Annotated in this window: 56 protein-coding genes (2 of these 56 running past the window's edge); 43 read left to right on the top strand and 13 right to left on the bottom strand. The window is 67.3% G+C overall.

Features of this window, described 5'->3' with window-relative positions; all coding sequences use genetic code 11:
• The 5 genes from ACN22W_RS24410 to ACN22W_RS24390 form a co-directional block, all read left to right on the top strand.
• Positions 1-72 carry the 3' end of an NAD(P)H-dependent oxidoreductase gene (locus ACN22W_RS24410; RefSeq protein WP_174383918.1) on the top strand. It extends 657 nt beyond the left edge of the window, so only the last 72 of its 729 coding nucleotides appear in the window; the start codon falls outside the window, past its left edge; the stop codon is at positions 70-72.
• Positions 73-101: 29 nt separating this feature from the next.
• Entirely contained in the window at positions 102-851 is a 750-nt protein-coding gene (locus ACN22W_RS24405; protein ID WP_419689823.1) for an electron transfer flavoprotein subunit beta/FixA family protein, read from the top strand.
• A gap of 16 nt (positions 852-867) precedes the next feature.
• Positions 868-1815, top strand: a complete 948-nt coding sequence (locus ACN22W_RS24400; protein ID WP_419689716.1) for an electron transfer flavoprotein subunit alpha/FixB family protein — start codon at positions 868-870, stop codon at positions 1813-1815.
• 62 nt (positions 1816-1877) lie between these two features.
• Positions 1878-2516 (top strand): MarC family protein, encoded by a 639-nt coding sequence (locus ACN22W_RS24395; protein ID WP_419689715.1) that lies wholly within the window; start codon positions 1878-1880, stop codon positions 2514-2516.
• A 52-nt stretch (positions 2517-2568) separates the two neighbouring features.
• Positions 2569-4170 carry a 5-guanidino-2-oxopentanoate decarboxylase gene (locus ACN22W_RS24390; RefSeq protein WP_419689714.1) on the top strand — a complete coding sequence of 534 codons (1602 nt, stop codon included), beginning with the start codon at positions 2569-2571 and terminating at the stop codon, positions 4168-4170.
• A 78-nt stretch (positions 4171-4248) separates the two neighbouring features.
• Here the strand turns inward: ACN22W_RS24390 and ACN22W_RS24385 are convergent, their stop codons facing one another.
• Positions 4249-4905, bottom strand: coding sequence for a TetR family transcriptional regulator C-terminal domain-containing protein (locus ACN22W_RS24385; protein WP_240674511.1), 657 nt, complete (start codon positions 4903-4905; stop codon positions 4249-4251).
• Positions 4906-5143: 238 nt separating this feature from the next.
• Between ACN22W_RS24385 and ACN22W_RS24380 the strand changes: the two genes are divergently transcribed.
• The 11 genes from ACN22W_RS24380 (at position 5144) to ACN22W_RS24330 (ending at position 16116) form a co-directional block, all read left to right on the top strand.
• Entirely contained in the window at positions 5144-5950 is an 807-nt protein-coding gene (locus tag ACN22W_RS24380) for an ABC transporter ATP-binding protein (RefSeq protein ID WP_048246353.1), read from the top strand.
• Positions 5951-6021: 71 nt separating this feature from the next.
• Positions 6022-6819 carry a transporter substrate-binding domain-containing protein gene (locus ACN22W_RS24375; RefSeq protein WP_129517081.1) on the top strand — a complete coding sequence of 266 codons (798 nt, stop codon included), beginning with the start codon at positions 6022-6024 and terminating at the stop codon, positions 6817-6819.
• A gap of 55 nt (positions 6820-6874) precedes the next feature.
• A complete protein-coding gene (locus ACN22W_RS24370; protein WP_048246355.1) occupies positions 6875-7591 on the top strand; it encodes an ABC transporter permease in 717 nt (238 codons plus the stop codon).
• A gap of 49 nt (positions 7592-7640) precedes the next feature.
• Entirely contained in the window at positions 7641-8336 is a 696-nt protein-coding gene (locus ACN22W_RS24365) for an ABC transporter permease (RefSeq protein WP_419689713.1), read from the top strand.
• Between the two features lie 53 nt (positions 8337-8389).
• A complete protein-coding gene (locus tag ACN22W_RS24360) occupies positions 8390-9583 on the top strand; it encodes a pyridoxal phosphate-dependent aminotransferase (protein WP_419689712.1) in 1194 nt (397 codons plus the stop codon).
• Between the two features lie 41 nt (positions 9584-9624).
• Positions 9625-10635: a succinylglutamate desuccinylase gene (locus tag ACN22W_RS24355; protein ID WP_419689711.1), complete on the top strand. Its 1011-nt coding sequence runs from the start codon at positions 9625-9627 to the stop codon at positions 10633-10635.
• 393 nt (positions 10636-11028) lie between these two features.
• Positions 11029-13413 (top strand): MCP four helix bundle domain-containing protein, encoded by a 2385-nt coding sequence (locus ACN22W_RS24350; protein ID WP_419689710.1) that lies wholly within the window; start codon positions 11029-11031, stop codon positions 13411-13413.
• A gap of 10 nt (positions 13414-13423) precedes the next feature.
• Positions 13424-14164 (top strand): methyl-accepting chemotaxis protein, encoded by a 741-nt coding sequence (locus ACN22W_RS24345; protein ID WP_419689822.1) that lies wholly within the window; start codon positions 13424-13426, stop codon positions 14162-14164.
• Positions 14161-14739 carry a hypothetical protein gene (locus ACN22W_RS24340; RefSeq protein ID WP_419689709.1) on the top strand — a complete coding sequence of 193 codons (579 nt, stop codon included), beginning with the start codon at positions 14161-14163 and terminating at the stop codon, positions 14737-14739. Before ACN22W_RS24345 ends, ACN22W_RS24340 begins: the two co-directional genes overlap by 4 nt.
• Before the next feature lie 22 nt (positions 14740-14761).
• Positions 14762-15721 carry a chemotaxis protein CheX gene (locus ACN22W_RS24335; protein WP_419689708.1) on the top strand — a complete coding sequence of 320 codons (960 nt, stop codon included), beginning with the start codon at positions 14762-14764 and terminating at the stop codon, positions 15719-15721.
• Positions 15722-15750: 29 nt separating this feature from the next.
• Positions 15751-16116, top strand: a complete 366-nt coding sequence (locus tag ACN22W_RS24330; protein ID WP_006486240.1) for a response regulator — start codon at positions 15751-15753, stop codon at positions 16114-16116.
• A 40-nt stretch (positions 16117-16156) separates the two neighbouring features.
• Here ACN22W_RS24330 and ACN22W_RS24325 read toward each other — a convergent pair whose 3' ends face one another.
• Positions 16157-16678: a DMT family transporter gene (locus ACN22W_RS24325; protein WP_193100824.1), complete on the bottom strand. Its 522-nt coding sequence runs from the start codon at positions 16676-16678 to the stop codon at positions 16157-16159.
• Positions 16679-16768: 90 nt separating this feature from the next.
• On the opposite strand from ACN22W_RS24325, the gene ACN22W_RS24320 reads away from it, so the two are divergent.
• Together ACN22W_RS24320 and ACN22W_RS24315 are read left to right on the top strand one after the other, a co-directional pair.
• A complete protein-coding gene (locus ACN22W_RS24320; RefSeq protein ID WP_419689707.1) occupies positions 16769-17674 on the top strand; it encodes a LysR family transcriptional regulator in 906 nt (301 codons plus the stop codon).
• Positions 17675-17816: 142 nt separating this feature from the next.
• Positions 17817-18290: a DUF3592 domain-containing protein gene (locus ACN22W_RS24315; RefSeq protein ID WP_419689706.1), complete on the top strand. Its 474-nt coding sequence runs from the start codon at positions 17817-17819 to the stop codon at positions 18288-18290.
• A 16-nt stretch (positions 18291-18306) separates the two neighbouring features.
• Here ACN22W_RS24315 and ACN22W_RS24310 read toward each other — a convergent pair whose 3' ends face one another.
• A complete protein-coding gene (locus tag ACN22W_RS24310) occupies positions 18307-19188 on the bottom strand; it encodes a LysR family transcriptional regulator (RefSeq protein ID WP_419689821.1) in 882 nt (293 codons plus the stop codon).
• A 132-nt stretch (positions 19189-19320) separates the two neighbouring features.
• On the opposite strand from ACN22W_RS24310, the gene ACN22W_RS24305 reads away from it, so the two are divergent.
• Together ACN22W_RS24305 and ACN22W_RS24300 are read left to right on the top strand one after the other, a co-directional pair.
• Positions 19321-20754 (top strand): MFS transporter, encoded by a 1434-nt coding sequence (locus ACN22W_RS24305; protein WP_419689705.1) that lies wholly within the window; start codon positions 19321-19323, stop codon positions 20752-20754.
• A 163-nt stretch (positions 20755-20917) separates the two neighbouring features.
• Positions 20918-21712, top strand: coding sequence for an enoyl-CoA hydratase (locus ACN22W_RS24300; RefSeq protein WP_419689704.1), 795 nt, complete (start codon positions 20918-20920; stop codon positions 21710-21712).
• Between the two features lie 162 nt (positions 21713-21874).
• Here the strand turns inward: ACN22W_RS24300 and alr are convergent, their stop codons facing one another.
• Positions 21875-22996 (bottom strand): alanine racemase, encoded by a 1122-nt coding sequence (gene alr, locus ACN22W_RS24295; RefSeq protein WP_419689703.1) that lies wholly within the window; start codon positions 22994-22996, stop codon positions 21875-21877.
• 301 nt (positions 22997-23297) lie between these two features.
• Here alr and ACN22W_RS24290 point away from each other — a divergent pair, with 301 nt between their 5' ends.
• On the top strand, positions 23298-23669 hold the full coding sequence (locus ACN22W_RS24290) for an MAPEG family protein (protein ID WP_048246366.1): 372 nt from the start codon (positions 23298-23300) through the stop codon (positions 23667-23669).
• Positions 23670-23721: 52 nt separating this feature from the next.
• Here ACN22W_RS24290 and ACN22W_RS24285 read toward each other — a convergent pair whose 3' ends face one another.
• On the bottom strand, positions 23722-24669 hold the full coding sequence (locus ACN22W_RS24285) for a LysR family transcriptional regulator (protein ID WP_193100818.1): 948 nt from the start codon (positions 24667-24669) through the stop codon (positions 23722-23724).
• A gap of 120 nt (positions 24670-24789) precedes the next feature.
• Between ACN22W_RS24285 and ACN22W_RS24280 the strand changes: the two genes are divergently transcribed.
• The 10 genes from ACN22W_RS24280 to ACN22W_RS24235 all read left to right on the top strand — a co-directional run bounded on the left by ACN22W_RS24280 (position 24790) and on the right by ACN22W_RS24235 (position 35764).
• Complete coding sequence (locus ACN22W_RS24280) at positions 24790-28329, top strand: ATP-binding cassette domain-containing protein (RefSeq protein ID WP_419689702.1); 3540 nt, start codon at positions 24790-24792, stop codon at positions 28327-28329.
• A gap of 519 nt (positions 28330-28848) precedes the next feature.
• On the top strand, positions 28849-29601 hold the full coding sequence (gene glnH / locus ACN22W_RS24275) for a glutamine ABC transporter substrate-binding protein GlnH (protein WP_048246369.1): 753 nt from the start codon (positions 28849-28851) through the stop codon (positions 29599-29601).
• Positions 29602-29667: 66 nt separating this feature from the next.
• Positions 29668-30324: a glutamine ABC transporter permease GlnP gene (gene glnP, locus ACN22W_RS24270; RefSeq protein WP_193100816.1), complete on the top strand. Its 657-nt coding sequence runs from the start codon at positions 29668-29670 to the stop codon at positions 30322-30324.
• Positions 30321-31049, top strand: coding sequence for a glutamine ABC transporter ATP-binding protein GlnQ (gene glnQ, locus ACN22W_RS24265; RefSeq protein WP_048246371.1), 729 nt, complete (start codon positions 30321-30323; stop codon positions 31047-31049). Before glnP ends, glnQ begins: the two co-directional genes overlap by 4 nt.
• Positions 31050-31069: 20 nt before the next feature.
• Positions 31070-32119 carry a C45 family autoproteolytic acyltransferase/hydolase gene (locus ACN22W_RS24260; RefSeq protein ID WP_419689701.1) on the top strand — a complete coding sequence of 350 codons (1050 nt, stop codon included), beginning with the start codon at positions 31070-31072 and terminating at the stop codon, positions 32117-32119.
• Positions 32120-32134: 15 nt separating this feature from the next.
• Complete coding sequence (locus ACN22W_RS24255) at positions 32135-33469, top strand: aspartate aminotransferase family protein (protein ID WP_343495428.1); 1335 nt, start codon at positions 32135-32137, stop codon at positions 33467-33469.
• 36 nt (positions 33470-33505) lie between these two features.
• Positions 33506-34060 carry a carboxymuconolactone decarboxylase family protein gene (locus ACN22W_RS24250; protein WP_419689700.1) on the top strand — a complete coding sequence of 185 codons (555 nt, stop codon included), beginning with the start codon at positions 33506-33508 and terminating at the stop codon, positions 34058-34060.
• Between the two features lie 151 nt (positions 34061-34211).
• A complete protein-coding gene (locus tag ACN22W_RS24245) occupies positions 34212-34955 on the top strand; it encodes an extensin (protein WP_419689699.1) in 744 nt (247 codons plus the stop codon).
• 171 nt (positions 34956-35126) lie between these two features.
• The gene (locus tag ACN22W_RS24240; RefSeq protein ID WP_343495423.1) at positions 35127-35372 is read left to right on the top strand and encodes an AbrB/MazE/SpoVT family DNA-binding domain-containing protein; all 246 of its coding nucleotides are present in this window, start codon (positions 35127-35129) and stop codon (positions 35370-35372) included.
• On the top strand, positions 35369-35764 hold the full coding sequence (locus ACN22W_RS24235; protein WP_343495421.1) for a type II toxin-antitoxin system VapC family toxin: 396 nt from the start codon (positions 35369-35371) through the stop codon (positions 35762-35764). Before ACN22W_RS24240 ends, ACN22W_RS24235 begins: the two co-directional genes overlap by 4 nt.
• A gap of 10 nt (positions 35765-35774) precedes the next feature.
• Here the strand turns inward: ACN22W_RS24235 and ACN22W_RS24230 are convergent, their stop codons facing one another.
• On the bottom strand, positions 35775-37037 hold the full coding sequence (locus ACN22W_RS24230) for a lipase family protein (RefSeq protein WP_419689698.1): 1263 nt from the start codon (positions 37035-37037) through the stop codon (positions 35775-35777).
• On the opposite strand from ACN22W_RS24230, the gene ACN22W_RS24225 reads away from it, so the two are divergent.
• On the top strand, positions 37003-37176 hold the full coding sequence (locus ACN22W_RS24225) for a hypothetical protein (RefSeq protein ID WP_419689884.1): 174 nt from the start codon (positions 37003-37005) through the stop codon (positions 37174-37176). The genes ACN22W_RS24230 and ACN22W_RS24225 overlap by 35 nt on opposite strands.
• Here ACN22W_RS24225 and ACN22W_RS24220 read toward each other — a convergent pair.
• Both ACN22W_RS24220 and ACN22W_RS24215 read right to left on the bottom strand, forming a co-directional pair.
• Positions 37158-38348, bottom strand: a complete 1191-nt coding sequence (locus ACN22W_RS24220) for a M20 aminoacylase family protein (protein WP_419689697.1) — start codon at positions 38346-38348, stop codon at positions 37158-37160. The genes ACN22W_RS24225 and ACN22W_RS24220 overlap by 19 nt on opposite strands.
• 26 nt (positions 38349-38374) lie before the next feature.
• On the bottom strand, positions 38375-39958 hold the full coding sequence (locus tag ACN22W_RS24215; RefSeq protein WP_419689696.1) for a YfcC family protein: 1584 nt from the start codon (positions 39956-39958) through the stop codon (positions 38375-38377).
• Between the two features lie 23 nt (positions 39959-39981).
• Here ACN22W_RS24215 and ACN22W_RS24210 point away from each other — a divergent pair, with 23 nt between their 5' ends.
• Entirely contained in the window at positions 39982-40896 is a 915-nt protein-coding gene (locus ACN22W_RS24210; protein WP_419689695.1) for a LysR family transcriptional regulator, read from the top strand.
• A 60-nt stretch (positions 40897-40956) separates the two neighbouring features.
• On the opposite strand, the gene ACN22W_RS24205 is transcribed toward ACN22W_RS24210, so the two are convergent.
• Together ACN22W_RS24205 and ACN22W_RS24200 are read right to left on the bottom strand one after the other, a co-directional pair.
• Positions 40957-42177, bottom strand: a complete 1221-nt coding sequence (locus ACN22W_RS24205) for an ISL3 family transposase (protein ID WP_419684184.1) — start codon at positions 42175-42177, stop codon at positions 40957-40959.
• A gap of 455 nt (positions 42178-42632) precedes the next feature.
• The gene (locus ACN22W_RS24200; protein WP_419689694.1) at positions 42633-43958 is read right to left on the bottom strand and encodes a substrate-binding domain-containing protein; all 1326 of its coding nucleotides are present in this window, start codon (positions 43956-43958) and stop codon (positions 42633-42635) included.
• Between the two features lie 642 nt (positions 43959-44600).
• On the opposite strand from ACN22W_RS24200, the gene gspF reads away from it, so the two are divergent.
• On the top strand, positions 44601-45818 hold the full coding sequence (gspF, locus tag ACN22W_RS24195) for a type II secretion system inner membrane protein GspF (protein WP_419689693.1): 1218 nt from the start codon (positions 44601-44603) through the stop codon (positions 45816-45818).
• Between the two features lie 8 nt (positions 45819-45826).
• Here the strand turns inward: gspF and ACN22W_RS24190 are convergent, their stop codons facing one another.
• Entirely contained in the window at positions 45827-46273 is a 447-nt protein-coding gene (locus ACN22W_RS24190; protein ID WP_419689692.1) for a type II secretion system protein N, read from the bottom strand.
• A 160-nt stretch (positions 46274-46433) separates the two neighbouring features.
• On the opposite strand from ACN22W_RS24190, the gene gspG reads away from it, so the two are divergent.
• The 8 genes from gspG (at position 46434) to ACN22W_RS24150 (ending at position 52167) form a co-directional block, all read left to right on the top strand.
• Positions 46434-46817, top strand: coding sequence for a type II secretion system major pseudopilin GspG (gspG, locus tag ACN22W_RS24185; RefSeq protein ID WP_233633210.1), 384 nt, complete (start codon positions 46434-46436; stop codon positions 46815-46817).
• A 4-nt stretch (positions 46818-46821) separates the two neighbouring features.
• Positions 46822-47325: a GspH/FimT family pseudopilin gene (locus tag ACN22W_RS24180; RefSeq protein ID WP_419689691.1), complete on the top strand. Its 504-nt coding sequence runs from the start codon at positions 46822-46824 to the stop codon at positions 47323-47325.
• A 28-nt stretch (positions 47326-47353) separates the two neighbouring features.
• Positions 47354-48697, top strand: a complete 1344-nt coding sequence (gspL, locus tag ACN22W_RS24175) for a type II secretion system protein GspL (protein ID WP_419689690.1) — start codon at positions 47354-47356, stop codon at positions 48695-48697.
• Positions 48661-49173 (top strand): type II secretion system protein GspM, encoded by a 513-nt coding sequence (gene gspM, locus ACN22W_RS24170; protein WP_419689689.1) that lies wholly within the window; start codon positions 48661-48663, stop codon positions 49171-49173. The genes gspL and gspM overlap by 37 nt, the downstream gene beginning before the upstream one ends.
• A 164-nt stretch (positions 49174-49337) precedes the next feature.
• On the top strand, positions 49338-50084 hold the full coding sequence (locus ACN22W_RS24165; protein ID WP_193100222.1) for a secretin and TonB N-terminal domain-containing protein: 747 nt from the start codon (positions 49338-49340) through the stop codon (positions 50082-50084).
• Between the two features lie 6 nt (positions 50085-50090).
• The gene (locus tag ACN22W_RS24160; RefSeq protein WP_419689688.1) at positions 50091-50642 is read left to right on the top strand and encodes an RNA polymerase sigma factor; all 552 of its coding nucleotides are present in this window, start codon (positions 50091-50093) and stop codon (positions 50640-50642) included.
• An 11-nt stretch (positions 50643-50653) separates the two neighbouring features.
• Complete coding sequence (locus tag ACN22W_RS24155) at positions 50654-51649, top strand: FecR family protein (protein ID WP_419689687.1); 996 nt, start codon at positions 50654-50656, stop codon at positions 51647-51649.
• Positions 51650-51906: 257 nt separating this feature from the next.
• Positions 51907-52167 (top strand): FecR/PupR family sigma factor regulator, encoded by a 261-nt coding sequence (locus ACN22W_RS24150; RefSeq protein ID WP_419689686.1) that lies wholly within the window; start codon positions 51907-51909, stop codon positions 52165-52167.
• Positions 52168-52379: 212 nt separating this feature from the next.
• Here ACN22W_RS24150 and ACN22W_RS24145 read toward each other — a convergent pair whose 3' ends face one another.
• Positions 52380-53204: a hypothetical protein gene (locus tag ACN22W_RS24145; RefSeq protein WP_419689685.1), complete on the bottom strand. Its 825-nt coding sequence runs from the start codon at positions 53202-53204 to the stop codon at positions 52380-52382.
• A gap of 164 nt (positions 53205-53368) precedes the next feature.
• Between ACN22W_RS24145 and ACN22W_RS24140 the strand changes: the two genes are divergently transcribed.
• A complete protein-coding gene (locus tag ACN22W_RS24140) occupies positions 53369-55021 on the top strand; it encodes a type II toxin-antitoxin system Phd/YefM family antitoxin (RefSeq protein WP_419689684.1) in 1653 nt (550 codons plus the stop codon).
• A 311-nt stretch (positions 55022-55332) separates the two neighbouring features.
• On the opposite strand, the gene gspK is transcribed toward ACN22W_RS24140, so the two are convergent.
• On the bottom strand, positions 55333-56042 hold the 3' portion of the coding sequence (gspK, locus tag ACN22W_RS24135) for a type II secretion system minor pseudopilin GspK (protein ID WP_193100226.1). 286 nt of this gene lie beyond the right edge of the window; 710 of the gene's 996 nt are visible here — the last part of the coding sequence; the start codon falls outside the window, past its right edge; its stop codon occupies positions 55333-55335.

Below are 56042 nucleotides of genomic sequence, written 5' to 3'. Positions count from 1 at the left end.
CCGACGCTCGACGATTTCGATGGCGACATGCGGCCGCGCGAACGCGCGCCGCAGGAAGCCGCGCAGGACTGAACGATTCGATTCCGGGGGAATGAATGAGCATCAAGGTACTGGTGGCAGTGAAGCGGGTGGTCGATTACAACGTGAAGGTCCGCGTGAAGTCGGACAACACGGGTGTCGACCTCGCGAACGTGAAGATGTCGATGAACCCGTTCGACGAAATCGCCGTTGAAGAAGCCGTGCGCCTGAAGGAAGCGGGCGTCGCGACCGAAGTGATCGCCGTGTCGGTGGGCGTCACGCAGGCGCAGGAAACGCTGCGCACGGCGCTGGCGATCGGCGCGGATCGCGCGATCCTCGTCGAATCGACCGACAGCGTCGAGCCGCTGGCCGTCGCGAAGATCCTGAAGGCGCTGGTCGACAAGGAACAGCCGCAACTGGTGATCCTCGGCAAGCAGGCGATCGACGACGATTCGAACCAGACGGGCCAGATGCTGGCCGCGCTGGCTGGCCTGCCGCAAGCGACGTTCGCGTCGAAGGTGACGGTCGCCGACGGCAAGGCCACGGTCGCACGCGAAGTCGATGGCGGCGCGGAAACGCTGTCGCTTCAACTGCCGGCCGTGGTGACCACGGACCTGCGTTTGAACGAGCCGCGCTATGTGACGTTGCCGAACATCATGAAGGCGAAGAAGAAGCCGCTGGAAATCGTGAAGCCCGAAGATCTTGGCGTGGACGTCGCGCCGCGTCTGAAGACGCTGAAGGTGGTCGAGCCGCCGAAGCGCGCGGCCGGCGTGAAGGTGCCGGACGTGAAGACGCTGGTCGAGAAGCTGAAGACCGAAGCCAAGGTGCTGTAAGAGGGAGCGCAAGGAAATGACGATTCTGGTGATTGCAGAACACGACAACGCGTCGGTCAAGGCCGCGACGTTGAACACGGTGGCGGCGGCAGCCGAGGTTGGCAAATTCGTCGGCGGCGACATTCACGTGCTGGTCGCGGGCCACAACGCGCAGGCGGCTGCGGACGCTGCGGCGAAGATCGCCGGTGTGTCGAAAGTGCTGCTGGCCGACGCGCCGCAGCTCGAAGCGGGCCTCGCGGAAAATGTCGAAGCGACCGCGCTGAACATCGCGAAGGACTACTCGCACATCCTCGCGCCGGCCACGGCGTACGGCAAGAACATCGCGCCGCGTATTGCCGCGAAGCTGGACGTCGCGCAGATCTCGGACATCACGGCGGTCGATTCGGCCGACACGTTCGAGCGCCCGATCTACGCGGGCAACGCGATCGCGACGGTGCAGTCGAGCGATCCGGTCAAGGTCATCACGGTGCGTGCGACGGGTTTCGATCCGATCGCGGCCGAAGGCGGCAGCGCAGCGGTCGAGAAGATCGCGGCAGCGGCCGACGCCGGCAAGTCGCAGTTCGTGAGCCGTGAAGTGACGAAGCTGGACCGTCCGGAACTCACGAGCGCAAGCATCATCGTGTCGGGCGGCCGCGGTCTGGGCAGCGGCGAGAACTACACGAAGGTGCTGGAGCCGCTGGCCGACAAGCTGTCGGCCGCACTCGGCGCATCGCGCGCCGCAGTCGACGCAGGCTACGTGCCGAACGACTATCAGGTCGGCCAGACCGGCAAGATCGTCGCGCCGCAGCTGTACATCGCGGTCGGCATCTCGGGTGCGATCCAGCACTTGGCCGGCATGAAGGATTCGAAGGTGATCGTCGCGATCAACAAGGATCCGGAAGCGCCGATCTTCAGCGTGGCCGACTACGGCCTCGTCGGCGACCTGTTCTCGACGGTCCCCGAACTCCACGCCGAACTCGGCTGACCCAGCCGCGGCCGCGATGCCCTTGCATTCCTTATCCACCCGACCGCATCCGAGTGCGAACGATGACCCTGACGTCGAGCGACGTGCTGCTGTTCCTGACGGGCCTGCTGACGCTGTTCTGTCCGCCCGTCGCGATCCCGATGTACGCGGCGGTCACCGGGCATTTCCCGGATACGACGCAGCGGCAGATCGCGTTCCGGCTGTTCGCGTGGATCGCGACGCTGATGGTCGGCGCGGTATGGGGCGGGCAGTTCCTGCTGCGCATGCTCGGCCTGACGCTCGGCGCACTGACGCTGACGGGCGGCCTTGTGCTCTGCCTGTGGTCGATCCCGATGATGCGCGGGACCGCGAACGACGAGCGCAGCGGCAGCGACACGCGGCTCGAGTATGCGCAATGGCGCAACTACATCGCGGTGCCGCTGATCTTTCCGCTGTCGATCGGCAGCGCGGTGATGTCGCTCGTGATCACGACCGCGACGCGCTTCCATACGCCCGCCGACCTGCTGGCATTGAGCGCCGCCTGCGTGCTGCATGCGGGCGTGATCGGGCTCACGTATGCGTGCTCGGCGTCGTGGTGCCGCCGGCTCGGCGAGATCGGCAGGACGCTGGTCGAGCGGCTGTCCGGCATCGTGTTGACCGCGATCGCGTTCCAGATGCTCGCGCAGGGCGTGCGCGAACTGCTGCCGGGGCTCGCGCATTGACGGCCGTGGCCGGCGTACGATCTTCAAACCTGTCCTGAACGATGGAAACCTTATGAAAACTGTAGGCATGTACCTCGTCGATCTGCTCGCTGCCTACGGCGTCGACACGGTGTTCGGCATTCCCGGCGTGCATACGATCGAGCTGTATCGCGGCCTGGCCGGCAGCGCGCTGCGTCACGTGAGCGCGCGCCACGAGCAGGGCCTGGGTTTCATGGCGGACGGTTATGCGCGTGCGACCGGCAAGCCCGGCGTGTGTTTCGTGATCACCGGGCCCGGCATGACGAACATCGCGACGTCGATGGCGCAGGCTTATGCGGATTCGATTCCGATGCTGGTGATCTCGAGCGTCAATGCGTCCGGCGACATTGGTTCGGGCAACGGCCATCTGCACGAATTGCCGGACCAGCATGCGTTCGCCGAGAACGTCGCCGCGTTCAGCTACACGGTGCCGCGCGCCGACGCGCTGCCGCAGGCGATCGCGCGCGCATTCGCGGTGTTCTCGGGCGGCCGCCCGCGCCCCGTGCACATCCAGATTCCGCTCGACGTGCTCGCGGCGCCTGCCGATGCATTGCCGCTGGTGCCGGCCGCGCCGCCGCGCATCGCGCCGGGGCCCGCATCGGCCCAGGGCATCGACGCATTCCGTGCGAAGGCGGCCGCCGCGCGCGCGCCGCTGATCCTCGCGGGCGGCGGCGCGCTCGACGCGGCCGACGACGTGCGCTGGCTCGCGGAAACGCTCGACGCACCGGTCGTGATGACGATCAACGGGCGCGGCGTGCTGCCGCCCGCGCATCCGCTCGGCATCGCGTGGTCGGCGTCGAGCGACGCGGTGCGTGCGCTGATGCGCGACAGCGACCTGATCATTGCGCTCGGCACCGAGCTGGGGCCGACCGACTACGATCTGTACGCGACGCGCAGCTTCGCGATACCCGCGCCGCTCGTGCGGATCGACATCGACCCGCAACAGCTGTGCCGCAACGCGGTGCCCGCGTTGCCGCTGCTCGGCGACGTCGGCGAAACTGTGCGCGCACTCCGGCGCAGCTGGCCGGCCGATGCGTCCGCGCGCGCGGACGGCGACGGCATTGAACGCGCGGCGACGTGCCGAGCGGCGGCGCGGCAGGAACTGAACGACGAGATGCGGCGCGACCTCGCGCTGCTCGACAGCGTGCGCGACGCGCTGCCCGATGCGGCGATCGTCGGCGATTCGACGCGCATCGTCTACGCGGGCAACGTCGGGTTCGCGGCGCCGCGCCCGCGCAGCTGGTTCAACGCGTCGGTGGGATTCGGCTCGCTCGGCTACGGGCTGCCGGCCGCCGTGGGGGCGAGCCTCGGCGACGCGTCGCGCCCGGTCGTCTGCGTGGCCGGCGACGGCGGGCTCCAGTACACGCTCGCGGAGCTCGGCACCGCGGTGCAGCACCGCGCTCGCGTGATCGTCGTGCTGCTGAACAACGGCGGGTACGGGGAGATCAAGCGCGCGATGGTCGACGTCGGCGTCGAGCCGGTCGGCGTGGATCTGCACACGCCGGATTTCGTCGCGATCGCGCGTGCGTACGGATGGGGTGCGCAGCGGGTCGAAGAGGGCACCTCGCTGGCCGGCGCGCTGAGCGAAGCGGCCGCCCACGACGCGCCGTACCTGATCGAGATCCGCGCGGCCTGAAAACGCGAACGGCCTCGCACCGTGCGAGGCCGTCGTTGCCGCCGCCGGTTGCCCGGCGGCGGGTGCGCGCGTGATGCGTTACGCCCGCTTGCGGGCCGTCTTCGGCGGCGGGAGGAACGTATCGACGACGCGCAGGCAGCTCGTCAGCGCGTCTTCCGCGGTGAACGACGTCGGGTCGCGCGCCAGCTCCAGCCAGAAGCCGTCGATCACGGCCGTCAGCGTCAGCGCGGCGAGATCGCTGTCGACGGTGCCGCCGCGCACTTCCGCGATCTGGTCGAACAGCTTCTTCAACGCTTGCCGGTAGCCGCTGTACAGCTCCTTGTGCGCCTTGCGGATCACCGGGTCGCTGTGCGCGACGCTCCAGAAGCCGAGCCATACCTTCACGTTCTTCGGCGCGAACACCGGCGTGGCGAAGCAGACCTTGATGATCGCATCGAGCTTTTCCTCGGGGCCCGTCGCGTTCGCGGCCGCCGCGCGCGACACGTCAAGCAGGTCGGTCGCGAGCCGCTTGTAGGTCTGCGCCATCAGTTCGTCTTTCGACTGGAAATGATGATTGATCAGCCCGCGCGAGACCTTCGCTTCCGCGCAGATGCGGTCGATCGTGGTCTCGGAATAGCTGTAGCGCGCGATGCAGCGCATCGTCGCGTCGATGATCGATTGCTGACGCACCGCGGGTGTTTCTCGGATGCCGCGGCTGCGTGCCTGAACCGGTGCCGTGCCAGGAGTCTTTTTCACGTGGTGACCTTACGGAATCGTCATGGCACCGATTATAGGGGAGTGCCGGACGCTTGTTCAATTACGGTGATGAAAGCGTCGCGAAACCCGCGAAAACCCTTGCTCCGGATTATTTTAAAACTGTTGAACCATTGTTCAACAGCACCTATACTCGACTCCGCATGAGGTTGGTCGGCCATTCAACAAGACGCCACGATCCCGCGTGGGACGGGCGTGAGAATTCGACACAGGAGACAGCATGTTGGCGCGGGTGGAGAGCGTGAAAACGGACGTCGAGGAACGCGTGCAGGTGGAAGATCTGCACAAGCGGTTCGGCGACCTGGAAGTGTTGAAGGGCGTGTCGCTGAGCGCGCGCGAAGGCGAGGTGATCTCGCTGATCGGTGCGAGCGGATCGGGCAAGAGCACGCTGCTACGCTGCATCAACCTGCTCGAGACGCCGACCCGGGGGCGCATCGTCGTCGACGGCGAGGAGATCGGGCTGAAAGTCGACCGCAAGGGGCGCACCGTGCCGACCGATGCGCGTCAGGTCGAGCGGGTCCGCACGCGGCTCGGCATGGTGTTCCAGAGCTTCAACCTGTGGGCGCACCGCACGGTGCTCGAGAACGTGATCGAGATGCCCGTGCATGTGCTGCGCGAGCCGCGCGCCGAAGCGATCGCGCGCGCCGAGCAACTGCTCGAACGCGTCGGCCTGGCCGACAAGCGCAACGTCTATCCGGCCTTCTTGTCCGGCGGCCAGCAGCAGCGCGTCGCGATCGCGCGCGCGCTGGCGATGCGGCCGAAAGTCATGCTGTTCGACGAGCCGACCTCCGCGCTCGATCCCGAGCGCGTCGGCGAAGTGCTGAAGGTGATTCGCGATCTCGCGTGCGAAGGCCGCACGATGATACTCGTCACGCACGAGATGGCGTTCGCGCGCGACGTGTCCAGCAAGGTGCTGTTCCTGCACCAGGGGCGCGTCGAGGAGAGCGGCACGCCGTCGGAGATCTTCGATGCGCCGCAGAGCGAACGCTGCCGCCAGTTCGTCAACGCGCACCGCCAGCACCATTGAATCACGGGAGCCGCCCGCGAGCGCGCGGGCCGGCCCGCCCGATCCCTATCTTTCCTGCAAGGAGTCCGACCATGAAACGTGTCGTACGCAGTCTGCTGTGCCTGTTCAGTATCGTCGTCGCGGCGCTCGCGCCGCTCGGTTCCGCACATGCGTCGTCGGGCGTGCTGCGCTTCGGCGTCGCCGCCGAACCGTATCCGCCGTTCCTGATGAAGAGCCCGACCGGGCAGTGGAGCGGCTTCGAGGCCGACCTGATCCGCGCGCTGTGCGACCAGATGAAGGCGAAGTGCGAGATCAAGGAAGTCGCGTGGGACGGCATCATCCCGGCGCTGCTCAGCGACAAGATCGACGTGATCTTCAACTCGATGTCGATCACGCCGGAACGCCAGAAGGTGATCGCGTTCTCGCGGCCGTACTACGAAACGCCGGGCACCTTCGTCGGCGCGAAGAACGCGAAGCTCACGCTGACGCCCGACGGCCTGAAGGGCAAGGTGATCGGCGTGCAGGGCTCCACCGCGAATGCCGAGTTCATCAAGATGGCGTACGGCAAGAGCGCGACGGTGCGCCTGTACAACACGCAGGACGACTGCAACGCGGATCTCGTCGCGGGCCGGATCGACACGATGTATCTCGACCAGCTCGGCATCCTCGATTTCCTGAAGTCGAAGGACGGTTCGACGTTCGAGCTGAAGGGCCCCGGCAGCGTGAAGATGGATCCGGCGATCTTCGGCTACGGCGTCGGCGCGGGGATGCGCAAGGCCGATGCGCCGCTGAAGCAGCAGATGGATCAGGCGCTCGAACAGCTGCATGCATCGGGCAAGTACGCGCAGATCGCGAAGAAGTATTTCCCGATCGACCTCTGGCCGCACTGATCGCGCCGCTACCGGCACACGGATACACCGGCGCACGCACGGACGAGGAGGCGGCATGGACGGTTGGGGATGGGTGAGCTACCTGGGCATGGACCCGGACGGCTGGGGCGTCGCGCTGCTGCAGGGCGCGGGCGTGACGCTCGAGATTTCGCTCGGCGCGTTCGTCGTCGGCATCGTGCTCGGGTTGCTGGGCGCGGCCGCGAAGTTGTCCGGCGTGCGCGCGCTCGAAAGGATCGCGCAGGGCTATACGACGGTGTGCCGCGCGGTGCCCGAACTGCTGCTGATCCTGCTGCTCTACTACGCGGGCACCGACGCGATCAACCTGCTGATGACGGCGATCGGCGTCGGCCCGGTCGCGGTCAACGGGTTCGCGGCGGCGGTGATCGTGCTCGGCATCGTGCAGGGCGCGTACGCGGCGGAGATCATCCGCGGCGCGATCCTCGCGATCCCGTACGGGCAGATCGAGGCCGGCCGCGCGTTCGGCGCGCCGCCGGGGCTCGTGTTCCGGCGCGTGACGCTGCCGGCGATGGCGCCGTACGCGCTGGCGGGCTTCGCGAACCTGTGGCTGATCCTCGTGAAGGACAGCGCGCTGATCAGCGTGGTCGGCTACAGCGAGCTGCTCTACACCGCGAAGCAGGCGGCCGGCTCGACGCGCGAATACATGCATTACTACCTGATGGTGGCCGCCGTGTATTTCGCGATCACGTCGCTGTCGGGTGTGCTGTTCCGCGAAATCGAGCGCCGCTTCGGCCGCTGGATGCCGGCATCGTGAACCGCGCCGCGCTTTCCCGCATGCTTTCCCATCGAACCGGATCAACGTCATGGATCTGAGCGTACTGTCTTCCTACGGATCGTTGCTGCTGCTCGGCGTGCTGACCACCGTCAAGCTGCTCGTCATCTCGGCCGTATTCGGCTTCGGGCTCGCGATCGCCGTCGCGTTCGCGCGGCTGTCGCCGAACCCGATCATCGCGCACGTCAGCAAGGGTTTCACCGAGGTGATACGCGGCACGCCGCTGCTCGTGCAGATCTACCTGATCTACTATGGTGTCGGCTCGTTGTTCGCGGGCTGGCCCGCGCTGCGCGACAGCGTGTTCTGGCCGTTCCTGCGCGACGGTTTCTGGTATGTCGCGTTCGCGCTCGTGATCAGCGTCGGCGCGTATGTCGGCGAGGTGCTGCGTGCCGGCCTGCGCGGCGTGCCGAAGGGCGAGATCGAGGCCGCGCGCGCGATGGGGATGCGCCCGTCGATGATCGCGCGCCGCGTATGGCTGCCGCGCGCGATCCAGATCCTGCTGCCGACGCTGGCCGGCGAGACCGTGATGCTGCTGAAATCGACGGCGCTCGCGTCGACGGTCGCGGTGATGGACGTGCTCGGCGCCGCGAACTACATCCGCGCGCAGACGCTGCGAACCTACGAGCCGCTGCTGGCGATCGCGGTGATCTACGTCGTGCTCGCTTTCGTGATCGAGCGCGCGTTCGGCCGGCTCGAGCGGCGCGTGCCCGTGCGCATGCCGCGCTGAATGAACCCACTGACGGCGCGGCAGCCGGACGGACGCCGCGTGATGGAGGACGCATGAACTATTCGAAGCTGGTCGATCGCCTGCAGGGCAAGCGTACGACCGCATGGGACATTCACTACGCGGCGCAGCAGGCGGTTGCCGCCGGCGAGCCGGCGATCATCCTGAGCGTCGGCGATCCCGATTTCGCGACGCCCGACGTGATCGTCGAGCGCGCGGTCGCCGCGCTGCGCGGCGGTGACACGCACTACAGCGAAGTGCGCGGCCGCGCCGAACTGCGCGCGGCGATCGCACGCGAGCACACGAAGGCGTCGGGGCAGGCGGTCGGCGCCGAGCACGTGATCGTGACGGCCGGCGCGCAGAACGCGCTGTTCGCGATGGCGATGTGCCTGTGCGAGGCGGGCGACGAGGTGATCGTGCCGGAGCCGATGTACCTCACCTACGAGGCGAGCGTACGCGCGTCGGGCGCGACGCTCGTGCCGGTGCCGGTCGATGCATCGCGCGGTTTCCATCTCGACTTCGACGCGCTCGAAGCGGCCGTGACGCCGCGCACGAAAGCGATCTTCTTCGCGACGCCCTGCAATCCGACCGGCGTCGTGATGCCGCGCGCGGACCTCGAACGGATCGCGCGGCTCGCCTGCGAGCGCGATCTGTGGGTTGTGTCCGACGAGGTATATGCGGCGCTGACGTTCGAGCGCGAGATGGTCAGCATCGCGTCGCTGCCGGGGATGGCCGAGCGCACGGTGACGCTCGGCAGCCTGTCGAAATCGCATGCGATGCCGGGCTGGCGGGTCGGCTGGGCGATCGGCCCGACCGAGCTGATCGAGCATGCGGAGCGGCTCGCGCTGTGCATGCTGTACGGGCTGCCGGGCTTCATCCAGCAGGCGGCCGTCACCGCGCTCGACAACCGGGCCGCGATCGTCGCGGACATGCGCGAACTCTACCGGCGCCGCCGCGATCTCGCGTACGCGCGCCTGCGCGACGTGCCGGGGCTGCGCTGCCTGCTGCCGGAAGCGGGGATGTTCATGATGGTCGACGTGCGCGGCACCGGGCTGGATGCGCATGCGTTCACGTGGGGGCTGTTCCGCGCGAAGCAGGTCGCGCTGCTCGACGCGAGCGCGTTCGGCGACACCGCGTCGGGTTTCGTGCGCTTCGGTTTCGTCGTCGACGATGCGCGGCTGACCGATGCGTGCGAGCGCATCGCCGCGTTCGTCGCAAGCCTTGGCGCTGGTTCGCATGCGTCGTCGTGAATCGTCATGCATGATGCATCGGTCCTGAAGGAGAAAAGACGATGATCGAAACGCTGAACTGGCAGGTGCCGGGCGACCACGGGCAGCCGCTCGCGATCCGCGCGTGGCGGCTGTCGGCCGGCGACGGGCCGCGTGTGCACCTGCAGGCGGGCGTGCATGCGGACGAGATCGCGGGCATGCTCGTGCTGCACCGGCTGCTGCCGCAACTGTGCGCGGCGCACGATCGCGGCGTGCTGCGCGGCACGGTGACGGTCGTGCCGCAGGCCAACCCGCTCGGGCTCGCGCAGTTCCGGCAGGGGCGGCTGCTCGGCCGCTTCCACGAAACGACGCATCGCAATTTCAACCGGCATTTCCACGAATCGGCGGCTGCGCGCCGGCCCGCGACGACGTTCGCCGCGTGGCAGCGCACGCTGCTTGCCGCCGCGTGCGACGCCGATATCGTGCTCGACCTCCATACCGATTCCGAGGCGCTGCCGTACGTGTACCTGCATCGTGACCTGTGGCCGGCCGGCCGCGATCTCGCCGCCGCGCTCGGCGCCGATGTCGCGATCCTGTGGGACGAGGACGACGACGGTGCGTTCGAAGGCGCCGTCGTCGCGCACTGGGCGCGCAGCGGTGGTTTAAGCGACCGGCTCGTCGCGACCGTCGAGCTGCGCGGGCAGTCCGACGTGTCGGATGCGCTCGCCGAGCGCGACGCCGACGGCGTGCTCGCGTTCCTGCGCGGTCGCGGCGTGATCGCGGAATCGCCCGGCGCGCCCGACTGGGATGGCGAAGCCGTACCGATCGCACATATGGAGACGCTGATCGCGCCCGTGTCGGGCGTGCTCGTCTACGAACGCGAACTCGGCGCGACGGTCGAGACCGGCGAGCGCGTCGCGCGGATCGTTGCGCATCCGGGCGTGCCCGGCAGCGAGCATGTGCTGGTCGCGCCGCAGGCCGGGCGCATCGTCACGCGCAACCGCGAGCGGCTGGTCGCGCAGGGCGACGTCGCGCTGAAGCTGACGGGGTCGCGGCCTTCGGCCGGCTGGTCGGGCGGCGCGCTCGATCCGTGAACGACGACGCGGGCCGGCGCGGGCCCGCGCACCGCATGCGATATTTTTCGAATCAAGGGACGGAAACGAATCGACTCGCGCGATAATGCGCAAACGTTTTACCGATCATCAATAAAATTGAATCGGCGGAATCCGAATAAAACAATGAATATCCGCTATGCCGCCGATTCGTCACACGCCGCAGCCGTTCTGGCGCGGGTGCCCGGTAGTTAACGGCCGATCCGCGAAAAACTTTAGGGTTTTTCCGTCGCAATTAATCATTTCAATTTTCTCAATGACCGATTGAATTACGGTCATCGGACAGTCATACACCATCCCCGATAATTCGGCGCTCACATTCTTTCAATAGACCAAAGGGCGATCGAAGCCGGATCGCTGCGGGGAGCTGTACTCATGACCATCCGTCATCGCATTACGCTGCTAGTCGTCCTGACCTTCTTCGCGCTGTCCGCGATCGGCATCTATGCCGTGTACCAGACACGCAAGAGCGCGTCCGAGGTGCGTCAGGTCACCCAGGGAATCGTGCCGAGCGCGCTCGCGTCGGCGGATCTCGTCGCCGATGTGAAGAACATCCAGATCGCGACGATGACGCTCGTCTACGCGCCCGACGCGAACACCGCCGCGCAGGCGCGCGACGAGCTGAAGGCAAAGCAGGCCGCGCTGCGCGCCGCGCTCGACGTGCAGGCGAAGTCGGCGGTCGGCCGCGCGCAGGAAGGCCTCGTCACGCAGGCGAAGGACAGCGTCGCGAACTATTTCGCGGCGATCGACGACACCGTGAAGATGAAGACGGACGGCAAGCCCGAAATGGCGCAGGCCTACCTGTTCGCGAACGTCGCGCAGTATCGCGACGAACTCGAAAGCATCGTCGACACGCTGCGCGTCGAGAAGAACCGCCAGAAGGACGACGCGATCAGCGCGCTGAACGGGATGCTCGCGACGACGGCAACCGCGATCGCGGGTGTCGCCGGCACGGTGATCGTGCTGCTGACCGCGCTCGGCTTCGTGCTGTATCGCCAGATCACGCGCCCGCTGATCCGGATGCAGACGATGATGAGCGAGATCGCGACGAGCCAGGATTTCACGCGCCGCGTGCCGGTGGGCCGGATGGACGAAATCGGCCATTCGATCGTCGCGTTCAACGGGATGATCGAGAAGATCCAGGAGAACGCCGCGCAGCTCAAGCAGAAGACGGCCGACATCCAGGCGATGCTGCAGAACATGCAGCAGGGGATCCTGACCGTCGTCGAAGGCGGCGTCGTGCATGCGGAGTATTCCGCGTACCTCGAAACCATCTTCGAGACCAGCGACATCGCCGGCCGCGACCTGATGGCGCTCGTGTTCGACGATTCGGGGATCGGCTCCGACGCGCGTTCGCAGGTCGATGCGGCCGTGCACGCATGCCTGGGCGAAGACAGCATGAACTTCGAGTTCAACGCGCACCTGCTCGTCAACGAAGTCGCGAAGCGGATGCCGGATGGCCGCGAGAAGTGGCTCGACCTGAGCTGGTCGGCGATCACCGACGAGACCGACACGGTCGTGCGCCTGATGCTGTGCGTGCGCGACGTGACGGAGATTCGCGAGCTGACCGCGCAGGCCGGCGAACAGCAGCGCCGCCTCGAGATGATCGGCGAGATTCTGTCGATCAGCCAGGACAAGTTCCACGACTTCGTGCACAGCGCGAAGGGCTTCCTCAGCGAGAACGAGCGGATGATCCGCCAGCACGAGCGCGTCGATCACTCGATCGTCGCGGCGCTGTTCCGCAACATGCACACGATCAAGGGCAACGCGCGCACGTACAGCCTCCAGCACCTGACCAACATCGTTCATGAAGCGGAGCAGGCGTACGAATCGCTGCGCCGCGCGGACGGCGGCCCCGAGTGGAACCGCGACGCGCTGATGGACGACCTGGCCCGCGTGCGCGAGGCGGTCGAACATTACGCGACGATCAACGCGGTCACGCTCGGCCGCAGCGGCGAACCGGCGCAGGGCGGGGCCGATTACCTGATGGTCGAACGCGCGCATATCAGCGAGAGCCTGCGCGTGCTCGACGGCGCCGATCCGGCGAATGCGGCCGACTGGCACGCGGCGCGTGATTCCGTACGCCGCATGCTGAGCCAACTCGGCACGCAGGGCATCGGCGACGCGCTCGGCGGCGTGATCGAGTCGTTGCCGTCGCTCGCGGCCGAACTCGGCAAGCCGGCACCCGTCGTGCATATCGACAGCCACGGCCATCGCGTGCGCAGCGAGATCGGCGCGACGCTCAAGAATGTGTTCATGCACCTGCTGCGCAATTCGATCGATCACGGCATCGAATCGTCCGACGAGCGGCGTGCGGCCGGCAAGGCGGCGTCCGGCACGATCGACATCGCGGTCGGCGTGGGCAGCGACGAGCTGTGGTTCGTGCTCAGCGACGACGGCCGCGGCCTCGCGCTCGACCGGATTCGCGGCATCGCGCGCGAGCGCGGCTGGATCGATGCGGACAACGACGCGGCGCTGTCCGACGAAGATGTGGCCGAGCTGATCTTCCGACCCGGCTTCTCGACCGCGCACGCGGTGACCGAAGTGTCGGGGCGCGGCGTCGGCATGGACGCGGTGCGCAACTTCCTGAAGCGCGACGGCGGCGATATCGCGCTGCGCTTCACCGACGATCATGTCGGCGCACCGTATCGCGCGTTCGAGACGATCGTGTCGCTGCCGGCCCGCTTCGCGGCGGACGGCGCCGGTCACGACGCCGTGCACGAGCGCGCACGCATCGCGGATATCGGCGCGGCGGAGTGACGAAGTGATCGTGCAGGCGTGGATGATTCAGGTTGCCGCCGCGCTGGCGGGCGGCGTTGTCGTCGCGGTGGTGGCGGCGGTCGTGTTTCGCGTGATGCGCGGGCGGCTCGTCGCGGCGATGGAACACGACGCGGATGCGTTGCGCGGCGCGCTCGCGGCAGCCGACGCGCGCGCCGAACAGGCGGCGTCCGCGCATGCGGAAGCGGCCGATGCATGGACGCAGCGCGAGGCCGAACTCGAGGATGCGCTGGCGCGCGAGGCGTCCGCGACCGGCGCGCAGCGCGACGCGCTGCTGGCGCTGTCGGCCGATCGCGCCGCGCTTGCGCAGCAGGCGATGAAGATCGCCGACGAAGCCGCGCGCCTGCGCGGGCTCGCCGGCACGTTCGAGCGCTGGCACGAGCAGATGATCTCGCTGACCACGCAGAACCAGGACATGCGCGCGAAGAACCAGGAGCTGTCGGCGATCGTCGCGCACGTGTCGATCGTGTCGCTGAACGCGTCGATCGAGGCCGCGCGTGCCGGCACGGCCGGGCGCGGCTTCTCGATCGTCGCGAGCGAGGTGCGCGGGCTGGCCGCGCGCTCGCAGCAACTGTCGAACAGCTATCGCGACAGCCTGAACCGCAACGATCTCGTGACGGCCGCGACGTTCCAGGACATCCAGGCCGGCGGCAAGATGATCACGGCCGCGCTCGCGACTGTCGAGACGCTGGCCGGGCAGCTGCACACGCGAATCGAAGGAGAGGCGGCGTGATCAGCGCGCAGGCCCAAGCCGGCTTGGAGCGGATTTTTTTCGACGCGGCGCGTACGCGGCTCGCGTCCGGCGGCACGTGCGACATCCGGCCGTCCGCGGCCGACGCGCATGAGCACGAGCCTGCGCGGGCCGCGTCGCGATCGAAGCCGAAGGTGCCGGAGCACGTCGCGGTGCTGACGATATCCGCGCTGCATTTCCGCTTGCTGCTTGCGTTGCGCTTCAGCGACGACGATGCGACGCGCCGCCACTTCGCCGGCGCGACGGCGGGCACGAGCGGCCAGCGGCCGCTGTCGGAAGCGTTCATGGAAGTCGCGAACCTGTGCTGCGGCGCGATCAACCAGGCGCTGACCGTGCCGTTTCCCGATCTCGGGATGTCGACGCCTTACCTGCTGAGCGGCGCGAGCATCGACTACCTGCCCGCGCTCGCGCCCGATCACGTGGCCGCATACGACCTGACGCTCGACGGCGACGTGCGGGTCGGCGCGACGCTGTGCGTGTGCGCGAACGCGCCGGTCGATTTCCACATGCCGGACACGGCCACCGTGGATACCGGCGGCGAGCTCGAACTCTTCTGACCGACCATTAGGAACCCTTGACATGACCGTCGATCAACCCGTCAGCAAGGTGCTCGTGCTCGACGACAGCCGCGCGCACGCCGATGCGATCAAGCGCTTCTGCGACGAGCACAACCTGGTCTGCCTGACCGTGCGGCGCAACCGGCTGCTGAAGGTGCTGCGCTCGAACATCGATCTCGGCGCGATCCTGCTGGCCGAGGATTACGGCGGCTCGCCGGCCGAGAGCGCGATCATCGCGACGCAGATCGACGCGCTGCGGCCCGAGCTGCCGATCATCCTGCGCCGCGAATCGCTCGCGTCGCGCGACGGGCTGCCCGAAGCGCTCGCGCGGGTCGCGTGCGCGGCCTACGCCGCGGACGACATGACGCCGCTCAAGCGTGCGATCGACGAATACCTGTTCGGCCGCGACTACCCGAACGCGCTCGTGCGCGGCATCTCGGAGATCACCGAGGCGCGCATCGACAGCCTGTTTCCGGGCATGGCGATCGAGCACGACACGCCGTGCATCGTGCGCGACCAGATCATCTTCGGCGAAGTGTTCAGCCTGATCGCGCTCGAAAGCGCGTGGTGCCGCGGCTACATGCTGCTGCAGACGAGCGAGCAGCCGCTGCTCGACATGCTCGGCGGCACGCGCGACGACGGCCGCGCGCCGGATTTCCGCGACGTGAACAGCGTGCTCGGCGAGCTGACCAACCTCGTGTGGGGCGCGTTCAAGAACCGCTATCTCGGCGACGCCGAGGCACTCGCGCGCCATCCGGTGCAGGTGCCGCTCGTCGTCAATCACAAGCAGAAGTTCATTTCGTTCGGCGGCGACTGTCCGCAGCTCTGTTTCAAGTACCGGATGACCGACCCGGCATCGGGGCGCTCCGTCTGTCTCGACCAGCGTTTCGTGTTCAGCCTCAGCTGGTCGCCGGAGGATTTCCGCGAATCGGTGCAGGACGTGGGGCCGATGGTCGAATCGGGCGAACTCGAACTGTTTTGAAGTCAGCAACAAGGAAAGGGGAATACGGCATGGCAAAGATTCTGGTGGTCGACGATTCGGGCACGGTGCGCGACGAGGTCGCGGGCTTCCTGCGCAATCACGGGCTCGACGTCGCGACGGCGGTCGACGGCAAGGACGGGCTCGCGAAGCTGAAGGCGACGCCCGGCGTGCGCCTCGTGATCAGCGACGTGAACATGCCGAACATGGACGGCCTGACGATGGTCGAGAAGATCCGCGGCGAACTCGCGAACACGGCGGTCAACGTCGTGATGCTGACGACCGAAAGCAGCCCGGCGATGAAGGAGCGCGGCAAGGCCGCCGGCGTGAAGGGCTGGATCGTGAAGCCGTTCAAGGGCGACGCGGTGCTCGACGCGCTGAAGAAGCTCGCGGGCTGACGCGCGCTTCGCGGGGGCGGGCCGGACGCCGGCTGCGCATTCAACGCAGCGGCTCGGGTTGCGCGGCCGCCGCGTCGCCTGATGCAACCGGCGCGGGCGTCTGCCATTGCACGACGATCATTCCCGCGAAGATCAGCGCAACGCCCGCGATGCGGCCGGGCGTCGCGAGCCGCTGCGGCAGGCCCATCAGCCCGTGATGGTCGATCAGCAGCGACGCGAGCATCTGCCCGGCGACGACGCAGACGATGAAGGTCGTCGTGCCGAGCCGCGGCGTCAGGATCAGCGCGAGCGTGATGTAGATCACGCCCGCGAGGCCGCCGAGCCATATCCACAGCGGGCGCTGCAGCGCGTCGCCGACGAGCGGGGCGTTCGCGCGCATTGCCAGCAGCACCGGCAGCACCACCAGCAGGCTGACCGTCAGCGACGCGACGCTCGCCCACAGCGGGTGGCCGAGCGCGCGCCCGAGCGCGGCATTGCTGCCGCCTTGCAGCGGCACCAGCGCGCCGGCGACGAACGCCGCGGCGGCGAGCGAAAGGGTGGTGAGGGAAAGCGAAGTCGTCATCTGGGTCGGTCATGAAAGGGTGTCGAAATGATTGTCATCCATTAAGATGGCGAATGGAAATTCGTCTTTCGGATGCTTCATATTCGCGTCATGAATAATCTGGCTCGTATCGACCTGAACCTGCTCGTCACGCTGCATGCGTTGCTGAGCGAACGTCACATCTCGCGCGCCGCGGTCCGGCTGCACAAGAGCCAGCCGGCCGTGAGCCATGCGCTCGCGCGGCTGCGCGAGATCTTCGGCGATCCGCTGCTGGTGCGGCGCGCGGGCCGGCTCGACCTGACTGCGCGCGCGAACGAACTGATTGAACCGCTGAACGACGTGCTCGGGCGGCTCGGCGCGCTGATCGAGCCGGCCGCGTTCGATCCGTCCGCGACCACGCGCGTCTTTCGCATCGCGATGTCCGATTACGGCGCGCGTATCGTGCTGCCGGCGCTCGTGAAGACGCTGCGCGCCGATGCGCCGGGCATCGAGCTGATCGTGTCGCAGGCCACGCGCGAGGCGATGCGGATGCAGCTGATGGACGGCGAGGTCGATCTCGCGCTCGGCGTGCTGCCCGCGCTGCGGCGCGAACTGCATGCGCAGCCGCTGTTCGTCGAATCGTTCGCATGCGTGGCCGACGCGAGCCGCTTGCCGCGCCGCGGCGAACTCGCGCTCGACGCGTGGCTCGCGCGGCCGCATGCGCTGGTCGCGATGCGCGACGGCATGGACAACGAGGTCGATCGCGCGCTCGCGCGGTTGCGGCACGAGCGGCACATCGCGGTGATCCTGCCGTTCTGGGGCGTCGCGAACGATCTGATCGCCGGCACCGATCTCGTGCTGACCGTCGCACGCCGCAACCTCGATCGTGTGCGCGACGACGCGCGCCTGCGCGTGTTCGAACCGCCGTTCCCGATCGATTCGTTCGAGTTCGCGCAGCACTGGCATGCGCGCCGGCACGGCGACGCCGCGCATGTGTGGCTGCGGCAGACGATCGCGCGCGTCGCGAGCGGCGAGTAGCGGCGGGTAGCGGCGGGTAGCGGGGGAGGCGGCGCAATTTACAGTGCTCCGCGATGCTCGTATCCTGCCGGATGCCGAAGGCGGCGTGCGTGCGCGTCATGCGCACAACGCCCGGCATCCACCACCATCAGGAACGGGACAGATGCCAGTGAAAATCGATCGGGCACCGCTCGCCCGCACCGCCGCGCAGCACACGGAGCTGCTGATCGCGAAGGGCGTCGTGTTCACCGTGGTGGGCACGTGCATGCTGATCGGCGACGTCATGTACGCGCAGTCGACGCGCGAGTTCCTGCGGACATCGGTCGTCGTGCCGGGTCACGTCATCAAGCTGAACGCGGGGCCGCATCATCCGGAGATCGCATTCACGACGCTCGCGGGCGAACAGGTCGAATACCCGCAAGGCGGCGACGTCAGCGTGCAGGACGGCGCGACGGTCGAGGTGCGCTACGCGCCGGATGAGCCCAGGACGAGCGCGCGAATGAATACGTTCGGCGCGATCTGGGGCACGGTGCTGACCCTCGGCGGGATGGGCGCCGTGTTTTTCCTCGGCGGTATCGGGCAGCTGTGGTCGGGCGTGCGCGCATGGCGCCGCGGGCGGAACCCGGTCGCGCGCTGAATCGGTAGCCCGTTCGTTACCGGCCCGAGGGCGCGGCGGTCGCGAATTCGTCGACGACGGCTTCGATCACGGCCTGCACGCGTGCGGTCTTGTAGAGATCGGCATGCGCGACGAGCCACACGTCGAAATGATTGCATCGTCGCGGCATGAGGCGCACCAGTTCCGGCTCGGCTTCGGCGCGGAAGCACGGCAGCTCCGCAAGGCCGAGGCCCGCAAGCGCGGCCTCGACCAGCATCATCGTCGACGATGTCTGGAACATCACGCGGCCGCGCGACGTCGATTCGCCGCACAGCGCATCCCACATCGTCGGCACCACCGGCTGCTGATACATCACCAGATCGTGTCCTTCGAACGCACTGCCCGCGGCAGGTTCGCCACGCTCGGCCAGATAGCGGCGCGACGCGTAGATGCCCGTTTCGAGATGCCCGAGCCGCCGGACGATCAGGTCCGGCGATTCCGGCCTCAACGTGCGAATCGCGAGATCCGCTTCGCGGCGCGTGAGATTGGCGATTTCCGCCGACGTCACGCACACGACGTCGATACCGGCATGCCTGCGCCGCAAGCGGGCGATCGCGGGAATGACGAAACGCTTGCCGAGCGTGTCGGTCGTCGCGATGCGCACGGACCCGGCAAGCTGCTCGTCGAGCCCCATGACGCGTCGCTCGATGGTCAGCGACGCGCGTTCCATCGTTTCGGCGGGTTCGAGCAGCGCTTCGCCGGCGGTCGTCAGCACATAGAGGGCCGGCGTTCGGAGAAACAGGCGGGCCGAGAGTTCGTCCTCGAGCGCGGCGATCCGACGCCCCACCGTCGCCTGATCGACGTTCAGTTGTGCCGCGGCGCCGCGCAGCGTGCCGGTGCGCGCAAGGGCCAGGAAGAAGCGGGCGTTGTCCCAGTTCATGCGGGTCGGCAGCGTCATCGGTCAGGGTGGTGGCGGGCGTGGTGATGCACATCTGCATCGGGCAAAAGCGAAATTATCACTTTTCTGCATCGTGCGCCGTTTCTAGACTCCTGAAATCTGCCCGGAGGTTTCATGCCCGATTGCACGCCCGTTTCCGTTCCCGTTCCCCTATCCGTGACGCCAGCGTGCCGCTCGACGGCCCGCGAACGCCGCCTCACGCTTGCGCTCGTCGCGATCGGCATGTTCATGGCTGTGCTCGATACGACGATCGTCAACGTTGCGCTGCCGGCGATGCGCGCAAGCCTCGGCGCGACGGTCGCCGGGCTCGCGTGGATCGTCGATGCGTACACGCTCAGTTTCGCCGCGTTGATCCTCGCGGGCGGCGTCCTGTCCGACCGGTTCGGTGCGAAGCACGCCTATCTCGCCGGCCTCGCGCTCTTCATCGGCGCGTCGGCGGGATGCGGGTTCGCGTCGTCCGTGACCGTGCTCGTCGCCGCGCGATTCGTGCAGGGCGTGGGCGCGGCGCTCTTTCTGCCCGCGTCGCTGGCGATCGTGCGCAACACCTTCGATGTGCCGGCCGAGCGGGCGCGGGCGATCGCCGTCTGGGCGGGTATCGCATCCGTCGCCGCGTCGGTGGGGCCGGTGCTGGGCGGCGTGCTGGTGGAGGATTTCGGCTGGCGCAGCGCGTTCCTCGTCAACGTGCCGACTGGCGCGCTGGCGCTGGCCGGGGCGGCGGCGCTGGTTCGCGCGTCGGCCAGGCGTGACGCGCGGCGCTTCGACTGGGCCGGCCAGTTCGCCAGCGCAACGGCGCTCGGCGCGCTGTGCTTTGCCGCAATCGAGCTGCCGACGCGTGGTCCGGGCGCGGCTGAAGTCCTCGCCGCACTTCTGGTTGCCGCGCTCGCCGCCGCCGTGCTGATCGTCGTCGAGCGGCGCACCGCCGATCCGATGGTGCCGCTCGTGTGGTTTCGTAATCGCGTGTTCATTGCGATGAACGTGATGGGCACCCTCGTCTATGTCGGCTATTTCGGGTTGCTGTTCATCCTGAGCCTGTACCTGCACGGCAACCTCGGGCTGAATGCGCGGCAGACGGGGCTGATGCTGTTGCCGCTTGCATTGAGCCTGTCGCTCGGCAACCTGTTGTCGGGCAAGCTGCTCGGGCGGGCAAGCGCGACGCAGCTGATGGCCGGCGGCCTTTTCCTCGCGACGTGCGCGGTTCCGGCGCTCGCGGCCGCGCTGACGATGCACGCGCCGTGGCCCGCGGCGTGGGCGGCGATGGCGGCATTCGGCACCGGGACCGCGTTGTCCGTGGCGCCGATGATCGCGACCGTGCTCGAACAGGTGCCGGCGGATGCGGCGGGTGTCGCATCGGGATTTCTCAATGCGGCAAGGCAGGCAGGGAGCCTGCTCGGCGTCGCAATCGCCGGCGCCGCGACGATGCTGTTGCCGAATCTGATGGCGGCGCTGCGGGCGGTCGCGGTGCTCGGCTTTGCCACGTATGCAGCGGCGGTGCTGGTCGCGCTGATCGCAGGCGCGAGCATGGGGAAGCTTGCGCAGCGGCACCCGTAACGCGCGCAAGCCGAGGCGCCGCCGTGCGGCGGTGCGCAGGCATGCTGGCCGTCCCGGCTGGACGTCGCGCGCAATGTGGAGGACGATTCGTGATCATGTCAGTCGCGAACGCGGGCGCGTGCCGCCCGTGTGCGCCCGATCGAAACCCGTCGAGCGGAACATCATGGAACCCGATCAAGAGACTGCCGAGCCGATCCTGTTGCGCGAGTCGCACGACGGCGTCGTCACGCTGCGGCTGAACCGGCCGCAGCAGTTCAACGCGTTGTCCGAGGCGATGCTCGCGAGCCTGCACGATGCGTTCGATACGCTGGCGGCCGATCCGCACGTGCGCTGCGTCGTGCTGGCCGCGCAAGGCAAGGCGTTCTGCGCGGGCCACGACCTGCGGCAGATGCGCGGCAAGCCGGACCTCGATTACTACCGCACGCTGTTCGCGCAATGCAGCCGCGTGATGCTCGCGATGCGCGCATTGCCGGTGCCGGTGATCGCGCGCGTGCAGGGCATCGCAACGGCGGCCGGCTGCCAGCTCGTCGCCGCGTGCGACCTCGCCATCGCGGCCGACACCGCGCGCTTCGCGGTATCGGGCATCAACGTCGGGCTGTTCTGTTCGACGCCGGCCGTCGCATTGAGCCGCAACGTCACGGCGAAGCGCGCGTTCGACATGCTCGTGACCGGGCGTTTCGTCGATGCGGCGACGGCCGCCGCGTGGGGGCTCGTCAACGAGGCCGTGCCCGAGGACGCGCTCGACGCGGCCGTCGCGCGCAAGGTCGCGGAGATCGTCGCGAAGAGCCCGGCCGCGGTGCGGGTCGGCAAGCAGATGTTCTACCGCCAGCGCGAGATGCCGCTCGACGAAGCCTATGCGTATGCGGGCGACGTGATGGCGCGCAACATGATGGAAGAGGATGCCGGCGAAGGGATCGACGCGTTCCTCGAGAAGCGCAAGCCGATCTGGCGCTCGTAGTACGTCGCTGAACGGGCGGGCCGAGCGGAGCGGGCGGGCCATTACCGACGCGTTTTCTTCAGTTCGAATTCCTCGTCCGCCGCAACGCAAACGGGCCGCCCGAAGCGGCCCGCAAGTAGCGAGGTAAGCGCAGCGATGCGGCAGCGCATCACCGCATTCACCTCAACGTCCGTAGCTCCCGGTCCGCAGCGCCGGCTGCGCGGTCGACGCGCCGGGCGGCACGATCACGACCGGCACGCGGCGCGCGAGCGCGCACATCAACTCGTAGCCGATCGTGCCGCTGGCTTCCGCGACGTCGTCCACTCTCACCTGGTCGCCCCACAGCTCGACGGCCGACCCGATGCCCGCGTTCGGGCACGGCGTCAGGTCGACGGTCAGCATGTCCATCGACACGCGGCCGACGACGCGCGTCATCACGCCGTCCACCGCGATCGGCGTACCGGTCGGCGCGTGGCGCGGATAACCGTCCGCGTAGCCGCATGCGACGACGCCGATCCGCATCGGCCGATCGGCCGTGAAGCGGCGGCCGTAGCCGACGGTTTCTTCCGGCGACAGCGTCTGCACGCCGATGATCTTGCTCGTCAGCGTCATCGAGGCCATCAGCGGCGTATCGGCGATATGCCGCGACGCGCCCGTCGGCGATGCGCCGTACAGGATCGTGCCGGGCCGCACCCAGTCGCGGTGCGCGCGCGGATGCCACAGCACGGCCGCCGAATTCGACACCGAGCGCTCGCCCGGAATCCCCGCCGTGGTTGCATCGAACTGCTCGAGCTGCCAGTCGACCTCGCCTTCGTCGGCGTTCGCGAAATGCATCATCAGCGTGATCTTGCCGATCGACGGCGCGCTCGCCGCGCGCTCCCACGCGGCGCGGAACGCGGCGGGCCGGTAGCCGAGCCGGTTCATCCCGGAGTTCATCTTGAGCTGGATGTCGATCGGCTGCCGCGGCTTCGCGGCGATCAGCAGGTCGAGCTGCTCGTCGCAGTGCACGGCCACCGTCAGCCGGTGATGATCGGCCAGCTCGATGTCGGCCGGTTCGAAGATCCCTTCGAGCAGCAGCACGGACTTGTCCCAGCCGAGTTCGCGCACGCGCACGGCTTCGTCGAGATCGAGCAGCGCGATGCCGTCGGCGGCCGCGAGGCCCGGGTAGATCCGCTCGATGCCATGGCCATAGGCGTTGGCCTTGATCACGGCCCACACGCGCGATTGCGCGGCGGTGCGGCGGATGAAGTCGAGGTTGTGACGGACGGCGTCGGGGCGGATGTGGGCGACGATGGGACGGGGCATGGTGATGGCTCGGGTCGGATGTCGTTCGGCGCGCGGCGGCGCGATAGGGGCGGCAGGCTGGCGCGGTAGCGCGCCAAGCCAGTGTTGAGCGCTATCTTATTGGTGTTCGACCAGTTTTAATTAACGTATTTGTCGACGATTTGGTGGAAATTTAGGTGGCGGATCAGGCCGACCAAGGCGGTCGGCGGCACGCGCGGCCGAGTCTCCCGTCTAGAAAATCGGTGCGCGAACGGCGCGGCGCAATGCTAAGCTTTCGACGATCTTGTCATTGAACAATGTAATCATAAAGGAGGAGACTTTGATGACGACGTCCCAGCTGTGCCTGTTCATCGTGGCGCTGTTGCCGTTCCCGCTGACCTTCCTGGCGAAGGCCCGCAAGGGTTACGACAACCGTACGCCGCGCGACTACCTGGCGAAACTCGAAGGCTGGCGCGCACGGGCGCAGGCCGCGCACCAGAACGCGTGGGAAGCGCTCGCGCTGTTCACGGCGGCGCTGGTCGTCGCGTGGCACAACGGCGCGAACGCGCACCACGTCGACCAGCTCGCGATGGGTTTCGTCGCGATCCGCGTCGTCTATACGTTGATGTACTTGTTGAACTGGGCGTCGCTGCGTTCGCTCGTGTGGTTCGCCGGGATGGCGTGCGTCGTTGCGCTGTTCTTCGCCACGCCTTGACGGGGGGTGAGCAGGCGAGGCCGGCTTTGCGTGCCGGCCCTAAGCTGCGCTCTTAAGCACCGCCCGCGCCCCGCGCGTGACTGTCGTTGGATGCGGGCGCAACGATCTTCGCGGTGAACGGCGGCGCATCCGCCTCGCGGCGCAGGAACGCGATCAACGGATCGAGCAGCCGGTGCCGCGTCGAAGGATGGCGGCGCAGCACGAAACGCCATGACGCATCGCGTTCGAGGCCCTGAATCAGCGGCACCAGACGGCCGCTGCGCAGTTCGGGTTCGATGAGCGGCACGCGGCCGAGCGCGATGCCCGCACCGCCGACCGCCGCGCCGATCACCTGGCTGAAGCTGCTGTAGCGGACGATCTTCGTCTCGAAGTCGTCCGGCAGTCCGAATTCCGAGGCCCAGTTGCGCCAGTCGATCTCGGGGCTGTCCTCGTGCATCTCCTGCAGCAGCCGCGACACGCACACGTGCCCCGACGCGTACGGATACAGCTCGGGGCTGCATACCGGAAACACCGTCTCCCGCATCAGCACGTCGTCGTCGGCCCGCAGCCGGTGCGCGGGCACGTGCACGATCGCCAGATCGACGCCGCTGCGCGCGAAATCCGGTTCGTCGTCGAGCACGACGGCATGCAGCGGCGTGTCGGGATGAAGCGACGAGAATTCCGCGAGGCGACGCGCGAGCCACATCGACGAAAACGGCGCGTTGGCGGACACCGTCAAACGTTGCGCGGTGCCGCGAATCTCGCCGCAGGCGTCGGTCAGGCGCGTCAGTGCGTCGCTGACGGCCGGCAGCAGGCGTGCGCCGGCCGGCGTCAGACTGATACCGCCGAGCCCCGTGCTGCGTTCGAGCAGCCGCGCGCCGAGCGATTCCTCGAGCGCGCGGATCTGGTGGCTGACCGCGCTCGTCGATACGTTCAGCTCGGCCGCCGCGCGCGCAAACCCGCCGAGGCGGACAGCCGCCTCGAACGCTCGCAGTGCGCTAAGGGGAGGGAGGTGCGACATGCGGGGTATTGTAGTTGACTCAACACCCGTTGAAAAATCATCTTTTGCCGCGCACGGGCGGCGCGGGTAGCCTCGATCCGGTCAAGAAAAACCGTACTAAAACACCGACTGGAGGGCTTCATGTATTTCGACCGACGACTATGGGCAATGATGGCGGGACTACGCTGGCGGGTGGCCGCGGCCGTCGCGCTCGGGCTGCTCGCGATGGGTGTCGGCATCCTCCGTTTCGTGTTTCTCGGCCGCGTGCTGGCGCTGGTCTTTTCCGGCGCGCCGACACGCAGCATCGCCGAAGCCGTCGTTGCAACGGCGGCCTGCGTGCTGTTGCGCGCGTGGCTCGACCATCGCCGCACGGTGCTCGCGCAACACACGGCGGGCCGTGTGCAGACCACGCTGCGCGCGCGGCTGTTCGACCGGATCGCCGCGCTCGGCCCCGCATGGTTCAGCGGCGAGCGCACGGGCGGCGTGATGCTGGCCGTCGTCGACGGCGTCGAGCAGTTGCAGACCTTCTTCGGCGTCTACCTGCCGCAGCTCGTGATCGCCGCGTGCGCGCCGGTCATGATCTTTGCGGTGCTCGCATGGTGGGACGTGCCGACGGCCGCGATCCTGCTGGTCGCGGCACTCGTCACGCTCGCGCTGCCGCAGCTCGTGCATCGCGCCGACCGGCGCGCGGCGCTCGCGCGCTCGGCCGCATTCAAGGCATTCGGCGAGGAGTTTCTCGATGCGGTGCAGGGCCTGCCGACGCTGAAGGCGTTCGGGCAGAGCACCGCATTCGGCGCGAAGCTGGCGGCGAAGGCGCGCGCGCTGTCCGACAGCACGTTCTGGGTGCTCGCGCTGGGGCTGCTGACGCGGCTCTTCACCGATCTCGGCACCGGCCTCGGCGCGGCCGCGGCGATCGCGGTCGGCGCGTGGCGCGTGCGGCACGGCGACATGAGCCTCGAGGCGCTGCTGATCGTGCTGATGGCCGGCAGCGAAATCTTCCGGCCGTTGCGCGACCTGCGCTCGGTGTTGCACCAGGGGATGATCGGCCAGTCGGCCGCGAATGCGATCCACGCGCTGCTCGACGCGGGCAGCCACGCGCCGGCCGCCGACGCGCCGCGCGTGACGAGCCTGCGGCCGGAGATCGCATTCGACAGCGTCAGCTTCGCGTATCCGGGGCGCCGCGCGGACGCGCACGCGGCGCTGAGCTTCTCGGTTCGCGAAGGCGAGACGGTGGCGATCGTCGGCCCGAGCGGCGCGGGCAAGTCGACCATCGTGCGCCTGCTGCTGCGCCAGCACGATGCGCAGGGCGGCGCGATCCGCATCGGCGGTCACGACGTGCGCGCGCTCGACGCCGGCCAGGTGCGCGAGATGATCGCGGTCGTCGCGCAGGATGCGACGCTGTTCGACGGCAGCGTTGCCGACAACCTGCGGCTCGGCCGCCCCGACGCGAGCGACGCGGACATGATCGCGGCCGCGCGCGCCGCCAACGCGCACGATTTCATCTCGGCGCTGCCCGATGGTTACGCGACGCGCATCGGCGAACGCGGGCTGATGCTGTCGGGCGGCCAGCGCCAGCGCATCGCAATTGCCCGCGCGCTGCTGCGCGATGCGCCGATCCTGCTGCTCGACGAGGCGCTGTCGTCGGTCGACGCGGAGAACGAAGCGCTGATCCAGCAGGCGCTCGACCGGCTCACGCGCGGGCGGACGACGCTCGTGCTCGCGCACCGGCTGTCCAGTGTGATCGGCGCCGATCGCATCCTGGTGCTCGACCAGGGGCAGGTGGTCGACGAGGGCACGCACGCGGCGCTGATCGCGCGCGACGGCCCGTATCGGCGGCTGATGGGGCCGCAACTGGAAGCGGTCGCCGAATCCGTCGGCGCGGCGGCGACGGCCGGCGCCACCGCGCGCGCGTCGTCGGGCCCGCAGGTGCGGCTGCTGAACGACGACGCGGCGACGATCGGCTGGCCGGAAACCTTGCAGACGCTGCTGCGCTTCGTGCGTCCGTGGAAGGGCAAGGTCGCGCTGACCGTGCTGTTCGGGATCGGCCGCGTGCTAGCGTTCATCGGCGTCGGCGTGATCGGCGCGATGGTGGTCGGCGCGGTGTCGACCGGTCACGCGAGCCCCACGCTCGTCGCGGCGCTGCTCGTCATCGCACCGGTGGCGGCCGTGCTGCACTGGCTCGAATCGTGGCTCGCGCACGACATGGCGTACCGGCTGCTCGCGGAAATGCGCATCGCGCTGTTCGCGACGCTCGAACGTCTCGCGCCGGCCGGGCTGCTGCGCCGCCGCTCGGGCGATCTCGTGTCGCTCGCGACGCAGGACGTGGAGACGGTCGAGTATTTCTACGCGCACACGCTGGCACCCGCGTTCGTCGCGGTGCTCGTGCCGGCTGCCGTGCTGGTGCTGCTGGCGGCGGTCGCGTGGCCGCTCGCGCTCGTGCTGCTGCCGTTCCTGCTGTGGGCCGGGCTGGCGCCCGTGCTGGCCCGGCGCGACGTCGACCGGCTCGGCACCGGCGCGCGCGAAGCGCTCGGCCAGCTGGGCGCGCACCTGACCGAAACGATCCAGGGGCTCGCGGAACTGACCGCGTTCCAGGCGATCGCGCGCCGGCGCGAAGCGTTCGTCGCGGAGGCCGATGCGTACCGCAAGCAGCGCGCGAAGCTGCTCGACGACCTGTCGGCGCAAAGCGCCGCGCTGGAAATCGCGAGCGGGCTCGGCGGGCTGGCGGTGGCGGCACTCGGCGCGCTGCTGTGCGCGCGCGGCTGGTTTCCGCGCGAGTCGTTGCCGCTGCTGGTGCTGGTTGCCGTCGCCGCGTTCATGCCGGTTGCGGAGATCGGCCAGGTCGCGCGCCAGCTGGCCGACACGATCGCGTCGACGCGCCGCTTGCGCGCGCTGGAGAAGGAACCCGTGACCGTGACGGACGGCGCGCAGGCGATGCCCGGCAATCCGGCGGTGCGTTTCGAGAACGCGCGTTTTACGTATCCGGGCCGCAGCGTGCCCGCGATCGACCGCGTGAGCTTCGAGGTGCCGCCCGGCAGCACGGTCGCGCTGGTTGGCGCATCGGGCGCCGGCAAGTCGACGGTCGCGAGCCTGTTGCTGCGCTTCTGGGATCCGCAGCAGGGCCGCGTGACGCTCGGCGGCGTCGACCTGCGCGACCTGCGGCTCGACGACCTGCGGCAGCACATCGCGCTGGTCGCGCAGGATACCTACCTGTTCAACGACACGCTCGAAGCGAACATCCGGCTCGCCGCGAACGATGCATCCGACGCGGACGTGCAGCGTGCGATCGACCAGGCGGCGCTCGGCGAATTCGTCGCGCGGCTGCCGGACGGGCTCGCGACGCGCGTCGGCGAGCGCGGCGTGCAGCTGTCGGGCGGCCAGCGCCAGCGCGTTGCGATCGCGCGTGCGTTCCTGAAGGATGCGCCGGTGCTGATCCTCGACGAGGCGACGTCCCACCTCGACACGATCAGCGAGCAGCAGATCCGCGCGGCGCTGGAAGACCTGATGACGCAACGCACGTCGATCATCATCGCGCACCGGCTGTCGACCGTGCGTAATGCCGACCTGATCCTCGTGATCGAGCAGGGCAGCGTCATCGAGGCCGGGCGTCATGCGGAGCTGCTGGCGCGGCAGGGCGCGTACGCGCGGCTCGTGTCGCATCAGGCGAGCGGGGTGACGGCGTGACGGACGCCGGATCGGCGTGTCGCCGGCCGGTGTTGTTACGGGAATCGCCTCCCGTTCGTTGAGCCGCGCCGGCGCTTGCCGGCTTCGCGCGCACGGCTGCCCTGGCCACCCCGGCCACGTCGCGGCGGATCGCCGACGTTCCACATGAACGAGCGGGCCGTTCAACGCGAATGCGTTCGCGGTTGAACGGTCGTCATCCCGTCGCGCTTGCCGCACGGGATGGCCAACCTGCCGGCCCGCGCCCGGCACCACCATCCTCTTGCCGCGCGCCGCCATCCGCCTGCGCGGCGCTTCGCACCGCCCATCTCCCCGTTTCCTCCGATCGATCCGGCCCGAGCGGCTCGGGTTTGTCTCGATGCATTTTCCCGTTGCGCACTTTTTTGTTGTCGTAGTATCGCCATTGACAACACTTGTTGCACTAATGTTTAATTCGACATCGCATGTTGCGGTGCGGCTTGATGTCGTCGTTACCGCCGGCCGGCTGGCCGGTCACATCGCTCAATCATGCGGAGAGAAACCATGAGTCGCCGTTCCTTCCTGAAAGCCGTCGCGGTTGCTGCCGCGCTCGGCGCAAGCATCGCGCACGCGGACACCAAGACGCTCGTCGTCGGGACCGATACGTCGTTCATGCCGTTCGAGTTCAAGCAAGGCGACAAGTACGTCGGCTTCGATCTCGACCTGTGGGCCGAGATCGCGAAGGACCAGGGCTGGAAATACACGATCCAGCCGATGGATTTCGCGGGCCTGATCCCGGCGCTGCAGACGCAGAACATCGACGTCGCGCTGTCGGGGATGACGATCAAGGAGGAGCGGAAGAAGGCGATCGACTTCTCCGCGCCGTACTACGACAGCGGCCTCGCGGCGATGGTGCAGGTCGGCAACACGTCGATCAAGTCGATCGACGACCTGAACGGCAAGGTGATCGCCGCGAAGACGGGCACGGCGACGATCGACTGGATCAAGGCGCACCTGAAGCCGAAGGAGATCCGCCAGTTCCCGAACATCGACCAGGCTTACCTCGCGCTGGAAGCCGGCCGGGTCGACGCGGCGATGCACGACACGCCGAACGTGCTGTTCTTCGTGAACAACGAAGGCAAGGGCAAGGTGCAGGTCGCGGGCCAGCCGGTCAGCGGCGACAAGTACGGGATGGGTTTCCCGAAGGGCAGCCCGCTCGTGCCGAAGGTCAACGCGTCGCTCGTGAAGATCAAGGCCGACGGTCGTTACGCGCAGATCTACAAGAAGTGGTTCGGTGCCGAACCGCCGAAGATGTGAGCGTGACGCGGCAACAGCGCGCGGCCGTGCGGCCGCGCCGGTCTTGAATCGAACGGAGAGCGACAAGTGAATTTCGATTGGTCGGCGATCTGGGCGGCGTTGCCGGACCTGATGGACGGGGTCCGGTTGACGGTGTTCATCGCATTTTTCGGGCTGGCGGGCGGTTTCATCGTCGGGATGGTCGCGGGGATGTTCCGCGCATACGGACCGAAGGCGATGAACGTGCTCGTCCAGGTCTACATTGAATTGATCCGCGGCACGCCGATCGTCGTGCAGGTGATGTTCCTGTATTTCGCGTTGCCGTTGCTCGCGCACATCCGCATCGACGGCCTGACGGCCGCGATCATCGCGATCACGGTGAATTCCGGCGCGTATCTCGCGGAAGTCGTGCGTGGCGCGCTGCTGTCGATCCCGAAGGGGTTGACGGAAGCGGGGCTCGCGATGGGCTTGTCGATGCCGCGCGTGCTGCTGAAGGTGGTCGGGCCGCTGGCGTTCCGGCGGCTGATTCCGCCGCTCGGCAACCAGTGCATCGTGAGCCTGAAGGACACGTCGCTGTTCATCGTGATCGGCGTCGGCGAACTGACGCGCAAGGGGCAGGAAATCATCGCGGGCAATTTCCAGGCAGTCGAGATCTGGAGCGCGGTGGCTGTGATCTATTTGGTTCTTACCGGCGCGATGACGCTGACGCTTCGGCTCGTCGAAAAGAGGATGCGCATCCTATGAGCATGATCGAATTCCAGAACGTGTCGAAGAGCTTCGGCCACGTGCCGGTGCTGAAACATATCGACCTGAAGATCGACGCGGGCGAGGTCGTCGTCGTGATCGGCCCGTCGGGGTCGGGTAAATCGACGATGTTGCGCTGTATCAACGCGCTCGAGAAAATCACCGGCGGCGAGCTGCTCGTCGACGGCCAGAGCGTGCGTGGCAACGCGACGACGATCCGCAACATCCGGCTCGAAGCCGGCATGGTGTTCCAGCAATTCAACCTGTTTCCGCAAATGACCGCGCTCGAGAACGTGATGTTCGGGCCGACCCAGGTGCGCGGCGCGTCGCGTGCCGACGCACGCGACCAGGCGATGGCGCTGCTCGACAAGGTCGGCCTCGAATCGCGGGCGAATCATTACCCGTCCGAGCTGTCGGGCGGTCAGCAGCAGCGCGTCGCGATCGCGCGTGCGCTCGCGATCCGGCCGCGGCTGATGCTGTTCGACGAGCCGACGTCGGCGCTCGATCCGGAATTGCGCCACGAAGTGCTGAAAGTGATGCAGGATCTTGCTACCGAAGGGATGACGATGATCGTCGTCACGCACGAGATCGGCTTCGCGAAGCGGGTCGGCACGCGCCTGCTGTTCATGGATCAGGGCGGTATCGCCGAGGACGGTCATCCGGTCGACTTGATCGACCGGCCGCCGACGCCGCGCCTGAAGGAGTTCCTGAAACATGTGTCCTGAAAGAAACCGAACCATCTGACATGCCGCTTTCCCTTTCTCCCGTCATCGCCGGCGCGCCGTTCGACATCGGCGTGCGCCTCGGCGAGCTCGCCCGTCCCGTGTTCGATGCGTACATGCAGCAGAGCGGCGCGTGGCAGGCCGTGCGCCGCTGGCGCGGCCATCCGTTCGTCGATGCGCTGCGGCAGGCCGCGCTGGCCGCGTACCCCGATCTCGTCGCAGAACTCGACGGGATCGCGGCGGGCATCGGCTGGCCGGCCGAGGACATCTTTCTGTGGAACTGCCGCGGCGAGCTGATCCACAACGCGCCGGACGGCTGCACGACGCTGGCCGCGCGCGATGCGGACGGCACCCGCTGGATCGCGCACAACGAGGACGGCGATCCGTTCCTGCGCGAGCGCTGCCTGCTCGTCGACGTGCAGCCTGCGGGCAAACCGGGCTTCATCAGTTTCTATTACCCCGGCTCGCTGCCGGGGCATACCTTTGCCGCGAACCGCGCGGGCATCGCGCAGGCGATCAACAACCTGCGGATCCGGACGCCCGCGCCGGGCGTGCCGCGGATGATTCTCGCGCGCGCCGTGCTCGATGCGACGTCGCTCGACGCGGCAGCCGACGTGCTGCGCACGCATGCCCGCGCGAGCGGCTTCCACCATACGCTCGGCGCGACCGGCGATGCGCGGCTGCTCAGTATCGAAGCGAGCGCCGCGCGCTGCTCGGTCGTCGACGTGGCGCGGCTTGCCGGCCATGCGAACCATCTCGTGCACCCCGGTTGCGAAGCGGAAGCGCAGATCGTCACGCAATCGTCGGCCGACCGTCAGCGGCGCGTCGACGCGCTGACACCGGGCATCGACGCGGTCGACGAAGCCGCGCTGCTGCGCGTGCTCGGCGATCGCGCGCCGGAAGGGCTGCCGATCTATCGCGACGACCCGGCCGACCCCGACGACGAGAACACGCTGGCGACCGCGGTGTTCGCGATCGGCGCGGCGGCGATCGATTTCAGCATTCATCAACACGGCACGCAGCGCTTTGCGACGCGCATCGTGCCGTCCGGACGCGCACACGGCGCGTCCTGATCCATGAGGCAACGCATGACGACCGTATTTCATCGCGCCCCGCGCGCCACCTTGCCCGTCGCCGTCGCAGGCGACGGCATCGAGATCATCGACTCGACCGGCAAACGTTATATCGATGCATGCGGCGGCGCGGCCGTCTCGTGTCTCGGCCACAGCAACCAGCGCGTGATCGATGCGATCAAGCGCCAGGCGCAGCAACTGGCGTACGCGCATACGTCGTTCTTCACGACCGACGTGGCCGAGGAACTGGCCGACCGGCTCGTCGATGCCGCGCCGGCCGGCCTCGAACACGTGTATTTCGTGTCGGGCGGCTCCGAGGCGGTCGAGGCCGCGCTGAAGCTCGCGCGCCAGTATTTCGTCGAGAAGGGCGAGCCGCAGCGCCGCCATTTCATCGCGCGGCGCCAGAGCTATCACGGCAACACGCTCGGCGCGCTTGCGATCGGCGGCAACGCGTGGCGACGCGAGCCGTTCCTGCCGCTGCTGATCGAAGCGCATCACGTGAGCCCGTGTTATGCGTACCGCGACCAGTTGGCCGGGGAAACCGACGAAGCGTATGCGCAGCGTCTGGCGGATGAACTCGAGCAGAAGATCGTCGAGCTCGGCGCGGACAACGTCGCGGCGTTCGTCGCGGAAACGGTGGTGGGCGCAACGGTCGGCGCGGTGCCGCCGGTGCGCACGTACCTGAAGAAGATTCGCGCGGTGTGCGACAAGTACGGCGTGCTGCTGATCCTCGACGAGATCATGTCGGGGATGGGGCGCACGGGCTACCTGTACGCATGCGATGAAGACGGCGTCGCGCCCGACCTGCTGACGATCGCGAAAGGGCTCGGCGCGGGTTACCAGCCGATCGGCGCGACGCTCGTCAGCGACCGCATCTACCGGACGATCGTCGATGGCTCCGGCTTCTTCCAGCACGGTCACACGTACCTCGGCCACGCGACCGCGTGCGCGGCCGCGCTCGAAGTGCAGCGCGTGATCGCCGAAGAGAAACTGCTCGACAACGTGAAGGCGCGCGGCGAACAGCTGCGTGCATCGCTGCGCGAACACTACGGCGCGCATCCGCATATCGGCGACGTGCGCGGCCGCGGGCTGTTCGTCGGCGTCGAGCTCGTGCGCGATCGCGACACCAAGGCGACGTTCGACCCCGCATTGAAACTGCACGCGGCGGTCAAGCGCGAAGCGATGCAGCGCGGGTTGATGGTGTATCCGATGGGCGGGACGATCGACGGCGTGAACGGCGACCACATCCTGATCGCGCCGCCGTTCATCTGCACTGCGCAGCAGATCGATACGATCGTCGAGCGGCTGTCCGGCGCGATCGGTGCGGCGCTCGCGTCGGCCGGCGCGTGATGGCGTCGAGATACTGAACTTCACTGGATCATCGCCATGACGAACAGACTGCCCCCTTTCGATCCCGCGTCGGCCACCGATGCACAGAAGGCCGTGCTGGCCGACATTCTCAGCGGCCCGCGCGGCAACCTGAACGGGCCGTTTCTCGGCTGGATCGCAAGCCCCGAGCTGGCGCAGCACGCGCAGAAGCTCGGTGCGTTCTGCCGTTATCGCACGGGTCTGCCGCTGCGGCTGTCGGAACTCGCGATTCTGGTGACGGCCGCGCGCTGGCGCTCGCAGGCCGAGTGGCACATCCACCATCCGATCGCGCTCGATGCGGGCTTGCCGGCCGCGACGGCCGATGCGATCCGGCGCGGTGTTGAACCTGCATTCGAGTCGGACGACGATGCGCTGATCCATGCATTCGCGAGCGAGCTGTACGACACGCGGCGCGTCAGCGACGCGACGTTCGCACGCGCGGAAGCGCGCTTCGGCCATGAAACCGTCGTCAATCTCGTTGCGCTGCTCGGCTATTACGCGCTCGTCGCGATGACGCTGAACACGTTCGGCATGCGTGCGGACGGGCAGACCGATCTGCCGTTTCCGGAGTAAGCGCCGTGCATTGATCGTGCCGGAACGGCGAGCGCGATACGTCTGACGATCGCGCCGCCGGCATCAATGCAACCAAATGTATTCATGCGGGATCAACGGCCGATCGCCGCGTATGATGGCTTGTTCACGTCGCAATGATCGGTGAACAAGCATGACGAGTACCCGCAAGACCTTGATGATTGCCGGTGGGCTCCTGGTAGCCGCGGCCGGCTCCGCCTACGTGATGCTGCTGCGCGCGGACCACCGTGCGATCGAGGACTCAGGCATCGGCGATTCCGCCGCGCCGGTTGCCACGGCGCCCGCGAACAACGATCACGCGGTGCAGGGCGCCATCGCGCCGCCGGCACCGGCTGCCGCCGATACGGCGTCGAAACAGGCGGCTGTCCCGCCGCCTTCACCCGCACCGGCGCCTGCGCCGGCTGCACCCGCAACTGCGCGTGTGAGCGCCGCACCTGCATCTGTCCCCGCCATTCCGGTCGTCAGCGAGAAAGCACCGCCGCCGAAGGTCAACGTCGTGACGGTCGATGCGCAGGATTCGACCCCGCCAGCCGCACAATCTGCACAACCCGCACAGCCGGCCGCGCCGTCGCAGGTCACGCAACGTGCACCGCGCAAGCGCGATGGCCTCGAACGCCACGCGGCCGCAGCGCCTGCCGCAACGAAATCCGAAACGCCGGAGACGGCCGCGCTTGTCAGGCAATCGGCGAAGCTCGATCCGTCGTTGCCGCCGCCGCCGATGTCGTCGATGTCGGCAAGCAGCGGGTCGACTCGGCAGGGCGGTTCGTCGTCGGGCGCGAATCCGGTTGCTGCGGCGATGACCGAGCAACTGGTCCGGCAGTCGAGCAGTTTCAAGGCGTCGCCCTCGGCGAATGGCGATTCGACTGCGACCAAGTAAGCTGCGCGATTCGAGCGTGAATTTTTTGTGAAGATGATCGGGTATCGGGCATTTGGCTGACGTGCTCGTTGCCTGGCAGTCGCAAGTGGTTCGACCTGTTCGGCGGAGGCATACATTCTTGCGGTTTCCGATTCCTTACCTTAAAGTAAGGAAATCTGAGTCGGAGGCGCTATGGCATCGGCAACCGTGACATCGAAGGGGCAGGTCACCATACCCGTGGACGTGAGAACCCGCCTGGGTCTTGCGACCGGGGATCGAATCGAGTTCATTCTCAACGAAAAGACCGGGCGGTACGAAGTCGTCCCCGCCACGGGTTCGATTACCGCTCTCAAAGGCATCATTCGCAAGCCGGCAAAACCCGTTTCGATCGAGGACATGAATGCCGCGATCGCGGAGCGGGGAGCGTCTGCGCGATGATCGGGCTCGACACGAATGTGCTGGTGAGATATCTCGTGCAGGATGACCCGGTGCAGTCGAAGAAAGCGACCCGGCTGGTCGAATCACTGACTGCCGAGCACCCCGGCTATATCACGCAGGTTGCGTTGGTCGAGGTTGTTTGGGTGCTTGCGCGGGCCTACGGTTCGGATCGCGACGAGATCGCGCAGGTGATCGAGGCGCTATTGCGGACCAAGGAATTGGTCGTCGAAGCCGCGGAAACGGTCTGGAAGGCATTGCGCGTGTATTCCGGTTCGTCCGCGGATTTTTCTGATTGTCTGATCGAGCGGACGTGCCATGAGGCGCAATGCCAATACACGATGACGTTTGACGCGAAAGCGGCCAAGGTTGCAGGAATGCGACTCGTCGGTTGAAGGCAGTTCGCTATTCTTCTGCGCCTCGATGCGCCGACCAAGGTTTCGACGATAACGACGCGCAATTTCCATCGAGGCGTTCGCCCGCAAACGCGCGTGCGACGAATCGAGTGGAGTCGGGCAGCGAGCCGTTGACGGTTCCGGAGTGGTCGAGTGCCGGATAAAAATGCCACTCGATCCGGTCACCGGCCCGGCAGGCGTCAGTGGCGAGTGCGATCTGGTCCGGCACGAACACGTCGCGATCCTTGCCGCCTGTGCCGATGAAGATCGGGATATCCGACGTCAGCGCCGGATAGGCGGCTTCACGCTGGATCGCCTCGAATGCCGGTTTGGGCGAGCGCTTGAAGCTGCTGTCGTACGTGAGCCCGTCCGCGACGATCCTGTCTTCGAGCGCATGCAGGCAGGCGCGCCGGCTCAGTTCGAACGCCGGCATCGCCTTGTCGTTCAGGTAATCGGCGGGAACGAACGCGGGATCGAGCAGCGCCGCGGTACTGATGCGCAGCATGTCGTACGCGAAGGTCGGGACGACCGACTGGTGCGCATGTGCGCGCTCGGCATCGGCCGCGTGGACGTGAACGGCCGCATAGGGCGTGCCGGTTGCCACCTCGCCGGCGATCGCCAGTTCGGGCGCATACGACTTCGCGAAGACGGCCGTTGCAAACGCGGCGCGTGCGCCTTGCGATTGCCCGAACACGACGGCGCGGGACGTCAGGTCGAAGTCGCCGTGCTGCACCGCGCGGATGCTGTCGAGCACGCTGTACGCGAGCGGGCGCGTCAGTCCGTAGGGATGCACGCCGGGCGCACCGAGGCCCTGATAGTCGGTTGCGACGATCGCATAGCCGTGGGCGAGCCAGTCATTCAGATAGCGCGTGTCGCGTTCGCTGCGGCGCGCCAGCGACGGCGCACACACGCCGGCACTGCCGACGGTGCCGTGTGCCCACGCCATCGTCGGCCAGCCGCCTTGCGGTGGCGTTCCTTTCGGCAGAAACAGGGCGCCGGACACGACGATCGGCGTGCGGCCGTCGACGCCGTCGGTCGACGTGTAGAGGATCCGGATGTTCTTGCCGGCTTCGGCGAGGCTCTGCTCGGGTGTCAGCGGCTCGGAGCGCAGCAATTGTCCGGGTGTTGCCGGAACAGTGTCGGTCCACGCATAGAAGGCCGGAACGCCGGCGTCCCGCCCGACAGGGAGCGGTTCGGCGGCAAGTGCCCACGTGCCGACAGCGGCGCCGAGGGCCAGCATGACGAACGATCTGATTGGCGTGCCGAGCATCATCGGTGTTCTCTGGTTGACGGGCGGGTTCGACGAAGCCTACGCCCGATCGGGTTGGCCATGCAACGGCGCGTTGACGACGAGCCGCCGCGCGAGCGATGCAGCACGGCGGCCATCGATCGTTCAGGCGACGGGCAGATAACGTTCCACCAGCCTGGCCCAGAACGCGGAACCGACGACCAGGTTTTCGTCGTTGAAGTCGTAGGTCGCGCTATGCAGCGTGTTCCCGCCGTCGGTCGGGCCGTTGCCGATCCGCAGGAATGCGCCGGGGCACGCCTGCAGCATGTACGCGAAGTCCTCGCTGCCCATCAACGGCGCCATCTGTTCCGTCACGCGCGCCTCGCCAACCAGCTCCTTCGCGACTTCGATCGCAAGCTCGGTTTCGGCATCGGCGTTCGTCACGACCGGGTAGCCTTCCACATAATCGACGACGGCCCGGAGGCCGTAACTGTCGGCCTGCGCATGCACGAGCGTGGTGATTCTTTCCTTCAGCATCCGGCGGACATCCGCATCGAACGACCGGACGCTGAGGCTCAATTCGACTTCGCCCGGAATCACGTTAGGAGCCGATCCGCCGGCGATCTTGCCGATGGTCACGACCGCGGACTGCGTCGGATCGACGTTGCGCGACACGATGGTCTGCAAGGCCATCACGATGCTGCCGGCCGCGACGATCGGGTCGTTGGCCAGGTGCGGGCGGGCGGCGTGCCCGCCCTTGCCGATGATCTTCACGAAGACCCGGTCGCCCGCGGCCATGAAATGCCCCTTGCGGAACATGAACGTGCCGGCCGGCGCGCCCGGATGGTTGTGCATGGCGAACACCGCGTCGCACGGAAACCGCGTGAAGAGCCCTTGCTCGACCATGCGCTTGGCCCCGCTGTCGAAGCCGCGTTCCTCGGCCGGCTGGAAGATCAGATGCACGGTGCCGTCGAATCGCCCGCGTTGTGCGAGGTGCCGGGCCGCGCCGAGCAACATCGCGGTATGGCCGTCATGGCCGCATGCATGCATCCGTCCCGGGTGGAGGCTCTTGTGACCGAAGGTATTGCGTTCGTCGATCGGCAGCGCATCCATGTCGGCGCGGATCCCGATACGACGTTCGCTCGAACCCGATCGCAGCGTACCGACCACGCCGGTGCCGGCAATGCCCGTCGCGACCGTGTAGCCATATTCCTGCAGGCGGCTTGCGACGATTTCCGCGGTCTGCACCTCCTCGAATGCCAGTTCGGGGCAGCAATGCAGCGTATAGCGGAGCTTGCGCATGTCGTCGGCAAGCGGCTGCAGATCGGAGAGGGAGCTGAGGTCGGGTAATAGCATGTGCGGTCCAGGAAAAATGCGGCTGACTAGAAGGGGCCCCAATGCATCGCGACGCCGGTCGCAATGGCGGCGATGCAGATGGCGAACCACGCAACCAGCAGCGGCATGACGAAACGCACCCACTTGAAGTAGGGGATGCCGGACGTTGCGAGGACAGCCATCAGGACACCGGAAGTCGGGTTGAAGCAGTTGATGAAGCCTTCGCCGAGCAGCACGGCCTGCACCGTGACCTGTCGGGTCAGGTGCAGCGTGTCGCCAAGCGGCGCGAAGATCGGCACGAGCACCGCCGATTCGCCGGACCCGGACGAGATGCCGACATGGATCAGCGCGGCGCTCAGGAACATGCAGATCGCGGCCAGTGTGGCATCCAGCGGTGCGAGCATGCCGGCGAGCGTGTTGACGATCGGGTCCATGATTCTGCCGTCGCCGAGCACGATCGAGATGGCCCGCGCCATGCCGACCACGAGCGCGCCCTTGACGAGCCCGCCGCAGCCGTGGAGAAACGTGTCCGCGATCGCGCCCGGGCGCATGCCGCTCACGATCCCGGCGGCGATCGCCATGACGAGAAACATCGCGATCATTTCGATCTCGGCCCAATTGCGCGTCGACGAACCGTAGACGAAAACCGCCAGGCAAACGAGCACGATGCCGACGACGGCGAGTTGCCGCGCGTCGAACCGTTGCGCGGACGACGTCGGCCGGGTGCGGGCCGCACGGGTCGTCGAGTCGGGAACCGTTGCGTCGTTCACTCCACCGGCGCGGATTCGTGCGACGAGGAAAATAACGGTGGCCGCCAGAAACGCGACATAGAGGCACACCCGGAACGTCATGCCGGAAAACATCGGCAGGCCGGCCAGGCGTTGCGACAGACCGGTCGTTACAGGATTGAGGATGCCCGTGTTGAAGCCGGCATACGTGCCCAGATAGATCATGCCGGCGCCGATTTCTTTCGGCAGTTGCATCGACTCCGCGAGCAACAGTCCGAGCGGGACGAACGCGACGACCGAATTCGTCACCACGCCGAGTGTGCCGAGCAGCGAAAAAATGCAGCAAATGACGACGGCGGCGACGTGCGATCGCGTGCGCTCGCCCGGTGCGACCAGCGCAAGTGCGCTGCGCACGGCGCCCGTCGATTCGAGTACGGCCAGTGCGCCGCCGGTAAACAGGATCAGAAAGATGATGGGCGCGGACGTGGTCATTCCCTTGGCCAGCGCGACGAACATTTCGCCCGGCATCACGCCGTGGCGGGCAACCGGTGTCAGGCTGTTCGGAATGACGAAGCTGACGCCGTTGCTGACCGTTTGCGCAAATTCGCCGGACGGCACGATCCAGGTCGCGATGGCGGCCGCCACCAGCATGACGAACAGCAGCACATAGGGGCTGATCGGCTCCTTGCCGCCGCGCGCGCGGACGGGTTGGCGCGGTTGCCCCGTGCCGTCGACTGACTGGCTGACGTCGTTCATGTTGCTCCTCCGTAGATGGGCTCGGGTGGTCAGCCACCCTGTTTTCGGTCCGGCGCGGGCTGTCTGTTTGTCCGGGCCGGCTCCGGGGCGGAGTATCGGCGAAATCCCGTCTGGAAAGTTGCATCCGTCGCTGCGAGAATGTTGCATTGAAGGCAACACTGGAGCACCCATTGGATACGGTCGAACGGAGTCTTTCGGAGCGCACGCTGCACTATCTGGTCGCGATCGCAACGTACGGCGGAATGCGCCAGGCGGCGGTCGGTCTGGACGTGAACGTGTCGACGATCAGCCGGCAGGTTGCCGTTGCCGAGCGCGAGCTCAGGTTGTCGCTGGTCACCCGTCGCGGGCGAAAAATGGAGTTGACGGAAGCGGGGCAGATGGCGGTCGATTATTTTCGCGACTGCGAACGCAACGCCCGCCGGTTTCGTGCGCAGCTCGACGAATATCGCGGCCTCAAACGGGGGCAGGTCACGATCGCCGCCGGCGAAGGGGCGGTAGCGAGCCTGGTCTCGATGGTCCTCAAGCCTTTCCTGGAAAAATATCCGGGTATCACCGTGGAGTTGCGCAGCGGTTCGCTTCCGCAGCTGTTGTCGATGACCCGGGAGGATCAGGTCGATATCTGTGTATCGATCGGTGCGACGACGGATCCGACCTTGAACGCGCGCCTGTTCCAGAGCGAGCCCATCTGCGCGATCTTCTCGGTCGATCATCCGATGGCGTCGCGCAAATCCGTGAAGATGGAAGCGCTCGTCAACGAGCGCGTGGTCTTCATGCCCGCCGAGTTCGGGCTGCAGGCCCATGTCGATGCGATCCTCGCCGATATCGGGCGCATCGTCGTGCCTGCATTCCGCTGCGACCGGTTTTCGACGGCAGTCGCGATTGCCGCGCAGAATCTCGCCGTCGCGTTCATGACGCGCGGGGCGGCGCAGGAGCGGATCGCGGCCGGGCAGGTCGTCGCGGTGCCGCTCGATCATCCGATCGCACGCTCGTTCGATCGTTATGTGGTCACGCGTGCGGGGCGGCGGCTCGGTCCGGCCGCGAACTATCTGCGGCGGGAAATCGTCAGGTTGATGTCGACCGTGTAGCGACGAAGGGGGCTTCGACCTGCGTTCCGCCACCACGCGACGCAGATGCAAAAAAAAGGTTCATCGCGGAATTCCGGGGAACGCGGCGCGGATCTTGAGGAAGAAGTATTCCTCGTCGCGGTACCCGTAAGCCCTGCGCTTGATGACCTTGATAGTGTTGTTGATGCCTTCAACAACGCTGGTATTGAGCGGATGGCGGCAGCGAGTCACGATTCCATGCCAATACCCCTGCAAGCGCTGGGCGAACTTTTGCAGGGCGGCAATCCCGCTTTGCTGGGCCTGTTCGAACCATTGCCCCCAGGCTTTTTCCGCCCAGGCTGGCTTTCGGTAGAACCAGAGCCGCTTGAGTTCGTCGCGCAGCACATAGACGCATAGCAGCGATTGATTGGCGGCCAGCAGTTCCTTCAGGTGTACCGCCTGTTCTGGTTTCAAGTTATGGCGGTTGCGCAGCAACAGCCAGCGGCTGGACTTCAGAACCTTCCGCGCTGGTTTGTCATCTCGCAGTTGGTTGGCCTGATCCACCCGAACTCGGTCGATCACTTCGCGCCCGTACTTGGCCACGACGTGGTACAGATCGAAGACGATTTCCGCCTGCGGGCACTGTTCCTTGATCTCCAGCTCGTAGGCCGTGGTCATGTCGATCGCAACTGCTTCGATACGCTCGGCCACGCCTTCAGGGAGTTGTTCGAAGAAGGCTCGCGCCGTTTCGCGCGAACGTCCTGGCCCGACCCAGAGCACCTGCCGGCCGATCGGATCAACCACCACCGTGGCGTAGCGATGGCCTTTGTGCAGCGCGAACTCGTCCATCGCCAGATAGCGGATCGTCGACCAGTCCGGCTCGGCCACGCGTGCTCGCAGGCGCATCTTGTCGATCGATTTGACCGTGTGCCAGCCCAGATCGTAGAAGCCCGCCACCGCTTGTACGCTGGCCGCTTGCAGCAACTTCTCGCAAGCCTTGGCGAACCGCTCCGTCACTCGCTGGTAGCGGCCCAGCCACGCCAGCTTCTCCAGTCGCGGGCCGCCGCAGTGTTCGCACCAGACCCGGCGACGGGGAACGTGCAGCACCACCCGATATTCGAACAGCGGCAGATCGCGCACTCGACGAACCACCGTCTCATGGATTTGCTGGCAGCGTGCACCGCATTGCTCGCAGTACATGACCTTGCTGACCGGCCTCAGATATAGCGACAGCGTGCGCTCTTCTCCTTGCGGCCATTCCACCCGTTCCAACCGATAGCCGGTCCAGCAGCCCAGCGCCTGAAGTGCCTTTCGATCGAGCAATTGCTTCCTCCGACATCCTTAAAATCATGTGTCAGATTATGCAATCGCTCGAAAACGCTCCACGGTTTCCTGCGATGAACCATTTTTTTAACCATTGCCCGGGACGTGCGTGGTTTGTCTGTCCAATGGCTTGTCGATACAGCCGGATTCCTTTCCCGCTGGCGCAGGTCTGCATACCCGGAAAATCCCGACCAGAGACTGTCCGGAATCGAACGGCTTGACGTGCAACTTGATGCCCGCGTTACTCGGTTACTCGGTTACGCGGGCCAGGGCAGTCGGGCCGGCGAACCGGAGGGCGCGGAAGGGGGATCTGCCTGGGGCGGTGCGAAGGGCCGGTTCGTCGAGTGGCCTCTCGTCGAGAGCGTTGTATCGCAATGGTGCCCGTGCATGAAAAAACCCGCCTCGAATGCTCGAGGCGGGTTCAACAGGACGCGTTGAATCAGTAACGATCCGGATTAACGACCGGTATACAGCACGCCACAGATCCCTGCGTCGCCGATGTCCAGGTTGTTCCCGCTCGAGTTGCTCAGGAAGTTCGCGGAGATGGCGCTCTGGAAGCCCGACGGCACGGTGTCGAAGCCGTTGCCATGAACGACCGACGCGTAGCTGGAGTTCGTGTAGTGGTTGTTCAGGAAGTCGTGAACCGCCGTTGCGGCAGCGCCGTTGGCATAGCACTGGCTCAGGATGATCTGGCTCGTGCCGGAAACCGGATAGCCGGCAGACGGGTTGGCCAGAGCGTTGTACGCTGCGCCGGAAACCGGGACCCATGCATTCGGATCGGCAGGGTTGGACGGTGCGGAGATCGTACCCAGTGCCGTCGTCGCATTCGCATAAGTCGGCGCGTAGTACGTGCTGTTCGACGAGTTGTACAGGCTGGCGATCGGAAGCTGCAGCGCGCCCGACGACGTCACGACCGCGCTTTGCGACGCGAGGAACGTGTTCGTGTAGTCCGGGCTCAGGTACGCGACGGCAGCCGTACCGGCCGACGACAGCGACGCGAGCGAGCCGCGGACGCCGCCGCTACCCGACGCACCGATGAAGTTCGACGGCACGCCCGACGGGAAGGCGGTCGTGTTCGCGAACGTCAGCGAGTCGACGAACGTCACACCGGCCTTCGTGTTGGCCGACGTACAAACCGCAGCCAGGTGGCGGGTCAGCAGTTCGGTCGTGCCGCTGCCGTCCGCGCGATAGACGACCTTGATCGGGGCGGTCGACGCATACGCCGAGTTGGTTTCCGGGTTGGTCACTTGATTCCAGCTCGTGAGTGCGCCCGAGAAGATGCCGCACAGATCGTTGTCATTCAGCGCGATGCTGTGCGCTTGACCCGGCGTCGTTTGCGGCGTCGTCGAGCTCGTCACGGCCGGGCCGTTGACGACCGGCACCGTGATGGCCGTCACGATATACGGAATCTGGATCAGCGGGCCGCTGTTCGAGCCGACCGTACCGGAGTTGTACGCCGTGACCTGAGCGGGCGTCAGCGCGGCATCGCTGTTGGCGAAGTGAACCGTGCCCGAGACACCCGCGCCGAAGAACGTCGGCTGGTTGTTCAGGAATGCGTTCTGGCCGGCACCCGAGCCGACCGAGTAGTACGTGAACGTGCCTTCGGACGTGCCGAACAGGCCGATTTCGCTGTTGGCGTTGCTGACCGAGCCGATCGTCGGAGCGACGAGCGACGAGCCGCCGCCTTGAATCACCGGGCCTGCGGCCATCGCGAGCGATGCGCCCATGCCCGAAACGACGAGAGCCAGGACCTGACAGATCTTGCGCTTGCTGGATTTCATGAGAAATTTCCTTGGACGAAGATAAACGGGAACCCCTGCAACAGCGGTTGGAATACTTGTGAACCGCCGGGTAAATGTAGGGGGAAATCCGTATGACGCGTGTGAATTTTTAATAACGAATGGTACGTAACATTTTTATTGATATCGGGAGCGCGTTATCCGGATTGACGGCGCATTAATTCGAGACCGATTCATGGGGATCTCGATTCCCAGATGTTGGGAATGTGGCCGTGCACCAGGACGAAGCCTTGTATTGCCGGGCTGTTGGTGCGCAGAACAGCGCTATCGCAACATCAAGTCAGTTTCGTGGCGAATGCTACGGAACATTTCTTCCAGAAACGAATGGGTGATCCGGTTGAGATATTCCTGAAATTGACCGGATGGTTTTGATAAGCGAGCATCGATTTATGATTGCGAGATGGTTAATGCTTGAATAATTGATGGTGTCGCTCAAGATGAAATCGTTTCCCCGATATAAGAATAACGACCAAAAGTAATAAGACCCGAAAAGAACAAAAAAGGTAGCCCAACATCCGTCACAAATTTGCGCCGGTTCGCTCCTTAGTCTTCCCCGGCGACTCCGTCGGGCGCGTTGCGCGACGTCGTCGGAACAAGTCCTATGCGTGACACGAGGGCACAGACATGTCGGCATTCCGCTACGAAGCGATCGATCCCACCGGCCGTACGCTGAAAGGCGTGCTCGAAGCCGACAGCGCGCGCGCCGGGCGCAGCCATTTGCGCACGCAGGGGCTCACACCGCTCGTCGTCGAGCTGGCCGCGCAACGCCTGCATGGCGCGCGCCAACAACGTCTGTCGTTCGGCCGCAAACTGTCGCAGCGCGAGCAGGCGATCCTCACGCGCCAGCTCGCGAGCCTGCTGGTCGCGGGGCTGCCGCTCGACGAAGCGCTGTCGGTGCTGAGCGAGCAGGCCGAGCGCGAATACCTGCGCGAGCTGATGGCGTCGATCCGCGCGGAAGTCGTCGGCGGCCATTCGTTCGCGAATGCGCTCGGCCAGCATCCGCGCGATTTTCCGGAAATCTACCGCGCGCTCGTCGCGGCCGGCGAGCATACGGGCAAGCTCGGCATCGTGCTGTCGCGTCTCGCGGACTACATCGAGCAGAGCAACGCGCTGAAGCAGAAGATCCTGCTCGCGTTCACGTATCCGGGCATCGTCACGCTGATCGCGTTCGGCATCGTCACGTTCCTGTTGAGCTACGTGGTGCCGCAGGTGGCGAACGTGTTCACCAGCACGAAGCAGCAGTTGCCGACGCTGACGGTGGTCATGATGGCGCTGTCCGATTTCGTGCGGCACTGGTGGTGGGCGTCCTTCCTGGCGACGATCGCGATCGTGTTCGCGATCCGCAAGGTGCTGTCGCGGGAAGGGCCGCGCCTCAGGTTCGATCACTGGCTGCTGACCGCGCCGCTCGCGGGCAAGCTCGTGCGCGGCTACAACACGGTGCGCTTTGCGAGCACGCTCGGCATCCTGACCGCGGCCGGCGTGCCGATCCTGCGCGCGTTGCAGGCGGCCGGCGAGACGCTGTCGAACCGCGCAATGAGCGCGAACGTCGACGATGCGATCGTGCGCGTTCGCGAAGGCTCGGCGCTGTCGCGCGCGCTGGCCCACACGAAGACGTTCCCGCCGGTGCTCGTGCACCTGATCCGCTCGGGCGAGGCGACCGGCGACGTGACGACGATGCTCGACCGCGCGTCAGAAGGTGAATCGCGCGAGCTCGAACGCCGCACGATGTTCCTGACGAGCCTGCTCGAACCGCTGCTGATCCTGGCAATGGGCGGCGTGGTGCTCGTGATCGTCCTCGCGGTGATGATGCCGATCATCGAGCTGAACAACATGGTGCAGTGACGCGCGGCTCAGCGCACGAACGCGTTTGCCTTCTGTACGGCGGGCAGCGCGATCTCGCGTTGCAGGCCGTTGCGGTCGACGACGATCGAGCGCGCGCGCACTTCGGCGAGCTTCGTGGCTTCGCCGATCGCCGAGCCGATGCGCACGACGCGCGCCGCTTCGCCGCCGACGCTGACGATCGCGGCCGCACGTCGTGCGTCGAACGCGAGCACGCCGAGCAACTGGATTGCGTCGCGGCCGTCGTCGGGTTTGGCGCCGAAAAGCTGCGCGCTGGCCGTGACATCGAACGGCGCGGGCGGCGCGGTGCGGGCGGGTGCCGGCGCATCGGGTGCATTCAGCAGGCGCGCGGCCCATATCGACACGGCGACGAGCGCGGTGCCGGCGACAAGGGTCGCGACGAGCGGCAGGAGGTCGACGCGGGACGGAACGGTGCGGAGCAGGGCGAGCGGTTTCATGGCGACGGATCGGTTCGATGAACAGGGAACGGTTTCCATTCTTTGACGCAAGGGTGAATGCATGATGACGACGCACGACGCAGCGCGAACATCGCACGCAAGACCGGCGCATGAACTTGCGCGCCGTCGTACGCAACGCGGCTTCACGCTGATCGAGATCATGGTGGTCGTCGCGATCCTCGGGATTCTCGCGGCACTGATCGTGCCGAAGATCATGAGCCGCCCCGACGAGGCACGGCGCATCGCCGCGAAGCAGGACATCGGCACGATGATGCAGTCGCTGAACCTGTATCGCCTCGACAACGGCCGTTATCCGTCGCAGGAGCAGGGGCTCGCTGCGCTGATCCAGAAACCGACCACCGATCCGGTGCCGAACAACTGGAAGGACGGCGGTTATCTGGAGCGGTTGCCGAAGGATCCGTGGGGCAACGCGTATCAATACCTGAATCCGGGCGCGCACGGCGCGATCGACGTGTTCAGCTACGGCGCGGACGGCAAGCCGGGCGGCGAGGGGAACGATGCGGACATCGGCTCGTGGCAATAACGGCATGACGATCGCGCACGTCAGGAAACGTCGCCCGCTCGCAACGCGTCGCGCGGCGGGCTTCACGCTGCTGGAGATGCTCGTCGTGCTCGTGATCGTCGGGTTGCTGGTCGCGGTCGTGACGCTCGCGCCATCGCGCAATCGCCGCACGGATCTGGCCGAGGAAGCGCAGCGGCTCGCGAACCTGCTCGAATCGGCCGGTGACGAAGCGCAAGTGCGCTCGATGCCGATCGCGTGGCAACCGGTGGGCGGCGGCTACCGGTTCGTGCAGCGCACGGAAAGCGGCACGTGGGCGCCGATGACGGACGACCTGTATCGCGCGCGCCGCTGGGGCACCGAGGTGACGGGTGTGTCGGTGCGTTATACGGGCGGCGGTGAAACGCCGTCGCGTATCGTGCTCGGCAGCGAAAGCATCGACGTGCCGGTGACGATCACGCTGTGGTCGGGCGACGTGCGGATGGCCGTGGTCGGCACGGGCATCGGCAACTTTGTCGTCCGTCGGCCATGAGCGGCGCGCACGGCGCCCGGGAGACGCGATGTCGAGCCTGATCGTGCTGCTGCCGTCGATCGGCACGTTCGATGCGGAAAACTGGCAAGCAGTCGCGATGCCGTACGCGCTGTTCGACCGGCGCGGCCAGCTCGTCCGTGCGGGACGTGTGCATCGCGATGCGTGGCCGAAGGCCGCGTCGACGGTACTCGTGCTTGCCGCGCGCGATACGTTGCTCGTCGACGTGACCCTGCCGCCCGTGACGGGCACGAAGCTGCGGCGCGTGCTGCCGCATGCGGTCGAGGAATACCTGATTGGCGATGCGCAGCAGAGTCACGTCGCCGTCGGCCCGACTGCGAGCGGCGACGCGGCGCGATCCGTGGCGGTTGTCGATCGCAAGCGGTTCGGCGACGTGATCGACTGGTTCGGCACGGCCGGCCATCGGCGCGTGCGCGCGGTGCCGTTGATTCGTTGCATGGCGATGGGCGGTGGCGAGCGAGCAGATGGCGACGAACACAGCGAAGCGATGCCAACCGCGGGCAGCGAAGCCGATGTGTTGATCGTGAGTCCGCCCGTACCGAGCGAAGTCGTTGAAGAATCGGAATCCGACCCGCCACGGCTCGAACTGGCCGTCCAGCGCGGAACGTCCGGGTTCGGCCTTGAAACGCGCGCGTCGGCGCTGGACGCAACGATTGCCGAGTTGTCGAAACACGAATCCGTCCGGGTACATGTGCTGGTTGTCGACGCTCACGACGATGTCGAAAGCGACGCTGCCACCGCGTCGGACATGCTCGAACGAAGAGCCGGACATTCGGAGATGCTGCCCGTCGCACGCACATTGCCGTGGGAAGAGCTTGCACGCGGCGCGCTCGACTGCAGGTTCGACCTGTGCCAGTTCGAATTCGCACGCAACACGCGCGCCGACCGTGGCGGATGGCGTCGCTGGCGCGTGCCCGCCGGTCTGGCGATCGCGTCGGCCGTCGTCGCGATCGCGACGATCAACGTGCAGTGGTTCCAGCTGCGTCATCGCCAGGATGCGTTGAATGCGCAACTGACCGCCCGCGTGAAAGCGGCGTTCCCCGACACGACGGTGATGCTCGATCCGCCGATGCAAATGCGGACCGGGCTCGAACGCCTGCGCACCGCGGCCGGCGAGCTGCGGGCGAACGATTACCTGGTGCTGTCGGCATCGTTGTCGCGTGCGCTTGGCCCGATCCCGTCCGATGCGATCGCGACGCTCGACTATCGCGACGGCGCGCTGGCTGTCGCATTCCGTCCCGGTACCGCCGTCGACGGCGACGGATTCCGCCAGCGCCTGCAGGCGCTGGGCGTGACGGCCAACGAGGAGGATGCGAAATGGATGCTCGGCTCCACGCGGCCCGCGCCGCGTTGACGCAGTGGCTCGACGGCCGTTCGCCGCGCGAGCGCGTGCTGCTGGCGGGCGGCGGCGCGCTGTTGTTCGCGGCACTGGTCTACAACGTGATGTGGGAGCCCGCATACACGGGCCGCACCCGGATCGCGGCAAACCTGCCTGCGTTGCAGATGCAGGTGGCCGAAGCCGGCGGCCAACTCGCGGAGGCGCGACGGCTGCGTGCGGCCGTCGCGATCCGGCCGCCTGCCGGTGCTGCGCTGCGGGATGCACTTGCCGCGTCGCTCGTGCAGGCCGGCATCACGAAGGCGCAAGTCGCGGTGCTGGGCGAAGGCATCCAGGTGGACGCAAAGGGCGTGTCGTTTGCCGCATGGATGGACTGGCTCGATCGCATGCGCCACACGCACCACGTTCGTGTCGTGAGCGCTCACGCGAGCGCGGACGACAAGCCCGGCGTGACGTCCGTTTCGGCGCTGCTGCAGCCGCAAACGGCTCGCTGAATGCGTGCTTCGCGAAAGCAGGGAAAGTATTGAGTCGCTTCGCTGCACGGTTCACCTGACTGTCATAGTGCCCGCTCACAATCTGTCGTTCGTTTGCCACGGAACCGCTCACGGGGGTGCGCGTTTCGCCGGCAACGTGCAACTCCACTTCCGTCCAGGGATTCATGACTCGTTCACGGGCGCCGACCGGTGTCCTGGCGCTCGTTGCGTGGCTCGCGTTCGTCGTGCTGTGCATGCGCGGCGTGCAGGCACAGGAGACCGGTTCCATCGGCCGCCAGCCGGGCAGCGTGGTGCGTTTCGATCTGCCGGCGCAGCCGCTCGCGAAGACCTTGCAGGACTTCGCGCGGATCACCGAGCTGATCGTGCTGGCGCCGGCGCCGCTGCTCGACGGGCGCACGAGTGCGCCGGTCCAGGGCGAATTCGCGCCGCGCGACGCGCTCGAGCGGATGCTGGCCGGAACGGGGTTGCGTGCGGAATTCTCGCGTCCGGACGAAGCGATCATCGTCGCGCAGCCGGCCGCCGAGATGGCGCCCGCCACGGCTGACACGCCGGCGGATGCGGCCTTGCCGATCGACGGGATCGGCGATTCCGGAGATCGGCGCGCGTTCGCGGGCCTGCTGCAGGCGCATCTGATCGATGCGTTGTGCGCGCAGCCGGCGGCCGTGCCGGGCAGCTATCGACTCGTCGCGCAGGTGCGCATCGACAACAGGGGGGCGGTGGTGGCGGTCAACATGGTGGCATCGAGCGGCTCGGCCGCCCGCGACGCGGCGGTGATGCGCGCGCTGCGTGCGTTGAAGCTGGACGATGCGCCGCCGGCAGACCTGCCGCAGCCGGTCACGATCCTGCTGCGACCGGCCGGCAACGGCGTGCATTTCCGTTGTCCGGCGCCGCAGCCGGCCGTTCGGGGCTAGGCCGCCATGTCCGACAGCAACCGCACCGGGCTCAGGAAGCTGCTGGCGACGCGCTATGCGTACCTCGTCAGGCGCCTCGAGCGTGTGACGGGGTCGAAGGACGGCGCCACCGACGCGCTGCACGAAACCTGGCTGCGCCTCGAGAACGCGAACGTCTCCACGCAGGTGACGAATGCGGACGCTTATATACTCGGGATGGCGAACAATGTCGCGATCGACCAGCATCGCCGCGAACGGCGCCATCTGCACGACGACGATGTCGAGACGCTGCTCGAGATGCCCGACGAGCTGGCCGACCCCGAGCGCATCGTCGCGGCGCGCCGCAAGGTCGAAACGCTGAAGGACGTGCTGCGCGGCCTGCCGCCGCGGCGCCGCGCGATCCTGCTGGCCGCCCGCGTGGACGGTCTGCTGAACCGCGAGATCGCCGAGCATTTCGGCATTTCGCTGCGGTTGGTCGAAAGCGAGCTGAGCGCGGCAATGAAGTACTGCCTGCAGCGCATGCAGGAAGAAGACGGTGATTCTTACACGGGTGCGCGAGGCGGCCCGCGTAAATTTTGAGCATCCGGACGATGACGAAAGCCCAGGCCGAACCTGCCCACGACGAACTCGACGAAGCGAGTGCGTGGCTGTTGCGTCTGCGCTCGGGGGACGCGAGCCAGGCCGAAGCCGACGCGTTCGAGCGCTGGTGCGCCGATCGTCCGCAAGCCGCCGATCTGCTGCGCGACACCTGGAGCTCGCTGCGCACGGCTGCGACCGAACTCGCGCACGAGGAACGCGCGGCCGCTGCCTGGGCAAACGTTGCAAAGCGCGAGCGCACGATGCGTACCGGGCGGCGCGCGTTCATCGGTTTCGCGGTCGCGGCCGGCGGGTCGTGGCTCGCGCTGCGCCCGCCGATGCAGTTGTGGCCGTCGCTCGGCGACCTCGCGGCCGATTACCACACGGGCACCGGCGAGCAGCGCAGCGTCGCGCTGTCGTCGCGCGTGACGGTGGAACTGAATACGCAGACGCGTCTCGACGTGTTGGCCGCGAGCGATGCCGCGCACGGCGTCGAAGTCGTCGCGGGCGAAGCGGAGATCGACGCGGCCGCCCCGCCGGCCGACCGCGCGACGCCGATCCAGCCCGTCACCGTGGTTGCGGGCGGCGGCCGCATGCAGGCAAGCGTCGCGCGCTTCAACGTGCGGCGCACGGGTTCGCAGGTGTGCGTGACCTGCCTGTCCGGCACGGTCGCGCTCGAGCATCCGCGCGGCGCGCGCACGCTGAAGGCCGAGGATCAAGTCGTCTACGACGACCGCGGCGTGCAGCCGGTGGCGCGGATCGATCCGGGCGCGGTCAGCGCATGGCGGCGCGGCATGCTGGTGTTCAACGGCGTGCCGCTTGCTGATGTGGTCGACGAGATCAACCGCTATCGGCGCGGCAAGGTAATCCTGCGCAGCGCGTCGCTCGGCACGAACCGGATGCAGGCGCAGTTCCCGATCACGCGGCTCGACGACGTGATCGACATGGTCGGCCGCCTGTATGGCGCGCACATCACGCGCCTGCCCGGCAATATCGTGCTGCTGAGCTGACCGGCTTCCCGCGCTTAACTTCCCCGTCTTCCTTCCGTCGGCGATTCATTCGCCTCCTTTCCGGCTGTCCGCGCACTGCGGGTTACGGCCGTCCGATACGACCTGATCAATGAGGGCCGGCAAACGCCGGGCTGTCTGTCATGGCGGCCCGGTGGAGCGTCGTCGGACCCGAGGCGTGTGTGGCAAGCGCCCCGGCCGCGCAACGATGCGCGGTGCGGGGAATGTGTGTCGATGGAGCTTCGGGCGGTGGCGTGATCATGAACGAATCGCAACGGGATGCGGATTCCGGCGACGCGAACACGCGTGCCGACGCGATCCGCGAGGGCGCGGTGCGCTGGCTGCTGTGGCTGCGCGCCGGCGACACGACGGAAGAGGAACTCGACGCTTTCGCACGCTGGCGCGCGCTGAGCGACGAGCATGCGCGCACGGTTCGCGAGCTGATCTGGATGTGGGCCGTGCTGGAGACGGTCGGCCGCCAGGAGCCAGGTGAGCCGGGCGGGTCGACGCGCACGCACTGATGCGGTGCACGGGTGTCGCAAGAAAGTCTGCGGGTTAGGCGGGTTCGCTTCGACCTTGTATATGAGAGAGCGAGGGGGCCGTGAAGAGGGGGCGTAGAGCGGGACCGGGGGGCGGCTTGGCCCCCGGCACCGCTGACGCGGCGGGGCGGCGTGTGGCGAGGTCTTGCCGGCCGAGCCCCGGAAGCCCGGATTCACGCGTCGGGATTCAGGATTCAGGATGGCGCCCCGTGCTGCAGGCCGGCGCGTGCGCCGCTCCACGCGGCGTCGAGCGGATCGCCGGCGTCGCGCAGCGGCTCGCGCAGAAACGGAAAGCGTTCGACGAACGGTGCGGATTCTTGCAAGGCCACGATATGGTTGACCATCCATTGCAGCAGCTCGCCGCCGTGCCGGACCTGTTCCGCGCGCCAGTCCGGCATCGTCGAGAAGAGTGCCGAGAAGCCGCTCCAGCGCGACGGACGGTCGTTGTCGCCGGGCCGGAAATAGGTGTTCATCGCAACGTCGTGCGCGTCGGTCAGCGTGCCGACGAACAACCCGTGCGGCGTCGGCACGCCGATCTGCTGCCAGCCTTCCGCGAGTGCCAGCGAGCGCATCACGCGCGCCGCGACGAACGCGATGCGCGTTTCATGTTCGATTTCCGCGAGCGACATCACGCCGTTGCGCTGCATGCAGCGCGCGACCGCATGCGGCCGGATCGCGTTCGACGCGAAGCTGCGCAGCACGAGGTCGGGCACTGTCAATTGAAGCTGGAATTCGCGCAGGCCGTGCTCGGCGCTCATCGTCGAGAAGTTGACGAACAGCCCTTCGGCATGACCGAGCGCGCCGACGTACGGCTCGAGCCCGAGGCGCGCGAGCTTCGGTGCGATCTGGCGTTCGAGCAGCCGCATCAGGTTGCGGCGGTTGCGCACGCCGGTGAAATCGTCGATGCCGCGCGTGACGACGTCACTGATTTCCCAGCGGCGCTCGTCGGCGACGAGCCGCGGAGAGCCGCTCAGGTCGAACCGGGCGCGGCCGTGGGCCACGCGTGGATCTACGTACATGCCGGTGCCTCGTGCATCGATTGCGGGCGGACCGCCGCGACGGCGCGGCGTCGCGCGGATCGGGTCGCCCACGATGCTGCGGCGTCGAAAACGCTTCGTCAAGTGCGATTGCGCCGCGCCGCGGTCACGCGAGTGCAGCCGGACGAACAGTGTGGAGTGAACGGATGATGCGCACGATCGTGGAACGCTTCGTCGAACAGAGCCCGATGACGATCATGACGCGGCTCGTGCTGCAATGCGCGCTGCATGACGACTGGATCGACAGCGCGGCCGAAGCCGACGAAGAGCCCGACGACGAGTCGATCCGCGAGACGCTGTTCGCGCTGGCGGTCGACGCGATCGCGGCGCTTGCCGCGCGGGCGCAGACGCCGCAGGCGGTGGCCGCAGGCGCGCTGTCCGCGTCCGGCGCCGCCGTGGCCGCGCTCCACGACGGCATGAGCCGATGGCGGGCCGGCTGGGGGCGCGCGCTCGTCAGGGACAGCGTCGACCTGCTGTTGCCCGTCGCGGCGGCGCGGGCCGACGAACGTGCGCGCGCGCTCGGCGGGATGCGGCTGCGCGTGCTGGACGGCGCGGGCGACGGTTGCGCGCCCGGTGCCACTGGCTGCGGTTGCGGCCGTGCCTGCGACGACCCGGCACGCGATGCGGCGATGGGCCTGACCGGCGCACGCGTGCTGCCGGTCTACGATCCGGATCTCGCGATGATCGTCGATCTGCTGCCGGTCGAACGCGGCCGCTCGCATGAACGGGCGTTCGTCGGCGCGCTGCTGGAAACGGTGAGGCCCGGCGAGCTGTGGATCGTCGATGGCCGTTTCGATACCGATGCGATCGTGTCGGGCTGGCCGCGCCGCGGCGGCGCGTTCGTGCTTCGCGACTATGGCAACCCGGCGGCATGCCGGCCGCTAGGCGGCTGGCGCGATGCCGGTCGCCTCGATACCGGGTACCTCCGCGAGCAGGCCGTTGGCATCGCGGGCGACGGCGACGTGGCCGGTACGCTCAGGCGGATCGAATGGCGCGATCACACGCTCGACGGCAGTCCGGGCGCGACGATCGCGGTGCTGACGAACTTGCCGGTCGAGCAGTTCGACGCGTGCCAGGTCATGCAGTTGTCGCGCCGTCGCTGGCGCGACGTGCTGCCGTTGCCGCTCGACCCCGTGCTCGGCGCCACGCTGTTCGGCGGCGTACCTGCGCGTGCGTCGTTGCTCGCGAGCGGCATCGCGGCATTCGCGTACAACGCGTTCAGCGTGATGACGCGTGTCGTCGTCGGCGCGCTCGGCCTTGACGAACGCGACGCGGAACGCGTGCCGGTGCATATCGCCGACAGTGTCGCGGCAACCTATGCGGGGATGATGATCGCGCTGCCGCCGGGCTGGTGGCGGCGCTACGATCAGCTACCGGCGACGACGCTCGGCCAGATCGTGCGGATGCTCGCGGTGCACGTCGATCCGCGCAGCGAGCGGCGCAAGCGCCGCGACAACCGGTTGTCCGCGAAGTCGCAGGCGCTGCTGCGCGCGGCGACGCTCGAACACCTGCTGCACGACGACGGCGGCGATCCGGCCGCGAACGTGTTCAGCCTGCGCACGATCGCGATGGCGACGCGCGACTTCAGCAGCAATCCGTCGAAGGCGTTGCGGCATGCGGGCGAGGCACTCGTGATGGTCACGAAGTACAACCGGCCGATCGCGCTGCTCGTGTCGATCGACGACTGGAACCGGCTGCTGGGCGAAGTGCGCGAGACGAATCTCACGCGGCTGTCGTTCGACTGCGCGGCAGCGCAGGGTGTGCGTTCCGTCGCGTTGAGCGAATCGTCGCTGAACTAGCCTGCGGTTCGCGCTGCCTAGGGCCTGTTCCCGCTAATAACGGGCTTGCGCTGGCCCCCAGAAGGGCCGAGCGCAAGGACTGCGACGAAGCGAATACTCGACGTATTCGCGAGGAGCATGACGCGGCGATCGGCCCTTCTGGGGGCCAGCCCCACGAATGTTTTTTTCCAAACAGGGGAACGTGCCTTGCCGGCCGCATTGCGGCGTCGCGCGTCGCTTGTTTGGCGCGGCCAAACGGCGCTCCTTGCTTCTTGCACTGCGACCGGCAAGGCACGTTCGCAAGCCCGTTATTAGCGGGAACAGGCCCTGGTTCAGCTCGTGAGCCGATGGACCCAGATCACCGACGTCCACGTGAAATTGCCGCTGCCGTAGCGCGCGATCAGCGTGTCGACGCGCGCGTTGATGCGTGCCGAATGCACGCGGCAATGCACGAGGAAGTAGATGCTGTTGACGCCGACGGCCGATCCGTCCGGCAGCGTCGGATTGCCGCCGCGCGCGGGCAGCAGGTATTCGGCGATGTCGCCGGTGCTGACGAAGTACGCGGTGGCGCGCCGGTCGACGAGCCGCTTGGCCTGGCTGGCCGACAGGGTCGGAATCGCGGCGACCAGCACGGGCTCGGCCGCGGTATTGGCGTTGACGGTGGTCAGGTCCGGCAGGATCGTCGCGAACGGCGCCAGCGTGTCGATCGCATGCGCGTCGTAGCCGGGGATGCGCGCGAGATCGTCGATGGAAACGAGTTGCAGCGGCCAGCCGTCGGGGCCGTTCGTGTCGCGCAGCGAGCGCAGCATGTAGTCGGCCGTCAGCTGGGCGAGCGCGGGATCGAGCGATAGCTGGCCGAGCAGCCGCCGATACGCCAGCACGCCTTCGCCGTTGGCCTGCCACGGCTTGCCGGGCGCGACGCGCGACACGAGGTTGGTCAGGTTGAAGCGCGCCTGCGCATCCTCGACATGGCCGGAAATCCACGCGCGCGACAGTTCCGCGTTGACGGCCGCGGCGTCGGGCGGCAGCAGGTCCGCAAGCT

The organism is Burkholderia theae (genome assembly GCF_048565265.1).
Lineage (GTDB): Bacteria > Pseudomonadota > Gammaproteobacteria > Burkholderiales > Burkholderiaceae > Burkholderia > Burkholderia theae.
The sequence above is the reverse complement of the archived record's forward strand: the minus strand, read 5'-3'. Positions and strand labels throughout refer to the sequence as shown.

Excerpts from the sequence above, each read along its gene's own strand:
- ACN22W_RS24150 (WP_419689686.1), top strand. The coding sequence starts at position 51,907 with ATGAACGAATCGCAACGGGATGCGGATTCCGGCGACGCGAACACGCGT.
- glnH (WP_048246369.1), top strand. The coding sequence starts at position 28,849 with ATGAGTCGCCGTTCCTTCCTGAAAGCCGTCGCGGTTGCTGCCGCGCTC.
- ACN22W_RS24395 (WP_419689715.1), top strand. The coding sequence starts at position 1,878 with ATGACCCTGACGTCGAGCGACGTGCTGCTGTTCCTGACGGGCCTGCTG.
- ACN22W_RS24165 (WP_193100222.1), top strand. The coding sequence starts at position 49,338 with ATGACTCGTTCACGGGCGCCGACCGGTGTCCTGGCGCTCGTTGCGTGG.
- ACN22W_RS24145 (WP_419689685.1), bottom strand. The coding sequence starts at position 53,204 with ATGTACGTAGATCCACGCGTGGCCCACGGCCGCGCCCGGTTCGACCTG.
- ACN22W_RS24220 (WP_419689697.1), bottom strand. The coding sequence starts at position 38,348 with ATGCTATTACCCGACCTCAGCTCCCTCTCCGATCTGCAGCCGCTTGCC.
- ACN22W_RS24260 (WP_419689701.1), top strand. The coding sequence starts at position 31,070 with ATGCCGCTTTCCCTTTCTCCCGTCATCGCCGGCGCGCCGTTCGACATC.
- ACN22W_RS24290 (WP_048246366.1), top strand. The coding sequence starts at position 23,298 with ATGACGACGTCCCAGCTGTGCCTGTTCATCGTGGCGCTGTTGCCGTTC.
- ACN22W_RS24370 (WP_048246355.1), top strand. The coding sequence starts at position 6,875 with ATGGACGGTTGGGGATGGGTGAGCTACCTGGGCATGGACCCGGACGGC.
- ACN22W_RS24365 (WP_419689713.1), top strand. The coding sequence starts at position 7,641 with ATGGATCTGAGCGTACTGTCTTCCTACGGATCGTTGCTGCTGCTCGGC.
- ACN22W_RS24400 (WP_419689716.1), top strand. The coding sequence starts at position 868 with ATGACGATTCTGGTGATTGCAGAACACGACAACGCGTCGGTCAAGGCC.
- ACN22W_RS24255 (WP_343495428.1), top strand. The coding sequence starts at position 32,135 with ATGACGACCGTATTTCATCGCGCCCCGCGCGCCACCTTGCCCGTCGCC.
- gspG (WP_233633210.1), top strand. The coding sequence starts at position 46,434 with ATGGTGGTCGTCGCGATCCTCGGGATTCTCGCGGCACTGATCGTGCCG.
- ACN22W_RS24235 (WP_343495421.1), top strand. The coding sequence starts at position 35,369 with ATGATCGGGCTCGACACGAATGTGCTGGTGAGATATCTCGTGCAGGAT.
- ACN22W_RS24180 (WP_419689691.1), top strand. The coding sequence starts at position 46,822 with ATGACGATCGCGCACGTCAGGAAACGTCGCCCGCTCGCAACGCGTCGC.
- ACN22W_RS24310 (WP_419689821.1), bottom strand. The coding sequence starts at position 19,188 with ATGAACTGGGACAACGCCCGCTTCTTCCTGGCCCTTGCGCGCACCGGC.
- ACN22W_RS24140 (WP_419689684.1), top strand. The coding sequence starts at position 53,369 with ATGATGCGCACGATCGTGGAACGCTTCGTCGAACAGAGCCCGATGACG.
- ACN22W_RS24225 (WP_419689884.1), top strand. The coding sequence starts at position 37,003 with ATGACGAACGATCTGATTGGCGTGCCGAGCATCATCGGTGTTCTCTGG.
- ACN22W_RS24305 (WP_419689705.1), top strand. The coding sequence starts at position 19,321 with ATGCCCGATTGCACGCCCGTTTCCGTTCCCGTTCCCCTATCCGTGACG.
- glnQ (WP_048246371.1), top strand. The coding sequence starts at position 30,321 with ATGAGCATGATCGAATTCCAGAACGTGTCGAAGAGCTTCGGCCACGTG.
- ACN22W_RS24380 (WP_048246353.1), top strand. The coding sequence starts at position 5,144 with ATGTTGGCGCGGGTGGAGAGCGTGAAAACGGACGTCGAGGAACGCGTG.
- alr (WP_419689703.1), bottom strand. The coding sequence starts at position 22,996 with ATGCCCCGTCCCATCGTCGCCCACATCCGCCCCGACGCCGTCCGTCAC.
- gspL (WP_419689690.1), top strand. The coding sequence starts at position 47,354 with ATGTCGAGCCTGATCGTGCTGCTGCCGTCGATCGGCACGTTCGATGCG.
- ACN22W_RS24375 (WP_129517081.1), top strand. The coding sequence starts at position 6,022 with ATGAAACGTGTCGTACGCAGTCTGCTGTGCCTGTTCAGTATCGTCGTC.
- ACN22W_RS24350 (WP_419689710.1), top strand. The coding sequence starts at position 11,029 with ATGACCATCCGTCATCGCATTACGCTGCTAGTCGTCCTGACCTTCTTC.
- ACN22W_RS24250 (WP_419689700.1), top strand. The coding sequence starts at position 33,506 with ATGACGAACAGACTGCCCCCTTTCGATCCCGCGTCGGCCACCGATGCA.
- ACN22W_RS24215 (WP_419689696.1), bottom strand. The coding sequence starts at position 39,958 with ATGCAACATTCTCGCAGCGACGGATGCAACTTTCCAGACGGGATTTCG.
- gspM (WP_419689689.1), top strand. The coding sequence starts at position 48,661 with ATGGATGCTCGGCTCCACGCGGCCCGCGCCGCGTTGACGCAGTGGCTC.
- ACN22W_RS24320 (WP_419689707.1), top strand. The coding sequence starts at position 16,769 with ATGAATAATCTGGCTCGTATCGACCTGAACCTGCTCGTCACGCTGCAT.
- ACN22W_RS24155 (WP_419689687.1), top strand. The coding sequence starts at position 50,654 with ATGACGAAAGCCCAGGCCGAACCTGCCCACGACGAACTCGACGAAGCG.
- ACN22W_RS24285 (WP_193100818.1), bottom strand. The coding sequence starts at position 24,669 with ATGTCGCACCTCCCTCCCCTTAGCGCACTGCGAGCGTTCGAGGCGGCT.
- ACN22W_RS24355 (WP_419689711.1), top strand. The coding sequence starts at position 9,625 with ATGATCGAAACGCTGAACTGGCAGGTGCCGGGCGACCACGGGCAGCCG.
- ACN22W_RS24390 (WP_419689714.1), top strand. The coding sequence starts at position 2,569 with ATGAAAACTGTAGGCATGTACCTCGTCGATCTGCTCGCTGCCTACGGC.
- ACN22W_RS24245 (WP_419689699.1), top strand. The coding sequence starts at position 34,212 with ATGACGAGTACCCGCAAGACCTTGATGATTGCCGGTGGGCTCCTGGTA.
- ACN22W_RS24335 (WP_419689708.1), top strand. The coding sequence starts at position 14,762 with ATGACCGTCGATCAACCCGTCAGCAAGGTGCTCGTGCTCGACGACAGC.
- ACN22W_RS24240 (WP_343495423.1), top strand. The coding sequence starts at position 35,127 with ATGGCATCGGCAACCGTGACATCGAAGGGGCAGGTCACCATACCCGTG.
- ACN22W_RS24200 (WP_419689694.1), bottom strand. The coding sequence starts at position 43,958 with ATGAAATCCAGCAAGCGCAAGATCTGTCAGGTCCTGGCTCTCGTCGTT.
- ACN22W_RS24230 (WP_419689698.1), bottom strand. The coding sequence starts at position 37,037 with ATGATGCTCGGCACGCCAATCAGATCGTTCGTCATGCTGGCCCTCGGC.
- ACN22W_RS24280 (WP_419689702.1), top strand. The coding sequence starts at position 24,790 with ATGTATTTCGACCGACGACTATGGGCAATGATGGCGGGACTACGCTGG.
- ACN22W_RS24360 (WP_419689712.1), top strand. The coding sequence starts at position 8,390 with ATGAACTATTCGAAGCTGGTCGATCGCCTGCAGGGCAAGCGTACGACC.
- ACN22W_RS24300 (WP_419689704.1), top strand. The coding sequence starts at position 20,918 with ATGGAACCCGATCAAGAGACTGCCGAGCCGATCCTGTTGCGCGAGTCG.
- ACN22W_RS24160 (WP_419689688.1), top strand. The coding sequence starts at position 50,091 with ATGTCCGACAGCAACCGCACCGGGCTCAGGAAGCTGCTGGCGACGCGC.
- ACN22W_RS24315 (WP_419689706.1), top strand. The coding sequence starts at position 17,817 with ATGCCAGTGAAAATCGATCGGGCACCGCTCGCCCGCACCGCCGCGCAG.
- gspF (WP_419689693.1), top strand. The coding sequence starts at position 44,601 with ATGTCGGCATTCCGCTACGAAGCGATCGATCCCACCGGCCGTACGCTG.
- ACN22W_RS24330 (WP_006486240.1), top strand. The coding sequence starts at position 15,751 with ATGGCAAAGATTCTGGTGGTCGACGATTCGGGCACGGTGCGCGACGAG.
- ACN22W_RS24190 (WP_419689692.1), bottom strand. The coding sequence starts at position 46,273 with ATGAAACCGCTCGCCCTGCTCCGCACCGTTCCGTCCCGCGTCGACCTC.
- ACN22W_RS24325 (WP_193100824.1), bottom strand. The coding sequence starts at position 16,678 with ATGACGACTTCGCTTTCCCTCACCACCCTTTCGCTCGCCGCCGCGGCG.